We start from the raw sequence: 53,840 nt of genomic DNA, 5'->3' as shown, positions 1-53,840 counted from the left end.
TTCCCTCCGACGCCACGAACGTGCCGTCGTTGACCTCCAGCACCCGCCAGATGTCGTCGAAGCGGGAGAGCGCGTAGGTGTCCCACTGCGGCATGTAGTACACCGGGTGCTCATCGCGCAGAATCCGGTAGTACGGCAACGGGTTTGCCATGACTTCCGCGTCGAACGGATCGTAGGAAAAGCTCACTGCAGTGGCGACGGGGGCAGGGCTTGCAGAATCGAGTCCTCCCAGCCGTCACGCAGGGCCGGCGCCACGCTCATCCAGGTGACGATCTCGGCGGGTGGGCTGTCCTTCCAGGACGGGTAGTGATTGGCGAAACACTCCCAGCCGCCGTCCAGCGCCCAGTAGTGGATGACCTCGTTGTAGCGGAAGGTCGTGGTGAACGAACCCAACCAACGCTTGCCGGTGCGCTCCGACCAGGGGACGTAGAGCCGCTCCAGCTCGCGGATGTAGTCGTCCTGGCGCCCCGGTTTGGTCTGCATGATCTCCTGAATTACCAGCGACGCAACGAAATTCGCCTCGCGCAGCTGTGCCAGCGTTTTGTTGCTGGGTCCCGGGTACATGATTCGCCCCTCTCCCGAGGCGCCGATACCGGCCAGGAACTCCGACCATTTGCCGGCCGCGACCTCATGGCTGCCGCCGCGCGCCTGGGCGGCCCCGATCCGGGCGTAGTCGGCGAACCCGTCGATCTCCCAGACGATCGTGACCTCTGGCCAGTGGCCGTTGTACGGGGTGGTCTCCCAGATGGCGAACAGCCGGGCGCCGAGTTCGTCCATCATCGGCTGGTAAGTGCCGGTGAACATTTCGGTGAAGGCGTCGCTTCGCCCTGATCCCAGAGCGATCGTCTCGTGCAGGTAAAGCAGTGTGTGGCCGTAGTACTTCTTCATCAGTCGAGCCGGGCGGCCATGTCGCACAGCAGCGTCTCGGTGGGATCGACTGACTCGCAGGGCAATCCCGCCGCCGCGAGCGCGTAGCCCTTGAACCTGCGGGCCGCCGCGCTGAGGACGTGTTGCTTCCGGGTCATCGCGCGGTTGACGCCCAGCGGCCACCCGTCGCCCCACAGCGCGACCTCGGTCAACCGGTCGCCCAGCGACTCGAGCACCTTTTCCCGCACGAGCGGGTCGGCGGCGAACGCCTCGGCGCTGACCGCCAGGCTCTGGCTCCACGACGCCGTCGGGTCCGGCCGCGCCGCGGCGTCGAATGCCTGCACGCCAAGGATCCGCAGCGACCGGGATTCGCGGCCGTGCGGCAGGAGCGCGGTCACCTCCCAGCCGGCCATGACCCGGTCGTAGAGCCAGCCCCCTGCCGATTGCACGACGTCGGCGGCGCTGGCCGCCACGACGTCCAGCCGATATCGCAGGCATTCGCCATCCGCGTGGGCCGATCGCGCGGCGCCGACCCGGGGGCTGTGGCCGACGTCGAAGGTTGGAGTGACCATCAATCCGTTCCTCACCGATGGGCTGACTGTCACCGGACAGCGTGACACTTAGACGGAATTTTGTAAAGGTTCCTAGCCCCGCCGCGCCTTGAGTTCGGCGATAATCTCGTCGGTGTGCTGGCCCAATTCGGGGGCCACGGAGCGCGGCGCCCACGGCGTGCCGTGGAAGTCGGCCGGCGTGGCCACCATCGCGACGCCGGCCTCGCCGTCCGGGACGTCCACCAGGCCGCCGGCGGCGTGGAACTGCTCATCGGCCACGACGTCCTCGAGCGCGTTGATCGGCGCCCAGAAGAGTTCGGGTTCGCCGGCGAAGGTCTGCGCCCATTCGTCGAGCGGGCGGGTCGCGAAGATCTTGTCCAGCTCGGCGATGAGCTGCACCGCGTTGGCGGCCCGGGATCGGGCGTCGGCGAAGCGGGGGTCGTCGCACCATTCGGGGCGGCCGATGGCGCGGCACAGCGGGGGCCAGTGGCGCTCGGCCTCCAGCCCCACGATCCAGAACCGCCGCCCGTCGGCGGCGGCGTAGTTGTTCATGCACGGGTTGCCCATCGACTCGCGCTGGCCGACCGCGATCGGCTGCCCGGTCAGCAGATAGGTGTTGAGGTCGAAGCTCACGGTGTAGGCGCCCTGGCGGTACAGCGAGGTGCTGACCAGTTGGCCCGCGCCGGTGCGTTCGCGGGCGATCAGCGCCGCGCACACGGCGGCGGCCAGCGTCATCCCGGCCGAGTGGTCGCCCATGCCGCCGCGCTGGAACGGGGGCGTATCCCCGGGCCGGGTGAGCAGGTGGGCCAGACCGGCGCGGGACCAGAACGCGGCGACGTCGTAGGCGGCGCGGTCGGCGTCGGGCCCGGTCTCGCCGTAGCCGGTGATCAGGCCGTAGACCAGGCGCGGGTTACGGGCCGACACCGATTCGAAGTCGAGCCCGAGGCGCTGCAACGCGCCGGGGCGCACGTTGGTCAGGAAAACGTCGGCGCCGGAAAGCAATTCGAACGCGGTGTCGCGGCCCGCCTCGGTGTTGAGGTCCAAGACGATGCTGCGCTTGGATCGGTTGTCCATCTCGAACGGCGGGTTGACGCCGAGATCGCAACCCAGCATCCGGCCGAACAGCCGGCCCGGGTCGCCGGTCGGCGGCTCTATCTTGATCACGTCGGCACCCCAGTCGGCCAGGATCCCGCCGGCGGCCGGTCCGGCCACCCAGACCCCGAGTTCAACGACTTTGATGCCTTCCACCGGTCCGGCCATGGCTTGCACCCTAATCAGCCGCGCCGCGCAGTGGGCCCGTTCGGGTCGCCGGCCCTACAGGTAACCGTTGGGCCCGGGGAGGCCGGCCCGGCCCGCGGCCCCGGCAAGACCAGAGGGTACGGATATGAACTGGATGGTGCCGCTGGTGTGGCCGGCCGTGAGCGTGACCGTCACTTGGCCGGTGCCGCCGGTAGCCAGGGTCGAACTCGCGGGACTTATGGAAAAGACATTGCCGCCGGGAGCGGGAAGGTAGGCGACGGAAGCGCTTCCGGGCGGCCGCGTACGCGGCGCCTGCGCCGCTCAACGCCTGCACGAACTGGGCGTGAAACGCCGCCGCCTGGCCGGTCAGGCCTTGGAAGGCGCGCGCGTGGCCGGAGAACACCGACGTGATGGCCGCGGATATCTCGTCAGCCGCAGCGGGCACGATCGACGTAATGGGGGTCGCTGCCGCGTCCGCCGCGATCAGCCCCGCGCCGATATCCGACAACGCGGAAGCCCGACGCCTATGTCGCGGCTGCGTCCCCCCACGGAAAGGGTTGTGACGCAATGAGTCTGGTTGCCGGACGTGGCCCGCTGAGCACGCATCCCGCCCGGAGGTTCTCCGCGCCGGTCCCCGCTCAGTCACGCATTTCCGGAGCCCGGCGCCAGCATCAGTCGGTGCTGCCCGGGGAGAGCAGTTCCCAGTCCTTGATGTCGGCGACGGGACCAAACAGGTCGGCGGGAATGTCCCCGGCGGGCGCTTGACCCGCGCGAACCAGGTGCGGCCAATTGCGGTTGGCCAACGCCGGTTTAGCCAGAGTGATCACGTCGCCGATCCCGGATTCGATGACGGCGGCCGCATCGCGGGGATCGTCAAGGTGTCCGTTGACGAGGACGGGCAGCCCGCTGTGCTGTTTGGCCAGTTCGGCCAAAGTCTTCGGGCCCGCATCGAAAGCCGGTGCCAGCGCGCGGTACTCGGTCGTGTGGATGTAGTCGATGCCCGTGTCGGCCAACGCCCCGAAAATGACCGCGGCGTCCTGTTCGCCACCGGCCCAGCGGTGCTGATGGTCGGACACTTTCCCTTGGGAGATACGGATTCCGGTGGTGATCTCCGATCCCACCGCAGCCGCGACGTCGCTGCTGATCTCTGCGGCCAGGCGAACGCGATTGGCGACACTTCCCCCGTACTCGTCGGTGCGAGTGTTCAAGTAGTCGGTGAGGAACTCGTCGAGCAGATACCCGTTCGCCCCGTGGAGTTCGACACCGTCGAAGCCGGCATCGCGGGCCAGGCGCGCAGCCCCCACAAAGGCCCGGCGCACCTCGCGAACCTGCTCGGCGGACATCGCTTCGGGCGTCGCGTACGGGCCCGATCCGCGATACATGGCAGCTTGTGCACCCTTCGGACGCACCGCGGACGGGCCTACGGTCGAGGATGTGTAAACGTTGCCCTGCGATTGGCTGCCGGCGTGCATCAACTGGGCAAAGATTTTCGCGCCGGCCGCGTGCACCCGCTCGACCACGGGCTGCCAGGCCTTGGCCTGAGCCGGGGTGGCGATGCCGGGCTGGAACAAATAACCCTGGCTGGCCTGCTCGTCCATGTAGATGCCTTCGGTGATGAGCAGGCCGAATCCCCCGTCGGCGTACACGCCGTAGTACGAAACCATCCGCTCGGTGGCCAGTCCCTCAGCGCTAGCGCTGACGCGGGTCATCGGCGCCAGGGCGACGCGGTTTTTCAGGTCCGCGCGCCCGATCGTTGCCGGAAGGAACAGGGACTCATGCGGTGGCCGGCTCGCCGCAGTCATCCGGCCGTCTACTTCCTGGTTCGTCACGGGCGACACAACAGTGCGCCCTCCGGAAATGTTCCGAACGGCCTGACCGGCCCTGCCGATAAGCTTTGGCCAATGAGTTTGGTAGCAGGACGGGGACCGCTGTCCGCTGATCCGGCCGGGCGGTTCGCTCCCCAGATACCCGCCGGCGTGGTCTACGTCGAGCCGCATCCGCGGCGGGTTCAGGCGCTACTGGGCGGCCGCCTGGTGATCGACACCGAGCAGGCGGTGCTGGTGCACCGGCAGGGTCACCCGCTCAGCTACGCGTTTCCGGCCGACGGGATCGGCAACCTACCGAACGAGCCGGAGCCCGAAGCGCCGGGTTTCGTCCACGTGCCCTGGGACGCCGTCGACACCTGGCTGGAGGAGGGCCGCGAACTCGTGCACTACCCGCCGAATCCGTATCACCGGGTCGACTGCCGGCCGACCAAGCGGCGCCTGCGCGTCAGCGTCGCGGGCGCCACGCTGGTGGACACCGACGACACGGTGATCCTGTTCGAGACCGCACTCGAGCCGCGCCTTTACGTCGCGCCCGCTCACGTGCGCACCGAGCTACTGCGGCGATCCGAGACGTCGAGCTACTGCAACTACAAGGGTTTCGCGACGTACTGGTCCGCGGGCACGGTCGACGACGTCGCGTGGAGCTATGAAGATCCACCGCCCGAAAGCCTGCCCATCAAGGGGTATTTCAGCTTCGACGCCGCGCGCGTCGATGTCGTCGCCGAACTGCCGCTCAGCCACCGCGGCTAATCGCCCGACTCGTCCTTCAGCCCCAGTCCGAGTTGACGTCTCGCGGTGACGCCCAGTTTGGTGAACACCTTGCGCAGTTGGTCCGACCGCCGGCGGCCCACCCTCATCAGCGCCCGCGCCGCCCCGGTCCAGGCGTAGACCCGGACCGGCAAGAATCGGAGCGCGATCGCCGCGGACGCCTAACGTCGGGCTTGGGACTGGATACCGGCAAGCAGCATGTCGAGAGCTCGATCGAAGTCCTTGGCCATCGTTGAGCGTTGGGAGGTTTCTGCGAGCGCGGCCATGTGTGGGTGGTCGACCGCCGCGAGCTGCCCGATACGTCTGGCCATCGCCACATTCGACTTCTCGCGAGCGCTTGCGGCTGCGGTTTCGGACAAGGGCCCGGCCAATTCCACTTGCGCAGCACCCATTACAAGACTGAGCACACCGCGAAACGCCGCCAACACATCGAGGTCGCTCAACCCCGCCCGGGCGAGGGATTCGATAAGTCGCTCGGCCGGAAGATACCCCGCCGCTGACACGACCCTTCGGGTCAGCACCAAGGACGCGGCGTTGGGGTGCTGGCGCACGGCCCGCCAAATGGCAGTTGCGATGCCCTTGACGTCGGAGCGCCAATCTTTCGACGGGCGCGGCAGGCGGACGTCGGCGAGCACCGCTTCCGCGACGAGCCCCTCGAGCTCTTCGCGGTCCGCGACGTAGTTGTAGAGCGTCATCGGTCCGGTGCCCAGCGCCGCAGCCAGCGACCGCATGCTCAGCCCCGCGAGCCCGTCTGTGTCGACGATTTGGAGAGCCTGCGCTCGCACCTCGGCGACGGTGAATCGTGCCTTCATGTCGGGATCAGCCTACTGATCATCGAACCGGCCATTGACAAGTACACCGTACGTATTATACAAACGTACGGTGTACGTATCATCAAATGATCTCGGTGGCGGCCCGTGGTCCGGCACCGAACGGGTGTCCTTCATTTCGCACGACACAGAATGCGCAGGCTGGCTGACCCTTCCCGAGGGACGCGGCCCCCATCCCGGCGTTGTGCTCGCTCATGGCCTGGGCGCGACTCACGAAATGCTGCTCCAGCAGTACGAACGGCGCTTCGCCGCCGCCGGCATCGCGACGCTGGCTTTCGATTACCGCTATACGGGTGAGTCTGGTGGCGAGCCCCGGCAGCACTTCAACATGCGACGGCATCGACAGGACGTTGTGGCGGCGTGGGGGTATCTGCGGCGGCACGAAGCCATAGACGCAACCCGATTGGGCTTGTGGGGCACGAGTTTGGGTGCGCTGCACGTATTGCAAGCGGCGGCGCAACAAGTCGATATCCGGGCGGTGGTGGTGCAGTGTCCGATCGTGCACGGCCCGGGCACGCTGACGCGAAATGGAGTGTGGTCCGCCTTGCGCTTGGCTCCGGCAATCACCGAAGATGCGGCGCGCCATGTATTTTCGACTAGTCGCCGCTACGTCCCCATCGTCGGTCGGCCCGGTGACCTGGCCGCCGTCACCAGCCCGGGCGCCCTGGACGGATGGTATTCAACCGTGCCGGCCGGCACCACATTCGATAACCGCATGGCTGCGGCGGACGTCGTCGGCATCGCTACGAGCAGCGCCAAGCGCTGCGCGAAGAAAATCGAAGCACCGCTTTTGGTTTGCGTGTCACAGCGGGAGACGTTGATGGACCCGCGCCATGCCGAGGGCATCGGCCATTCAGCTCCTCGCGGGGTGGTTCGGCATTACGCCGGTGACCACTTCCAGATCTACCATCCCCCGTTGCTGGAGGCCCTCCTCGCCGACCAGGTCGATTTTCTGAAGGAGCACCTCAATGTCGGGGCCGGCTGATGCGCTGCGCGACAACGACGGGCGACTTGCCGATTTCGCGCGCGAGATCACCGCGGCGCAGTGGGCCGAGCCGAGTCTTTGTAGCGAGTGGACCAATCATGAGGTGCTGGCACATCTCGTCATCGGTTATGGCGTCGCGGCGCGAGACGTGGTCGCGGAGATGGTCCGACAGCGGGGCTCGTTCGACGCGGCGAACGCCCAGTTGGCCCGCGCTCTGGCGGTGCGTCGCCATCCCGCTCAGCTGATCGCCGACCTGGAGGGGCTGGCGTGCCGACCCCGAGGCATCGGCCGCGTTTTTCCGAAGCGTCTGTTGCTGGGCGACCACGTCATTCACGAACTCGACATCGCCTTCGCATTGGGTAAGGAATCGACGGTGCCCCTGTCCACCGTCACCACCGTGCTCGATACACAGGTGCGCGTGCCCAATCCGTTCGTCCCCGCGGCCGCACGAGCCCGGGGCCTCAGTCTGTATGCCACGGACGTCCACTGGTCTCATTTCGGCGGCGGACCAACGGTTACGGGGCACGCCGCACACATCGCGTCGGTCCTGGCCGGGCGTCCCAACGCCCTGCGGTACCTCAGTGGTGACGGCGTGGGCCTGCTGTCCGCCCGCATCAACGCCACCCATCAAGGGCAGAGCTAGCCGCCGTAGCTAGGGCGCCCCAGCTTCAGCGTGTGCTGGGCGATCATGTTGCGGAACACCTCGAGGGTGCCGCCGTAGATGCCGAGCGGTAACGCGAGCCGGTAAAGGTGCTCGGCCGCACCGTCACTCGCGGAGCCCTGGGTCTCGGCGGGCAGCGCGGAGCCCGTCCCCAGGATGTCCATCAGGTCCGGGGAGATGTCGCGCATGGTCTGCGCGATCGCGACGCGCCCGAACATGCCGGGCGTGGACAGCGCCGCCTCCATCCGCGCGGCGGCCCGCCCGAGCCGGTACTTCACCGACTGGTCGTCCACCTGCGCGACGAGCGCCGCGACCGTGTCGACCACCTCGGCCATGATGTCGCCGTGCGCCGACATCGCCGCGACGTATTGCAGGCCATGGTCTTCCCGATCCACGATGCCGTGCTCGGAGTCCAGCGCCGAGCGCATCACCGTCCAGCCGCCGTTGACCTCGCCGATGCGGTAGAGGTCGTCGACGCGCACGTCGCTGTAGTAGACGATGTTGGTGCGGTCGCCGTCCAGGGTGCGGATGGGCTGGATCTCGATGCCCGGCGTATCGAGCGGCACCAGGAACATGGTCAGGTTGTTGTGTTTCGGGCCCTGCGGGTCGGTGTTGGTGAGCAGGAAGACGTACCGGGCGTTCTGCGCGTTCGAGGTGAACATCTTGGAGCCGTTGATAACCCATGCGCCGCCGTCCCGCACCGCCCGGGTCTTGCAGGTGGCGACGTCCGAGCCGCCCTCGGGTTCGGTGTAGCCCAGGCACAGCCGGATCTCCCCGGACAGCACGCCGGGCAGGACCAAGGCGACGAGCTCCGGCGCGCCGAACTGTTGCACCAGCCGCGCGACGACGGACGTGGTTCCCCAGTGGTACCACGGCGTGTGAGCCCTGGCGATCTCGAGGTGAAAGATGCGCCGGCGGACCGGGCTGAATCCGCCCTCGGACTCCAGCCGCCAATCCGCCGCCAGGTAGCCGGCCTCGCCGAGCGCCAGATGCACCTGCTCGTCGAAGTTTTCCCCGAACTCGCGCTGGCGGCGCAGCACGTCGTCGGTGACGTGCTTGGCGATGAAGGCCCGGGTCTCCTCGAGAAATTCCTGGTCTTCGGCGCTCAGGTCGACGGCTGAGAAGTCCATCTACGTCGCGTCGATCACGAGCGTGCGGAACCGGTCGAGCGTCTCGAGCGCATGCGCCACGCTGTCGCCCGGCAGGTGGACGCCGACCCACGTAACTCCCACCGCTGCAAGCTTTTCCAGGCCGCCCAGGTACGCATCGGCGTTGAAGTCGTCGGTGGCGGGGCTGCCGCCCTCGAAGTTGGTGAAGGTGATGTCGATCGCCGACCAGTCCCTGCCCACCGCGTCGCAGCGGCGCCGCAGGTCGTCGATGCCCTCGGTGAGACGCTCGACGGAGTCGATGACCGCGGTGCCGGAAGTCTTCGCCAGCTGCGGCGGGGCGGGAAACGGGCACCACCCGTCGCCGTACTGCGCCACTCGCTGGCGAGCGGCCGTGGTGTTGCCACCGATCCAGATCGGCGGATGCGGCTGACTGAGCGGCCTGGGGTGCGCGGTGATGCCGCGCGCGCTGAAATACTTTCCCTCGAACGAGATGTCGTCGCTGGTCCACACCGCGCGGATCACCTGAAGGGCTTCCTCGAACAGTTCTAGCCGCTCGTCATAAGTCACGCCCAGCGCCGCGAACTCCCGCTTGAGATAACCCACTCCGACCGCGAGCGTGAACCGGCCACCCGAGAGCAGGTCCAGCGTGGCGCCGGACTTGGCCACCACGAACGGGTTTCGGTACGGCAGCACCACGATGTTGGGAATCAGGCGCAGCGTCGTCGTCCTGGCCGCGGCGAAACCCAAAGCGACAAACGGATCTACGGCGTCGTGGCCACCGGCCTCCAGCCAGCGCTGCGACGGCGCGGGGTGGTCGGTGAAACCGAACCCATGGATGCCGGCGGCCTCGGTGGCCGCGGCCACCTTCCCGATGCCTTCGCCGCTGACCAGCTCCGGGTTGTACGGATGGCTGTGCATCGGGTGGGTGATGGTGAAGCGCATGGCGGTCAGAATCGTGCGCGGGAATCGATCGCCGTGTCGCTGGTGCGCAGCGGACGGATCAGCGCCTCCTGGGCGAAGGAGGCCAGCAGCTCCCCCTCCTCGGAGTGCACAGTGCCGCGCACGTACGACATCCCCGCGCCGACCTGGGTGCTCTCGTGGGTGTAGAGCAGCCAGCCGTCCCAGCGCACGGGTTCGTGGAACGCGACCGAGATGCTCATCGGTGCGGTGGACACCGTCAGGTGCGCCTGGCTGGTGCCGATGCCCGGGTGCGCCCGCATGGTCGTGGAGATCCCCAGATGCCCGGTGAAGTACGCGACGAGCGCCTTGGCAAGGTCGTCGCGGGTCGGAATCGGGTCATAGTGCAGCCACGCGTACAACTCGGGCGGCCCGACCTCGTCGGGGCTGTTGACGTCGACGACGTCAACGAGGCGCAGTTCGCGTCCGACCATCGGCATCGGCGAATGGTTGGCGTCGGCGGGGGCCGCCACGTCGGGACGCGGCAGGTGATGGCGGATGACGTCGCCCGTCGGGACGTCGGCCAGCACGGTGATGCTCAGGCAGCGCCGGCCGTTTTGGTGCACGGCCACGACCGCGGTGGCGGTAGACCGGCCCTCGGCCACGACGTCGAGAACGAGTTCGATCGGCGGGCCGACGGTCACGGCGCGGGAGAACACGGCGTGGGCCGAGCGCACCGACTTGTCCGGGAATCGCTTGGCCACCGCGACAATCGCCTGGGCGAGCACCTGGGTGCCCTCCACCACCTGCCGTTCGTCGCCGACGGCGATCCCGGTGTCGCCGGTGAACCGGTCCTGCCCGTCGGCCCGCACGTCGAACAGGTCCAGCAGACCCTGCACCGTCCACTCGATCTGCTCGGATTCCTCCGAAGCCTTCGTCAAATCCGCTCCACCTCCGCGTCAGCAGCCCAGGGCTCAGCGTGACACTTTGAGTAAGATTTGTAAAGCTTGGCTAACAAACATCCAAGGAGGCAAGACAATTGGGCATCGTGACGAGCACCTCGGAGACCGTGTTCACCCATTCCGCCGAGGCCGTGTACGACTTTGTCACCAACCCGGCCAACTGGACCAAGACTTATCCCGGCAGCGCGCACATCGGCAACTTGCCCGAACTCCCGCTGAAGGTCGGTGACACGTGGGAGGAGGCCGGGCCCGACGGGGAGCGCATCTTCAGCTGGCAGCTCGCCATCGCCGACCGGCCGACGCTGTTCGTGTTCAATTCGGTGGGTCGCCTCGGCCACGACCGCGACGGGAACGGAGGGATGGAGGGCCGGATCACCGTCACCTACCGGTTCACCAGGCCCGGCCGCGACGTCACGCTGTTCGCCCGGACCATGACGATCGAGGCCTTCAAGCACGCGCCGCTGCCCGATGCGCTGTTCCAGCAGGCCAATCCCGCGAGGATCGACGCCTACCACGCGGCCGTCGCGCGGGAGCTGGGCGAGATTGACACCGACGCACGCCGTGCATGACACTTTGGCGGTGTTTTGTAAAGGTCCAAACCGATGATCCCCGAGCCCCTGGCCAAGGGGTTCTGCTTCGGTGAGGGCCCGCGCTGGTTCGAAGGCCTGCTGTGGTTCTCCGACATGCTGGGCGAAGCCGTGCACACCGTCGACATGCGGGGCTCGCTGACCACGCTGGCGCTGCCCGGGCGCTCCCCGTCGGGCCTCGGGTTTCGCCCGGACGGGTCCCTGCTGATCGCCTCCACCGAGGACCGGCAGGTGCTGCGATACGACGGCGAAACGGTCGAGGTCGTCGCCGACCTGGCCGCCCTGACACCGGTCAACCTGGGCGACATGGTCGTCGACGACGCCGGTCGCGCATACATCGGCTGTCAGGCGTTCTCCGGCGGCGCGATCATCCGCCTCGACGCCGACGACACCGCCACCATCGCCGCCGAGGACCTCGACTTTCCCAACGGCATGGTGATCACGCCGGACCGAAAGACATTGATCGTCGCCGAATCGACGGGCCGCCGCCTGACCGCGTTCGCCATCGGCGAGGACGGCGGGCTCAGCGGCCGCCGGGTTTTCGCCGACGGCCTGGATGGGCCGCCGGACGGCCTCGCGCTCGACGCCGACGGCGCCGTGTGGGCCGCCATGACGCTGGCGCACCAGTTCGAGCGGATCTCCGAGGGCGGTGCCGTCACCGACCGCATCGACATGGGCGAGCGGGTGGCGATCGCGTGCGCGTTCGGCGGCCCCGCGCGCCGTACGCTGTTTCTGCTGTCGAGCACCGACGCTTATCCCCAGCGACTGATCGGCACCCGGCTCTCGCAGCTGGACGCGGTGACCGTTGACACCCCCGGCGCGGGCCTACCCTGACACCCGGAAGGCAGAGGATGACCGACTCCTACTACGAGCTGATCGACGACGCCGACCCGCGGGGCGAGAAGTTCGCGGCGACCGATCTGGCGCGCGGCACCTGGTCGGCCGCCATCCAGCACGGCGGCCCGGTGTCGGCGCTGTTGGTCCGGGCGCTGGAACGGTGTGAGCGGCGCGACGACACCCGGCTCGGCCGGGTCGTCATCGACCTGCTGGGTGGGGTGCCGGCCGAGGGCGACCTTTGGGTCAGCTCGCAAGTGCAGCGGGGCGGCAAACAGATCGAACTCGTCACGGCCGAGATGCTGGCGCCGGGGCCCGATGGCGAACCCCGGCCGGTGGCCCGCGCCAGCGGGTGGCGGTTGCAGCACCAAGACACGCACGCGGTGGCTCACGGCGCGGCTCCCCTGCCCCGGGCGCGGGCCGAGGCCCGCGACCGCAACCTCCGGGCGCGTGATTGGGACCGCAACTACGTGCACAGCCTGGACTGGCTGTGGCTGACCGAACCGCTGAGCGAGGGCCCGGGCGAATCCTGGATCAAGCCGACCGTCGACCTCGTCAAGGGCGAGGCCATGACCCCGTTGGAGCGGCTGTTCGCGGTGGCCGACTGTGCCAACGGCATCGGCAGCAAGCTGGACATCACCAAGTGGACGTTCCTCAACACCGATCTCGCGGTGCACGTGTTCCGGATCCCCGACGGCGACTGGATCGGCATTCGCGCGGAGACCAGCTACGGCCCGGACGGCATCGGCACGACGGTCGGCACACTTTTCGACGAGGGGGGCGCGGTCGGCGCCATTCAACAATGCGTGCTGGTGCGAGGGCGCCCCGGCCGGGAAGCGAAAAGAACGTGACACGCTCGCGATACTTCGTAAAGTTTCAGTCATGAGCCAGCCGGCCCCAGCAGCGGAGATCGACACCTCGACACGTCAGCGGATCCTCGACGCCACGGCCGAGGTGCTCGGCCGCAACGGCAAGACCAAGCTCAGCCTGTCCGAGGTGGCCGCCCAGGCGGGAGTCTCGCGTCCCACGCTGTACCGCTGGTTCGCCTCGAAAGAGGAGCTGCTGTCGGCGTTTTCAAATTACGAGCGGCAGGAATTCGAGAGCGGTCTGGTCAAGGCCACCGCCGGACTGAAGGGCGCCGACAAGCTCGACGCCGTGCTGCGATTCATCGTCGAATACCAGCATTCGTACTCCGGGGTGCGCATGGTCGACGTCGAGCCCGAGCACACCATCGCGCAGTTCGGCCGCGTCATCCCGCAGATGCGCGACGGCCTGCAACGGCACCTCTCCGGCCCCAACGCCGCGGTGCGGGCCGCAACGGTCATCCGGATCGCGATCTCGCACTACATCGTCCGAAGCGACGATGCCGACCAGTTCCTGGAGCAATTGCGCCACGCGGTCGGGATCAAGGGCGGCACCTGAGCACATCCCCGCGAGCGCGCGTTTGTACGCCGACACGCCGTATTACACGTACAACTGCGCGCCCTCGCGGACGAGAGGATCAGTCGAGCCGCACCGCGACCTTGATGCGGCCCTTCTCGTCGCGGCTGGCGAGCGCGTGCCCGGTGCGGTCGGCGCCGCCGAAGTTGAGCAGTGTGATCGGCCCGCCCTCGCCGAGGAAGTTTCGCCACCATGTCTTGCCATCGGGCGACATGACGTTGATGACGATGCCGTCGCCGGAGCGGCGGTACCCGACCGGGGTCTGGATCGTCTTACCCGAACGCCTGCCGACATAGCGAATGTTGATCAACCCGCGCCGTACCAGCGGTCCCACGACGGGCGCGTCGATCAAGCCGACAAAGACGTTGTTGATGATTCCGGCAATGGGTGTGTCGAAGATTCCGGATGCCATGAATGCCAGCGTATGCCAGACGGCGCAATAGGGATCAGTCGAAGAGCACGGCCGCGTTCAGGTAGCCGGTCGGGTCCAGGGCGGCTTTGACCGCCCGCATTGCGGCGATGTCGGCGGGCTCCCGCGACATGCCCAGGTACGGGCGCTTGCGGCTGCCGACGCCATGCTCGGAGCTGACGTTGCCGCCACACCGCGCGATGAGGTCCATCATCGGCGCATACAGCGCCTGCTCGCACTCGGGCGGGCAACGCAGCACGTTGAGGTGCAGGTTGCCCTCGCCGATGTGGCCGAACAGAAGGGGCAGCGCCTCGGGCGCATGAGCGCAGGCTAAATCGACTGCTTCCCTTGCGAATTCGCCGACGGCCGACAGCGGCAGGGACACGTCGAACTTCAGCGGTGGCCCATAGACGCCGAGCACGTCGGCGAGCGATTCCCGCACGCGCCACAACCGTTGCTGCGCAGCGGCATCCACGCCGACCGCGGGTTCCCCACACAGATGGACGCCGTCCAGCAGGTCGGCGAGCCGATCCGTCTGGTCGTGGTCGGCGGCCAGCTCCACCAGCAGCAGCCAGTCGCCCTGCACGGGCGCGCCGACCCCGAGGTGTTCGGCGGTCAGCGTGGCGGCCCGGCCGTCGATCAGCTCCAAAGCCGCGATCCCATCCACGTCGCGAAACGCGCGGCCGGCGTCGACCAGCGCCTCGAGTTCGGAGAACCCGCAGACCGCCGTCACCCGATGCGACGGCGTGGGATGCAACCGCAGGTCCAGCGCGGTGATCACGCCGAGGGTGCCCTCGGCGCCGACGAACAGCGCGGGCAGGTCGTAGCCCGTGTTGTCGCTGCGCACCTCGCTGTGGCGGCGCATCAGCGAACCGTCGGGCAGCGCCACCTGCAGGCCGACGACCTGCTCGCCCATGTTGCCGTAGCGCACGGTGCGCAGACCCCCGGCGTTCGTCGACGCCATGCCGCCGACGGTGGCGGTGTCGCGGGCGGCCAGATCCACGCCGAACACCAAACCCGCTGCGGCAGCGGCGTTTTGCACGGCGGCCAGAGCGGCTCCGGCGCCGGCCGAGACGCGGCGCTCGACGGTGTCCACGTCGCCGAGCCCGCAGAGGCGTTCGGTCGACAGCAACACGTCGTCATGCTCGGGGACGGTCCCGGCCACCAGCGAGGTCCGTCCGCCCTGCACGGTCACGTGCGCGCCCACGGCGCGGCACACCCGCAGCGCCTCGGCGACCTCCTCGGCCGACCCCGGCCGCACCAGCGCGCTGGCGCGCCCCCGATAGCGCCCGGTGTGATCGACGCTGCGGCCGGCCAGGACGTCGGCGTCGGTGACGACGTGGTTGGAACCGACAATCTTTTTCAGATCCGCAAGGCCGCCGGGCATGCTCGCGGTTATAGCACCGCCGCCCCGTGCCCGGCCAAGGCCCCCGACTGGGCGCCAGTCAGCCGATGCGGCGTTTGGTCCGCTCGCTCAGGAAGTTCGACCAGGAGGCCACCTCGGGGTGCTGATGGAGCAAGGCTCGGCGCTGTCGCTCCGTCATGCCGCCCCAGACACCGAATTCCACTTTGTTGTCCAACGCCTCGGCGGCACACTCGCGCATGACCGGGCAGTGGCGGCACAACACCGCCGCCTTGCGCTGGGCGGCACCCGTCACAAAGAGCCCGTCGGGATCGGTGTCGACGCACAGGGCTCTCGCCGTCCACCGATCCGGTTCCTCCGCGTCCGCGCCGCGGGCCACGCCTCGCAACCTCGTCCCCTTCTTCCGGTCCGATATCCCCACTGACGTGCGTCTTAGATGATTCCCCCGCGCCGCGCCGCTTAAACGACACGAGTCGATAGTGGGCGAGCGCCGGACTAGACGGGCCGAAGGTCAGAACTCTTTGTGGTTCACATCGGTGATCAGCCCGCCGTCCATGACGAATTCGCTTCCCGTCGAGTAAGACGACTCGTCGCTGGCCAGGAACAGCACGAAAGTCGCGACTTCGCGGACCTCACCGGGACGGCCGAGCGGGATGGTGACCATGTCTTCGGGTAGGTGCGCGGTCATCGGGGTGCGGATGAAACCGGGGTGGATCGAATTCACCCGGATGTTCAACGGCGCCAACTCCAGCGCCGCCGACTTGGCCAGCCCGCGCACGCCCCACTTGGACGCGACGTAAGGGTGCACCATCGGCGCGCCACGCAGCCCCTCGATCGACGAGACGTTGATGATGGAGCCACCCCCGGCGGCGGTCATCGGCTCGACAACTGCCCGCATGCCCAGGAAGGTGCCGGTCAGGTTGACGTCGATCACCTTCTGCCACTTGTCCAGCTTGAAGTCCTTCAACGGCCCCAGCGCAACCGTTCCCGCGTTGTTGACCAGCACGTTGAGCTTGCCGAATTCACCGACGGCGGTCGCGACTGCGGCGTCCCACTGGTCGGGCTGGGTGACGTCGAGGTGGACGTAGCGCGCGGCGTCGCCGATCTCGTCGGCGAGCGCCTTGCCCTGGTCGTCGAGGATGTCGCCGATAACGACCTTGGCGCCTTCCTCGACCAGCAGCCGCGCATCTTCGGCGCCCATGCCGCCGGCGGCGCCACTGATCAGCGCTACCTTGCCGTCAACCCGTCCCATTAATCAGTCCTTTCGAATTTACTGAGCTACCAAGTCTTTTGGCGCATAAAGTCCCTTACCGGTGACCAGCGGCAGGTCCAAGGTGGTCGTGATCCCCGGCGGCGCGGCGATAACCGCCGGGATCGCGTTGACGATCCGACCGGCTGCTCCGGCGATCGCGGCGTGGTTGTGGTCGCCCTTGCGGCTGCTCGGAACGATGTCCACCGCGTAGGACGGCTCGCCGGTGATCTCGACGCGATACGAGCCGTCGCCCGAAGCGGGCTGCGGCAGGTCGGGGCGCAGGTCGGGCCGCAGCCGGGTGACGTGCTCGATGACGATCGCGGGGTGGCCCTTGACCATGCCGCGGATCTCGAACTGCAGCACGGCCAGCGTGCCCTTGGCCACGTGTCCGATCGCGATGTCGAAGTCCTCGGGTGCCGGCTCGCGCTGGTAGGACTCGGTGATCTCGTCGACCTCGATGCCGAGCCCGGCCGCCAGCTGACGGATCGCCGTCCCCCACGCAATGCTCAGCACGCCCGGCTGCAGCAGCATCGGGACGTAATCCAGCGGCTGGGCGAACCCCATGTAGCTCATCACCTCGACGCCGTCGTAGCTCGCATAGTCGTGAATCTCCATGCAGCGCACCTGCTCGATGCGCTGACAGGTTCCGGCGAGCGCGAACGGGATCAGGTCGTTGGCGAATCCGGGATCCACGCCGCTGATGAAGATGCTCGAATTGCCTTGCCGGGCAGCATCTTCCACGCGGGCGATGTACTTGTCGGGCATGACGCCCCACGGGTACTGCAGCAATCCGGGTGACGACCCGACGACGTTGATGCCGGCGGCCAGGATGCGCATCACGTCCGCCATCGCGTCGGGTAGCCGCGTATCGCCCATGGCGCAGTAGACGACGCACTCGGGCTTGGCGGCCAGGATGGCGTCGAGGTCCGAAACGGCGGCGACGCCGGTCACGGTGTCGGCGTCGAGGCCCACGCCGCACAGTTGCCCGGCGTCCTTGCCCACCTTCTCCGGCGTGGAGACGCACACGCCCGTCAGTTCGAACCGAGGATCGGTGATCAGGTGGGCCAGGGCCAGCCCTCCGACATTTCCGGTGCCGACGTGTGCGACGCGGATGGCCATCAGAGTCTCCGTCCCTCGAACGCTCGAAACGTTTCTAGACAGTAGTCCACAACTTCTGCGACGCCTACCGTGCCGGGGCAGAATAGAAGGGCTCATGACGCAACGCGAGGACATCCAGTTCAGGTCCGGTGCCGACCGGATCAGCGCATGGCTGTACCGGCCGGAGCGCGGTGGCCCCGCGCCGCTGCTGGTGATGGCGCACGGGCTGGGTGCGGTGCGCACCATGCGACTGGACGCCTATGCCGAACGATTCAGCGCCGCCGGCTACGCCTGCCTGGTGTTCGACTACCGCAACTTCGGCGACAGCGAAGGCCAGCCGCGGCAGCTGCTCGACATCGGCATGCAGCTCGCGGACTGGGCGGCCGCGGTCGCCCACGCCCGCACCCTGGAGGACATCGATCACGATCGAATCGGCGTGTGGGGCACGTCTTTTGGCGGCGGGCACGCGATCGCGACGGCGGCCCGGGTGCCGGGCATCAAGGCCGCCGTGGCCCAATGCCCCTTCACAGACGGCGTCGCATCCGCGCGCACGCTCAGCCCGGCGATCTTCGGCCGTGTCGGCCTGCTGGCCGCGCGCGACCTCTTCGCGGCCCGGCTGGGCAGGTCGCCGGTCACGATTCCCGCGGCCGGCAAGCCGGGTGAGGTCGCCCTGATGAACGCGCCCGATGTGTACCCCGGCTACATGAGGCTGGTCCCCGAGGGCCAGACGGTGCCCAACGAGGTCGCCGCCCGGCTCGCCTTGAAGGTCATCACCTACCGTCCGGGCCGGCTGGCCGCGAAGGTGGCCTGCCCGATCCTGTTCTGCGTCTGCGAGGCCGACTCGGTGGCTCCCCCGGTGCCGACGCTGCGCTACGCGGCGAAGGCCCCGCGCGGCGAGGTCCGCATGTATCCCGAGGGGCATTTCGATATCTATGTCGGCGACGCGTTCGAGCGCGTCGTCGCGGACCAGCTCGCCTTTCTCGACCGACACCTCAAACGTGTGACTGCTTAGAACATGTGCGAAACGCCAGACTTCCTGGCGGGACGGATTTACCCTCGGTCAATACCTAATACCCACGGTTCCGGACAACTCCCATTGGGCCGGGATGGGGTCCGTGGGGAAAGGACGGGGAGATGTCCGACTTAATTGCTGCCCCTGAGACCTTGGCGTCAACGGCCGCCGATGTGCAAAGCATCGGTTCGGCGATCAACGCGGCCGGCGCGAATGCCGCGGGACAAACGACCGGTTTGCTCGCGGCGGCCGAGGACGAGGTGTCGGCGGCCATCGCAAACCTATTCGGCGCGTACGGCCGGGAATATCAAGCGCTTCTCGGGCAGGCCGAAAGTTTTCATAGCCAGTTCACCCAGGCCTTGGGGGCCGCGGCGGCCGCCTACGCGCAAGCCGAGACGACCAACGCAGCCGTCGTCTCGGGGGCCTCGCCTATCGGTACGCCGCTGTCGGTGGTGCAGCTGGCCTCCCCCGGAGACCCGCTGTTCGCGTTGATCATGGGCGGCACGAATAACCCACAACCCGACCCCAAATACGTGACCAGCGTCTTCAACGCGTACATCAAGCCCCTCTACCCGTCGGTCTCATCGCCGCCGCTGCCCGTCTTCACGCCGGAGCAGTTCTGGCCGGTGACGCCGAACCTCGGGAGCATGACGTTCGGCCAGTCCGTGGCCAAGGGCGTCACGTTGCTGAACAACGCGATCACTTCGACACTGAGCGACCCGAACAATAGCGCCGTGGTTTTCGGCTACTCGCAGAGCGCCGCGATCGCCACTAACGAGATAAACGCCCTCATGGCGGCGGGATCCCCGTATCAGGGCCACTTGAACTTCGTGCTGATCGGCAATCCCAACAACCCCGTCGGCGGCATCCTCGAGCGCTTCCCCGGCTTCTACATCCCATTCCTGGACGTGGCGTTCAACGGCGCGACCCCGCCGAATTCGCCGTACCCGACCTCGATTTACACATACCAATACGACGGCATCGCCGACCTACCCCAGTACCCGCTCAATCTCGTCTCCGACCTCAACGCGTTCATGGGCTATTTCTTCGTCCACAGCTCATATCCCGACCTGACGGCTACCCAGGTGGGCACCGCCGTGCAGCTGCCCACGTCGCCCGACTACACCGGCAACACGAAGTACTACATGTTCATGACCCAGAACCTGCCGCTGCTGGAGCCGATCCGCGCCATCCCCTACGCCGGTCCGCCGATCGCCGACATCTTCCAGCCGGATCTGCGCGTGCTCGTCGACCTGGGCTACGGCGACTACGGGCCGGGCGCCAACTACGCGAACATTCCCACCCCGGCCGGACTGTTCGACCTGCCGAACCCGTTCACGGTCATTCCCGACCTCGCCCTGGGCGCCGTGCAGGGTCCGTACGGCGCCGTGGTCGAGATCGGGGTGGAGGCGGGCCTGCTGTCGCCCTCGTACTTCCCGGACACCTACCCATGGGTTCCGTCCATCAACCCCGGCCTGAATGTCTCGTTCGGCCAGTCGAGCACGACGCTGCTGTCCCTGCTGAGCGGGGCGGCCGGGAACGTGCTGCACCTGATCCCGCCGCCCAATTTCGGCTGACGGCTAAGGGCCGAGCGGGGAATGCTGCCGGATCGACTCGTCGCGAATCAAACCCCGCAGCAGCGCGGTGCTGAACTCGGCGGCGATCTCCTTGGCGGTGCGCCGCCCGCTCGGCCGCAGCCACCGGTAGCTGCCCAGCGTCATCCCGATGTAGCCCAGCGCCACCACGTGCGAGTCGCACTTGTAGAACTCGCCGCTGGCGATCCCGCGGTCGATGAGCCCGTGCACGTGCTCGTAGACCTGGGCCTCCTTCTCGCGGACCTCGGCGACCTGCTCGGAGGTGAACCACTCGGTGATGTACGGCTGCTCCTGGAAGTACACGGCCGCCCGCTCCGGATTCGCCGCGATCCCCGTCAGCAGGCGGACGGTGTACTGGTAGAGCGCCTCGCGGGCCGTCCACGACGGATCGTCGTGCACGGCGGCCAGCGTGCCCTCGGCGGCCTGGCGGTAAATGTCGAAGAGGATCAGCGACTTGCTGGCGTAGTAGTGGTAGACGGTCGCCTTGTTGAGCCCGATCACGTCGGCGACGTCGTCCATCCGGGTGCCGTGATAACCGCGCGCGGCGAACAGCTTGGTGGCAACGGCCAGCAACTCCTCGCGGCGGGTCAGCCCGTTCTCGGATGGCATTTGTCTCTGGGTGCTCTCTATCGTTCACTGCCGGCGGGCCACGCTGAGGCCCGGATAAGGCAAAGTACCAATCAACTGGTTGGACAGTTTAAGGGCACCGCCGCCTGTCGCAGCGGCGCGTCTGGGACTAGCATGGTGTGTCGAACCGGTCGCGAGTCGAGAGGTGGGGACATGGATCCGAGTCCGGACTATGACATGAGCGACGAGATCGAGTTCTTCTTCAAGTACGTCCCGTGGGGTCTGCGCGGCGTGGTCGACGGCAACGGATACCCGCCACCGGCCTACCCGCCCGTCTAAGCCCCTACAGCGCTTTCAGCTCCTCGGCGACCTCCGTCACCGACTTCTTCGCGTCCCCGAACAGCATCGTGGTCCCGTCGGCGTAGAACAGCGGGTTGTCGATGCCCGCGAATCCCGAGTTCATCGACCGCTTCAGCACGATCACCGACTTCGCCTTGTCCACATTGAGGATCGGCATGCCGTAGATCGGGCTGGATGCCTCGTTGCGGGCCGCCGGGTTGGTGACGTCGTTGGCGCCGATGACGATCGCGACGTCGGTGCGCGCGAACTCGTCGTTGATGTCGTCCATGTCCTTCATCGCGTCGTAGTCCACCTCGGCCTCGGCCAGCAGCACGTTCATGTGCCCGGGCATGCGGCCGGCGACCGGGTGGATCGCGTACTTCACCGCGACACCCTTGTCCTCGAGCAGCGAGGCCATGTCCTTGACGGCGTGCTGGGCCTGCGCGACGGCCAGGCCGTAGCCCGGCACCACGATCACCTGGTTGGCGTAGGCCATCTGGATGGCCGCGTCGGCGGCCGACGTCGCCTTGACGTGCTTGTCGCCGCCGCCGTCGGCGCTGGGCGCCACCCCGCCGCCGCCGAAACCGCCCGCGACGATCGCGGGAATGGAGCGGTTCATAGCCTTGGCCATCAGGTTGGTCAGGATCGAGCCGGACGCGCCGACGATCATGCCGGCCACGATCATCGCGGTGTTGTTCAGCGCCAAACCGGCCGCGGCGGCCGACAGCCCCGTCATCGCGTTCAGCAGGGAGATGACCACCGGCATGTCGGCGCCGCCGATGGGCAGCACCACCATCAGGCCGAGCACGCCGGCGGCGGCCAGCAGGCCGATCATCCACCACAGGGCCACCCCACCGCTGCCCGGATGCGCGCCCAGGCCGATGACGACCGCGGCGGCCACCGCGCCGGCCAGCAGCAGCAGGTTGATCGGTTGCTGGGCCCTCCCGAAGCCGATCGGCGACCCGGAGATGATCTCCTGCAGCTTGCCGAAGGCGATGATCGAACCCCAGAACGAGATCGACCCGATGATCGCGGCGAACAACGACGCGACCACGATGTGCACGGTCGGCGACTCGCCGTGCTGGAAGGCCGAAAAGCCTTGGGTTTCAATGAATTCCGACAGCGCGATGAGGGCGACGGTGCCACCGCCGACGCCGTTGAAGAACGCCACCAACTGCGGCATGGCGGTCATCTTTGTGTAGCGGGCCGGCGGGACGCCGAGCGCGACGCCCACGACCAGCCCGAGGATGATCAGCACCCACTGGTCGGTGTGCCGGATCTTGATGAGCGTCGCCGTCACGGCCAGGGCCATGCCCACCGCGGCGATCAGGTTGCCGCGCACGGCGGTCTTGGGCCCGGTCAGGCCCATCAGCCCATAGATGAACAGCGAGAACGAGATGATGTAGAGGACGGTGACCAGGTAGTTCATTTGGCGACCTCGTCAACTTTGGCGGGCACCGGCTTCTTCTTGCCCTTGAACATCCCGAGCATCCGGTCGGTGACGATGAAACCGCCGATGACGTTGAGCGTGCCGAACACCACCGCGACGAACAGGATGATCTGCACCGCGAGCGACGGGTGCTCGACCTCCCCGAACACCACCAGCGCGCCGAGCACCACGATCCCGTGGATGGCGTTGGTGCCCGACATCAGCGGCGTGTGCAGCGTGTTGGGCACCTTCGAGATCACCGCGAACCCGACGAACCCGGACAGCACCAGGATCGCCAGGTTGGCCAACAGCTCGTCGTACATCTAAGAGTCCTTTCGATCGCGGGTCACACACGAGTCCGCGATGACCTCGTCGTCGAAGTCCGGCGCCAGCTTCCCGTCCTTGATCAGCAGGTCCAGCAGCGCCGTGATGTTCTTGCTGTACAGCTCGCTGGCGTGCTCGGGCATGGTCGCGGGCAGGTTCAGCGGCGAGGCGATGGTGACGTCGTGCTTGACGACGGTGCGGCCCGGCTCGGTCAGTTCGCAGTTGCCGCCGGTTTCACCGGCGAGGTCGACGATCACGCTGCCGGGTTTCATCGCCTCCACCGCCGCCGCGGTGACCAGCCGCGGCGCCGGGCGGCCGGGCACCAGCGCGGTGGTGATCACCACGTCGAATCCGGCGATCGCGTCTTCCAGCGCCTTCTGCTGCTGGGCGCGCTCCTCGTCGGTCAGCTCGCGGGCGTAGCCGCCCTCACCGGCCGCGTCGATGCCGACGTCGAGCCACTGCGCCCCCACCGAGCGGACCTGGTCGGCCACCTCCGGACGCACGTCGTAGCCGGTGGTGCGGGCGCCCAGCCGCTTGGCCGTCGCCAGCGCCTGCAGCCCGGCCACCCCGACGCCGAGCACCAGCACGGTGGCGGGCTTCACGGTTCCCGCCGCGGTGGTGAGCATCGGGAAGAACCGGGTCGATTCGGAGGCCGCCAGCAGGACGGCCTTGTACCCGGCCACGTTGGCCTGTGATGACAGGGCATCCATCACCTGGGCGCGCGAGATGCGGGGGATCGCCTCCAGCGCGAACGCCTGAACCCCGGCCTGCTTCAGCGCACCGATCGCGTTGTCGGCGTTGCGCGGCGCCAGAAAACCGATCAGCGTCTGGCCGCTGTGCAACCGGGCGACCTCGTCGGCGGTCGGCGGCGCGACCTTGACGACCACGTCGGCCGCCCAGGCGTCCCCGATGCTCGCCCCCGCCTCGGTGTACAGCCCGTCGGGTAGCAGCGCGCCCTCGCCCGCACCGGACTCGACCACCACCGCCAAACCGCTGTTGACCAGCGACGCGACCGCCTTCGGCACCAGCGCGACGCGCCGCTCGTCGGCCCCGGACTCGGCGACCACCCCCACCGTCGTCTGCGCTTCTGTCATGGCGCGTACATCTACTTTCCTTATGTCTTTGGCTTGCCGCAGACACCCTAACCTGTCACCAGAGCGGGATATCTCGGCCGTGTTCCGATGCGGGCCGGGGCCCGAAGTAGCGGCGCTCCGACTCCTCGATCGGCACGTCGTTGATGCTGGCCTCGCGTCGGGCCATCAGCCCCGAGTCGCTGAACTCCCACAGCTCGTTTCCGTAGCTGCGGTACCACTGGCCTTCGTGGTCGTGGCACTCGTACTGGAACCGCACCGCGATGCGGTTGTCGTGGAAGTCCCACAGGCTCTTGCGCAGCGAGTAGTCGAGTTCGCGCTCCCACTTGCGGGTCAGGAACGCGACGATCTCGTCGCGGCCCACGATGTGCTCGCCGCGATTGCGCCAGTGCGAGTCGGGCGTGTACGCCAGGCTGACTCGCTCGGGGTCGCGGGTGTTCCAGGCATCCTCGGCGGCCTGGACCTTCTGCAACGCAGTTTCGAGGGTGAACGGCGGGAACGGGGGGCGGGATTTGGTCATGGCGTCCATCTTGCGCTGCCGCGAGCAGACGCAGAATCGCACGAATTCTCACTGTGGCATGCGATTCTGCGTCTGCTCGCGCTGAAAGATATCGTGACGGTCATGGACTTCGCGATGTCGGCCAAAGCCAGCGACTACCACAAGCGATTGTCCGACTTCATGATCGAGTACGTCTTCCCGGCCGAGGCCGAATACGACAAATACCGTCACGAGGCCGGCCCCAATGACCACACCGTTCCGCCGGTCATCGAGCAACTGAAACTCAAGGCCAAACAGCAGGGCCTGTGGAACCTGTTCCTGCCCGCCGAGTCGGGCCTCACCAACCTGGAATACGCCCCGCTGGCCGAGCTGACCGGCTGGAGCCTGGAGATCGCGCCCGAGGCGCTCAATTGCGCGGCGCCCGACACCGGCAACATGGAGACCCTGCACCTGTTCGCCACCGAGGAGCAGCGCAAGCAGTGGCTGGAGCCCTTGCTGGCCGGGGAGATCCGCAGCGCCTTCTCGATGACCGAGCCCGGAGTCGCCAGCAGCGACGCCCGCAACATCGAAACGTCCATCGAGCGCGACGGCGCCGACTACGTCATCAACGGCCGCAAGTGGTGGACGTCCGGGGCGGCCGACCCGCGCTGCAAGATCCTCATCGTGATGGGCCGCACCAACCCCGACGCGGCCAGCCACCAACAACAGTCGATGGTGCTGGTGCCGATCGACACCTCGGGCGTGACCGTCGTCCGCTCGACGACGGTCTTCGGTTACCAGGACCAACCCGGGCACTGCGAGATCATCTACGACAACGTCCGGGTGCCGGTCACCAACCTGCTCGGCGAGGAGGGTGCCGGCTTCGCGATCGCCCAGGCCCGGCTGGGACCGGGCCGCATCCACCACTGCATGCGGGCGCTGGGCGGTGCCGAACGCGCGCTGGCCCTGATGGCCGACCGCGCCCGCAACCGGGTGGCGTTCGGCCGTCCGCTGGCCGAGCAGGGCGTGGTGCGGGAGGCAATTGCCAAGTCCCGCAACGAAATCGACCAGGCCCGGCTGCTGTGCGAGAAGGCGGCGTGGACGATCGACCAGCACGGCAACAAGGCCGCCCATCTGCTGGTCTCGCAGATCAAGGCGGTCGCCCCGCAGGTGGCCTGCAACGTGATCGACCGCGCGATCCAGGTGCACGGCGCCGCCGGCGTCAGCGAGGACACCGTGCTGGCCCGGTCGTACGGCTGGCATCGCGCCATGCGTCTTTTCGACGGACCCGACGAGGTGCACATTCGGACCATCGCGCGCTACGAGCTCGGCGGGGAGCAATCCGCGCTCGCCGCGGCGGTAACCCGGCATGGCTGAAGCCGTGCGAGAACTGTCCGGCGCGTGGAACTTTCGTGATGTCGCTGACGGTGTCGACGCGCTCCGGCCCGGGCGGGTGTTCCGGTCCGGCGAGCTGAGCCGCCTCGACGACGACGGCCGGGCGACGCTGCGCCGGCTGGGCGTTACGGACGTGGCCGACCTGCGCGCGGCGCGCGAGGTGGCCCGGCGCGGCCCGGGGCTGGTGCCCGACGCCATCGAGATCCACCTGCTGCCGGTTCCCGACCTCTCCGACCAACCCGACGACGACGGCGAGGCCGCCGCGCCGCACGAGGAGGCGTTCCAGCGGCTGCTGCGGGGTGAATCCGACGGCTCCGAGGAATCGGTGAACGAGACCGCCGTCCGCTTCATGACCGACGAGTACCGCCAATTCCCAACGCGCAACGGGGCGCAGCGCGCGCTGCGCCGCGTCGTCACCCTGCTGGCCGCCGGGCGCCCGGTGCTCACCCACTGTTTCGCGGGCAAGGACCGCACCGGCTTCGTCATCGCGACCGTGCTCGAGGCGGTCGGCGTCGACCGCGACGCCATCGTCGCCGACTTCTTGCGCAGCAACGACGCCGTACCCGAGCTCCGGACGCACATCTACGAAATGATCCAGCAGCGCGGGGACACTGAACTGACGCCGGAGGTGGTGACCTTCACCGAAGCCCGGCTGTCCGACGGCGTCCTCGGTGTGCGTCCCGAATACCTGGCCGCCGCCCGCCAAACGATCGACACCGAATTCGGTTCGCTCGGCGCGTATCTGAGCGACGCGGGCATCACCGAGGCCGACGTGGATCGGCTGCGCACCCAACTGCTCGGCTGAGCCGCGTGCCGTCGGCGCAAACGCCGGACAGGATCGGCAGTTCGCCCTAGGCTGACGGGGTCCGCCTGCAGCGGTCGAGTCACGCCTTTGCCGGGAAAGGATCAGGCCGATGACGTATGTGATCACCGAGCCGCAGATGATGGCGTCGGTCGCGGCGGAAATCGAGGGAATCGGTTCGGCGTTCAGCGCCGCGACGGCCGCGGCGGCGGCCCCGACGTCGGGTCTGGCGGCGGCGGCCGGCGACGAGGTGTCGGCGGCCATCGCCGATGTATTCGGCACGTTCGGCCAGGAGTATCAGGCCCTCGTCGCGCGGTTGGGGGCGTACCAGAGCCAGTTCCAGCAGACGCTCGCGTCCGCGGGAATCGCGTATGCGGAAACGGAGGCCGCCATCGCCGGCACCCTGGGGCTGGGAGCGGCCGCACCCGCGGCGCCGGTGCCCGCCGCCACCATTCCCCCGTTCCCGGCAAACCTGGTGTCGATTTTCATCGGCGGCACCGGGGTCCCCATCCCGTCACCGTCATTCGTCACCCGGGCCAACAACCTCTACGTCCGTTCGCTGACCACCTTAGAAGCGCTGTACACGCCCGAGCAGCTGTACCCGCTCACCGGTGTCAAGAGCCTGCCGCTGAATCAGTCGGTCGCCGAGGGCGTGACGATTCTGGACAACACGCTGTACAACACCATCCACAATCAGGGGCAATCGGTAACGGTTTTCGGCATTTCGCAGAGCGCCATCATCTCCTCGCTGGAGATGCAGAACCTCGCCAACGGCACCTCTTTGTTCGGTGCGAACCCGCCCCCCGTCAACATGCTCAACTTCGTGCTGACCGGCAACGAGGTCAACCCCAACGGCGGCATGCTGTCGCGGTTCCCGAATCTCTCCCTGCCCGCCCTGGGTCTGGACTTCTATCCCGCGATGAATGCCAACACGCCCTACCACGTGGCCAACTACACGCTGGAATACGACGGGTTCGCCGACTTCCCGCGGTATCCGATCAACATCGTTTCCGACCTCAACGCGGTCGCGGGAATCGTGTTCGTGCACACCACATATCTGGATCTGTCGACGACCCAGGTCAACAACGCGATTCAATTGCCGACGTCCCCGGGCTACACCGGAAACACCACGTACTACATGATTCCCACGGCGGACCTGCCGCTGCTGAAGCCGCTGGATGCCATCCCGGTCATCGGAAAGCCGCTGGTCGATCTGATCCAGCCGGACATGAAGGTACTGGTCAATCTGGGTTACGGTCCCGACCCCACCCTCGGGTACTCGACGAGCTACGCCGACGTGCCGACGCCGTTCGGTTTGTTCCCGGATGCCAACCCGGGCACCGTGTTCAACGCGCTGGCGACCGGAACCCAGCAGGGGATCCACGACTTCTCGCTCGACCTGCAGCAGATCGCGTCGCAACCCCCCACCACCGTCGTGCCGCAGTTCACCCTGCCGACCTCGCCGCCGGACCCGACGACGACGCTAGCCAATTTCCCGTCACCGCAACGGGTCTTCGACACCGTCAACAAGATCGTGTCGACCGACTACGCGGTCGCGCTTCCGACGGCCGACATCGGCTACTCGCTGGCCACCGAGCTGCCGTTCTACGACACCGAGCTCTTCCTGAGCCAGCTCGGGCAGGGCAACCTGGTCAACGCGATCGGCTATCCGATCGCGGCCGACGTAGGACTGGGAACGATCGCGGGCGGGGTCGAATTCCTCACCATCGCATCGGCACTCGCGAGCAACGTCAAGGACATCCAGAGCCTCATTCCCTAACGCGCACAATGGATCCGGTACAAACACGCCACTCCCGGGCGGCGGCAGCGCTCCTACGCCCAAAAACGCCGGTGCAAAACGCCAACAAGAAGACGCTGGCGCTCCTAAGCTAGCTGGGTGCCGGTTCCGGCGATGCGCCTGGTCATCGGGTTAGCCGCGTCGTCGGGACTCTCGTGTCCGGAAGGGAAGAGCCGATGACGAGCTTGATCACGCAGCCCCAGATCTTGACGACGGCCGCAGCGGATGCTTCTGCGATTGGTTCGGCGATCGACGAGGCCAAGGCGGCCGCCGCGGGCCCCACCACGAGTCTGGCCGCGGCGGCCCAAGACGAGGTATCGGCCATCACCGCGCAGTTCTTCGGCTCGTTCGGGCAGGAATACCAGGCGCTGCTGCAGCAGGCGGCCGCGTTCCACGGACAGTTCGTCGCGGCCTTGGGCGCCGCCGGAAACGCTTACGCGCAAGCCGAAGCCGAGATCGCCGGCACGCTGGGGCTCACCGGCACGGCCGCCCCGGCATTCACGGCGGTACAACAGGCGGCCGACCCGGCCGTCAAGGCTATCTTGGTCATGACCGGCACCGGTACCGCCAACCCGCCACAGAGCTACGTCGACAACGTCACCAGCCGCTACCTGAAGAATTTCACCAGCGCTCTCACGCTCCCCGTGACCACGGCCGAGGGGTTGTATCCGTTCAGCGGCGTCAAAGACCTGACGCTGGACATCTCCTTGGCCCGCGGCGTCACCGCGCTGGACAACATCATCAACCAGCAGATCACGCCCGGCTTGGGCGGGCCGACCAATAGCGTTTCCATCCTGGGCTACTCGCAGAGTGCGATCATCTCCTCGCTGGAGATGCCAAAACTCCTCGCCGAGGGCTTTGTCGGTTCACTCAACCCGGCGACGAACCAGGTGTACTTCACGTTGCTCGGTGACCCGGCCAATCCCAACGGCGGCCTGATCGCACGCTTCCCGGGCCTGAGCTTCCCGAGCCTGGGCGTCACCTTCGGGACCTCCACGCCGAGCAATGACTTCCCGACCACCATTTGGACGCTCGAATACGACGGCTTCGCCGACTTCCCGCGCTATCCGATCGATATTTTCGCCGACCTCAACGCCCTCGCCGGCATCGTGTTCATCCATGGAACCTATCCGCATCTGACGGCGACTCAACTCGCGAATGCTTTCTTACTGCCGGGATCGACATCCGCGCCTTTGAATACCCCCGGCAGCATGACCGACTACTACATGATCCCCACCGATAACCTGCCGCTGTTGACGCCGCTGCGCGCGCTCCCGGTCATCGGCAACCCGCTCGCGGACCTGATCCAGCCGGACCTGAAGCTCCTCGTCAACTGGGGCTACGGCGACCCTAACTTCGGCTACTCGACCAGCCCGGCCAATATCCAGACCCCCTTCGGCTTCCTGCCGCCGCTAAGCGCGACAACGGAACTGGGGGCCCTCTTGCCTGGAGCCACCGCGCAGGGAGTCAACGCCTTCGCCAGCGATATGTCGAGCCTGGCGGGCTCCCTGCCAGGAGCCGCATCAACGGGCCTCGCCCAGCTGACAATGCCGCCGTCGGCGTCGCTTCCGACCACTCCCACGGGCATTATCCAGGCCATCGAATCCGCGAACACCAACATCGTCGGCACCCTCACGGGCGATTTCTCGACCGCCTACGCGACGCTGCTCCCGACCGCGGACATCGCGACCGCCATCGCGGTCACCCTCCCGTCGTACGACGTGAACCTGTTCCTCGACGGCATCACGCAAGCGATCAACGGCGATCCGGTTGGCGGGCTCATGAACGCGTTCGGCCGTCCGATCGCCGCCGATGTCGGATTGGTCACGCTGGCAGGCGGTTTCGAACTCATCAACTTCGTGAACGCGGGCGAGACGATCTTCACCGGGGTGCCGAATCCAGGTCCCCAGTAATCGACGGGCGCTAGGCTAACGGAAACGGATAACGCTGCGGCGGAGGCGCTTTCCGTCAGGGTTCGCTCTACAATCATGCGGAAGTCCGGTCGAGCCACAACCGTGAAGGCCGATAATCGATGACCAGTTTGGTTACGGAGCCGCAAGCCATGGCGGCGGCCGCAGCAGACTTGGCGAAACTAGATTCCGCGATCAGCGCCGCCCGAGGGGCCGCCGCGGGGCCAACGACCAGTCTGGTTGCCGCGGCGGAAGATGAGGTGTCGGCGCTCACCGCGGCATTCTTTGGCGGATACGGCCAAGAGTTCCATGCGCTCCTGTGGCGGGCGGCGGCATTCCATGATCGGTTCACGACCGCATTGGCCGTCGCCGGGAGCGCGTACTCGGGAATTGAGGCCGCGGCGTCGAACGCGCTGGGCACGCTTGAGGGTGACGTCGAGGCGCTGCTGGGCGGCAGCACCGCTCCCGTCTCGACCACGGTGACGGGTGCGTTGACGAACGCGGCGCCCCCGGTGCCGCCCGGTGACCCCGTCACGACATTGCTCATGGGCCCCAGCGGGATCCCGAATCCCACGCCGGAGCAGATCGCCCTCATCGCCGGAAAATACATCGACCCGTTTTGGCCCAACAGCGGGAACAATGTGGGGGTCTTCACGCCCGAGGGTCTGTACCCGATCACCGGCATCAAAGACTTGACCTTCAACGTGTCGGTGGCGCGTGGCGTGACCGCCCTCAACAACGCGATCCAGCCACTCGCCGTCCCCGGAAACACCATCAACGTTTTCGGCTACTCACAGAGCACCGTTGTCGCCTCATTGGAAATGCAGGCGCTCAACCCCACCAATACGCCGGGCGGAAGCTTGCTACCGCCGGGCGTAACCCTGAACTTCACCCTCGTCGGAGACCCGAGCAACCCCAACGGTGGTCTGCTCACACGCTTCCCAGGGCTGAGCATGCCGAGCTTGGGCCTGACGTTCGGCACCGCGACTCCGGACAATTCCTTCCCGACCCGCATCTATACGATCGAGTACGACGGCTTCGCGGACTTCCCGAGATACCCCATCAATCTTCTGTCCGATCTCAACGCCTTCATGGGCATCGCGACCGTGCACGGCACCTATCAGGATTTCTCGCTCAGCCAGATAGAAACCGCCACCCAGTTAACGAACACGTCTGGCCCGACTCAGACCCAATATTTCATCCTGCACACACCCAACCTTCCGCTGCTGGAACCCGTTCGAGCCATCCCGATTATCGGTAATCCCATCGCAGACCTGGTCCAGCCGGACTTACGGGTCCTGGTCGACGTGGGCTACGGCAGCACCACCCAGGGCTGGTCACCGGACCCGCCAAACGTTCCCACTCCATTCGGGGTGATCCCGCCGGTCAGTCCTGGCGCTGTCCTGAGCGCTCTGTCTACGGCGACACCGCAGGGTATCGCCGCCTTCACCCAGGACGTCAATGCCGGAATCGCCGGCGTTCCGTCGCAGCACGTCGCACTGTCCAACCTGACGTCGACAATCGAGCAGGTCGGTTCCGGCGGCATGACCTTCGGGCCGACACCGGCACCGACGCCGCCCTCGCCCGACGCCCTCATCGCGAACCTGCAATGGGCGAACACGAGAATCACCAACACAATTGCGCGCTCGGCATCGGCGGCTTACGCGACGCTGCTTCCGACGGCCGACATCGCGACGACGGTCGCAATCACCCTCCCGTCTTATGACCTGAATCTCTTCCTCGACGGCATCACGCAGGTGATCAACGGCGACCCCGTGGACGGGCTGATCTACGCGTTCGGCGCTCCGGTGGCCGCTGACATGGCATTGGGCACGCTCGCCGGCGGTTTCGAAGCCCGAGTCATCTTGGGTGCCGCCAAGGAGATTTACTACGCCTTTTTGGACCAGCCCGTGCCGGAGCCCGGCTAAGGCTCGAGCACCAGCTTGCCCAGCACACCGCCGTCGGCCAGGCTCTGCAGCGCGGCCTGCCCCTCCGACAGCGGATAACGCTGCGGCGGAGGGGGTTTCAGCCCGAGAAAGACCAACTGGTTCAGCCCCCAGGCGAACAGGGCCGCCGAACCGGGAACCCTGTTGAGGTACTCGCCCCACGCGACGCCCACCACGCTGACGTTGCGCAGCAGCAGCCGGTTGACCTTCACGGTCGGAATGCCGCCGGCGGCGAAGCCGATCACCAGCAGCTTGCCGTCGATCGCCAGGACCCGGATCGCGTCGTCGAACGCCGGGCCGCCGATGGGATCGACGACGATGTCGACCCCGCGGCCCTGGGTGTAGTCACGCACCTGGTCGGCCCAGCCTTCGGCCAGGGGCACGACCAGGTCGGCGCCCAGCGACGCGACATAGTCGGCCGCGGCTTCGCGATGCACAACGGCCAGCACCTTTTTCGCGCCCATCGCCCGCGCCACCTGGATGGCCGCGGTGCCCACTCCCCCGGCGGAACCCAGCACCAGGACCGTGTCGCCCGGCCGCATCGCGGCGCGGCGCGACAGCGCGAAATACATGGTGTTGTAGTTCACCAGCAGCGAAACCGCCTCGGCGTCATCGAGTTCCGCGGGGCTGCGCATCACGTTGGGCACGGGAACGGCCACCTGCTCCGCGTAGGAACCCAGGATCCCGAACGCCGAGACCCGCTCGCCCACCCGGAACCCCGAGCCCTCCGGCGCCGAGCTGACCACACCGGCGGCTTCCATGCCCGGGACGAACGGCGGGGGCAGCTTCAGCTGGTACTCGCCTTTGGTCAGCAGCAAGTCCGGAAAGCACACCCCGGCGGCCCGGACGTCGATGACGACGTGGTTGCCGTCGGCGCTGACGTCATCGATATCGGTGAAGACCATGCCGTCCGGACCGGACAGCTCTTGCACCACACAGGCTTTCATGACCTTAGAGCTTGAATCCGGCCTTTTGCGCTGCGGAGAGGTCCGTGATCTCGGTCCAGTGCGCGGCGACGTCCTGCACTGACGGCGGCTGGTCGAAGGTGACGCCGTCGTTCTGAAACAGCGCGGCACGCTGCACCTTGCCGCCACCGACGATGAAAACCGATCCGTTGTCGGCGCATTCCTCGGTGCACAGATAGGCCATCACCGGCGCGACGAAATCCGGCGTGAGCTTCTCGAACACCTCGGGCGGCAGGATGTCCTGGGTCATCCTGGTAGCCGCGATCGGGGCGAGCGCGTTGGCGTGGATGTTGTACTTGGCCCCCTCCTGGGCCAGCGTGTTGATCAGGCCGACCAGGCCGAGCTTGGCCGCCCCGTAGTTGGTCTGGCCGAAGTTGCCGAACAGCCCGCTGGTGGAGGTGGCGACGACGACGCGCCCGTAGCTCTGCTCGCGGAAATGCGGCCAGGCGGCGCGAATGACGTTGTACCCGCCGTACAGATGCACCTTGAGCACGGCGTCCCAGTTCTCGAATGTCATCTTGTGGAACGTGCCGTCGCGCAGGATCCCGGCGTTGCTCACCACACCGTGGACGGCGCCGAATTCGTCGAGCGCGGTCTTGATGATGTTCTCGGCGCCCTCGGGCTCGGCGACGCTGTCGTAGTTGGCCGCCGCCCGGCCGCCCGCGTCCTTGATCTCCTTGACCACCTCGTCGGCCATGTTGTGGCCGGCGCCGGTGCCGTCGCGGGCTCCGCCGAGGTCATTGACGATGACGCTGGCGCCCTCCTTGGCCAGGGTGAGGGCGTATTCGCGCCCCAGTCCTCCACCGGCTCCCGTGACGACGATGACACGATCCTGCACTCCGGGCATAAGGTTCCTCTCTGATGTGAAAAACTGTATCTGGCAAGCGATTTAGGGCGGTCGACGCCGTCAGAAGATCCTGCGGGCCATCTTGAAAGCCCGCTCCGTGTACGGCGGGTAGATGAAGCTGGACAGGTCGGGCCGGGTCGGCTTGGTCAGCACCGACTTGCGGTGGCTGAACTCCTCGAAGCCGTAGCGGCCGTGGTAGGCGCCCATACCCGAGGCGCCGACGCCGCCGAACGGCAGCTTGGCGGTCGACACCTGGAAGGCCAGGTGGTTGACCAGCATGCCGCCGGCGGGCACCTCCTTGATCACCCGCTCGCGGATGTCCTTCGCCTTGGTGAACAGGTATGCGGACAACGGCTTTGGCCGCGAGTTGACGAAACGTATTGCCTCGTCCAGGGATTGGACCGTGATCACCGGCAGGATCGGCCCGAAGATCTCGTTCTGCATCAGCGGGCCGTCCGGGTCGGGATCGACGACGACCGTCGGCTGGATGCGCAGGGTCGACGCGTCGCAGGCGCCTCCGACGGTGACCTTGCCGTCCCCGTCCGAGAGGTAACCGCTGATCCGGTCGAACTGGCGCTGGTTGACGATGCGTATCCCCTGTTGCTCCTTGGAGCGCATCTTCGTGATGGCCGCGCCGATCTTGTCGACGAGTTCGTCGCGGATCTTCGCGTCGGCCAACACGTAGTCGGGTGCGACGCAGGTCTGCCCGCCGTTGAGCAGTTTGATCCATGCGATCCGCTTGGCCGCGACGTCCAGGTCGGCGTCGGCGGCCACGATCACCGGGCTCTTGCCGCCGAGCTCGAGCGTGCAGGGGGTCAGGTGCGGTGCCGCGCCTTCGTAGACCTTGCGGCCGATCTCGGTGCCGCCGGTGAACATCAGGCGGTCCAGGCCCTGCGCGATCAGTTCCTGGCTCACCGCGCCGTCGCCCTCCACGACCGCGATCGCGTCGTTGTCGAGATAGCGCGGCACCAGCTCGGCCATCAATTTCGATGACGCGGGCGCGATTTCCGACGGCTTGAGGATGACGGCGTTGCCGGCGGCGATCGCCCCGACCGCCGGACCCAGCGTCAGGTAGAACGGGTAGTTCCACGCGCCGATGATCAGCACGGTGCCGTAGGGCTCGTACTCGATCCAGCCGCGCCCGGGCCGCTGCGGCAGCTCCAGCCGTTGGTAGCGGCGGCGCGTCCACTTCCGCAGGTGCTTGGCCGCGTATTTCGCCTCACCGACGGTCGTCCCGATGTCGGCGATGAACGACTCGAATTTGTTGCGGTCCAGGTCCGCGGCGAGGGCGGCGCTGATCGCCTCCTCGTTCTCCTCCATCAGCTTTTGCAGTTGCAGCAACTGCTGCCTGCGCCACTCGACGTCGCGGGTCCGCCCGGAGGCGAATGTCTTGCGGAGCCGGGCCACCGTGGCGGGGATGTCGAGAGTCTGAGCTGACGCGCCGTTCGTGGATTCCTTGGATTTCTGTGCAACCGATTCGGTGGTCATCATGGTCCTTCCCGAGCAGAGTCGCCCGCTGCAGTGCGGGTGGCCGCTCATCGGTGATAACCGCGATCCTAACCATCCGGTTGGGGGAGCAGTAGGAAGGATCCGCCCTAGCTCAGGGTTTGGTTGCCGTCACGAAGCTGTTCACAAACGGCCGTGCGTCGGACTCCGGCGGGCGCCCCAACCGACCCGCTTTCCTCGCGCGCGCTCACCGACTCCGTCTCCCAGCCCTGCGCGGCGAACCAATCGGCCGGCTCCGAGCGGCCGCCGTGGTCAAACCAGAGATCAAAGGGGTTGAACGAGGTGTCCTCGCCGCGCGCTTCGCGTTTGGCCCGCAGCTCGGCCCACTTTTGTTCGGCCTCTTTGCGCTTTTCTTCGTCGGCACCGAAGATTTCCACGGCCACCCGGCTGCCCGATCCGCTCAGCTCGTCGATCGAGGCAAACATGGCTTCCTGCGCGGCCGCCGGCAGAAACGGCAACAACCCCTCTGCGAGCCAGGCGGTCGGACAGGTCGCATCGAAGCCGGCGTCGCGCAGCGCGAGGGGCCAGTCGTGGCGCAGGTCCACGGGCACCGGGCGCCGGTCGACGATCGGGGCGGCCCCGTGCGCGGCGAGCGTCTCGGCCTTGTACTCCAGCACCTTGGGCAGATCGATCTCGTAGACGACGGTGCCGTCCGGCCAGTCGAGGCGGTAGGCACGCGAATCCAGCCCGGCCGCGAGGATCACCACCTGCCGAATACCGGCCGTTGCAGCCGCGGCGAAGTAGCGATCGAAGAAGTGGGTGCGGACCGCCTGATAGTTGATCGTCTGCTGAGCGCCGACCGCGTGGTCCACCTCATCGTCGGGATCCCCGGCCCACCAGGCGGCGACCTGCTCGCGAACCCCCTCGAGTTCGGGAGTAGACACCAGCACCTCGGCGAATCGGTCGGAGATCAGCGGCTCGGGGCTGGCGGTCTCGGCGGCGCGGGCCAGCGCCACCATCACCGCGGTCGCCCCGACGCTGGTGGCGATGTCCCAGGAGTCGTCCGCGGTGCGCGGCATCTACAGCCGCTCGGCGATCACGAAGTCGGAGAACGCGTCCTTGTCGTCGGCCATCGGGACGTTCTCGACAAGGCGGCCCAGCCGGCGCATCGCGTCGATCGAGTGCTCCGCCGTCGCGCGCCAGCCGTGTTCGTTGAGCCACTCCGCGACGTCCGCGCGGTGGTCGTCGCGGTACATCAGCTCCCCGACGTCGACGGTCTCCTCCAAGCCGATCTCGTCGGCCACCTTCCTGAAGCGTTCCCGCATCAGCTGGCGCCGCTCTTCGGCGTGGTTGGGCGCGGTTTCGGCCGACACCCGGCTGCCGGCGGCGCTCAGCTCGCCGATCAGGGTGAAGAGCCGGTCCTGAGCCTCGGCGGGCAGGTACATCAGCAGCCCCTCGGCAAGCCATGCGGTGCGCTGCGTCGGGTCGAAGCCCGCGGCACGCAGCGCCGCCGGCCAGTCCTGGCGCAGGTCGATGGCCACCTCGCGGCGATCCGCGGAGGGTTTCACGCCGTTCTCGGCCAGCGTGGTGGATTTGTAGGCGAGCACCTCGGGCTGGTCGAGCTCGTACACCGTGGTGCCGGCCGGCCAGTCCAGCCGGTAGGCGCGCGAGTCCAGCCCCGACGCCAGGATGACGATCTGGCGGATCCCGGCGGCGACGGCATCGGTGAAGAAGGTGTCGAAGAAGTGCGTCCGTACCGCCTGGTAGCCGCGCATGTGGTGCAGGTGGGCCGCAGAATCCTCGTCGAGGGCCTCGACCTTGGCCGCGATCTCCGGGTCGAGCATCGCCTCCCACAAGACGCCGGCGCCGGCGTTGCTGACCAGCAGCCGGGCGTACGGGTCACGGATCAGCGGGTCGGGCCGTTCGGTTTCGACGGCGCGGGCGGCGGCCACCATGACGGCAGTGCTGCCGACGCTGGTCTTGATGTCCCAGGTGTCGTCGTGGGTGCGCAGTGAGCTCATAGCGTTGCTTGCTCCTTAATCAGCTGTTCAACCCGCCGAGACGCGCGCGCAGCAGCGTGCTGCGGACGGCCTCGTCGTCCAGGTCGTCGGGAACGGGGCGGCCCAAGCGGGCCATCTCGTCGCGGTTGTTCACGGCGTCCACCTGCCAACCGTGGTCGGTCAGCCAGGCAACGGCGTCGGTCCGATCGGGCTCGTGGTAGGTCAGCGCCTGCACGTTGACGTCCAGCCCGAGTCGCTCCCGCATCCGCAGCCAGCGCTGCGAATTGCTTCGTTTGTTCATGCCGAACGCCTCGATGGCGACCTGGCTGCCCGGCGCGCTGAGCGATGTGAACGTTTCGAACAGCCGGTCCTGGGCGTCGCTGGGCAAATACGGCAGCAACCCCTCGGCGAGCCACGCGGTCGGTTGGGTGCGGTCGAAGCCGGCGGCGGTCAGGGCCGCGGGCCAGTCGTCACGAAGATCCACCGGAACGGGCCGCCGGCCTGCGGTGGGAGCCGCGCCGTGTTCCTGCAGGGTCCGGGTCTTGTACTCGAGCACCTTGGGCTGGTCGATCTCGTAAACCACGGTGCCGGCCGGCCAGTTCAACCGGTAGGCCCGCGAGTCCAGCCCGGCGGCCAGGATCACGACCTGCCGAATCCCGGCGCTGACGGCGGTGGCGAAGTATTCGTCGAAGAAGTGGGTGCGCACCGCCTGGTAGTCGATGCCGAGCCGATGCGCGCGTTGCCCTTCTGGATCCCCATCGAGCCAGGCCAGCTCGGCGTCGGCCAGCCGCGCCCACGCGGTACCGGCCGACGACACCAAGAGGCGGGCAAACTCGTCACGGATCAGCGGGTCGGGTCCGGCCGTTTCCGCGGCGCGCGCCGCGGCAACACCCAGCGCCGTGGCGCCGACGAGTTCGGTGATGGTCCAGCTGTCGCCGTCGGTCCGAAGGGAAGGCGGTAAGGAGGCGTCCACATCAGTCATGACGGCACCATGCTACCGAATAAGTTAGTTAGCCTATGCGCTTTGTGCGCAACTTCACTGCGCCCAGCCGGTCAGGTCTCCGGACTCCAGAGCGCGCCTTCCAGCAGCCGGCGCAGCACGTCGCTGATCGCCAGGATCTCCTCATAGCTGCGGATGTAGCCGGCGTAAAACCCGACCCCGCAGAGCACGACTATTAGCGTCTCGACCAATGCGGACGCGTCGATATCGGGGGCGACCTCCCGGCGCTCGATTGCATCGTTGACCGCCGACGTCAGAAATTCGCGGCTGATTTTGACCGAATCAATTTCGGCTCCGCTCAATTCTGGATGCCGTTGCGACTCGAGCACCGCGGCAATCATAAACGCCGAGACGGCGGGATTGTCGGAGTTTGCCCGCACCGCCGCGGTGATGAACGCCGTGAGCCGCCCCGTGAGCGTGGTCTCGCTCTCCGCCTGTCGGATGCCGGCCCCGATGACGAGGCCGTTCGTCTGTTTCAGCACCTCCCGGTACAGGAGCCGCTTGGTGGAAAAGTAGTGGTTGATCGCCGGTCGGGTCAGGTCGGCGCGCGCGGCGATCGCCTGGAACGTCGCGCCGTCGTAACCCCGCTCGCTGAACACCAGGCGAGCCGCCTGCATGATCCGCTGGCGCGTCTCGTCCGCCTTTGCGGCGGGCGGACGTCCCGGCCGGCGACTCACCGTTTGCGACATTTCTAGAGTGTGCCACCGCCGCGGTGTGGCATTAAAGCATTTGGCGGAATGCTGCCGAATTTTCCCGCCTGGTAGTCCTGCAGCGCCTGGACCAATTCGGCGCGGGTGTTCATCACGAAAGGCCCATAGTGGAATACCGGCTCGCGAATCGGCTGACCGCCCAGCAACAACACGTCGATCGATTGCCGGTCGGCCCCCACGGTGATCCGGTCACCCGGCCCGAGCACGGCCAATTGCCCCGAGCGGATCGGGTGGCGCACCGGACCGACGTATCCGCTGCCGGACAGCACGTACACCAGCGCATTGAAATCGCGCCGCCACGGAATGTTGAGCCGGGCGCCGCCTTCGATCGTCGCGTGGGCCAGCGTGATCGGCGTGTGGGTGATCCCGGGGCCGCGGTGACCGTCGATCTCGCCGGCGATGATGCGCACCAGGGCTCCGGCGTCGTCCGAAGCGACCAAGCCGGCGTCGCCGCCCTCGATGGCCTGATACCGCGGCGCCGCGAACTTGTCCCTCTTGGGCAAATTCACCCACAGCTGGACGCCGTGGAAGACGCCGCCGCTTTCGACCAGCTCGGCGGGCGGGGTCTCGATGTGCAGGATGCCCGAACCCGCCGTCATCCATTGCGTCGCGCCGTCGGTGATCAGGCCGCCGCCGCCGTGCGAATCCTGGTGCGCGAACTTTCCGTCGATCATGTAGGTGACGGTTTCGAACCCTCGATGCGGATGCCAGTCGGTGCCCCTGGGTTCACCAGGCTGGTACTCCACCTCGCCCATCTGGTCCATGTGCACGAAGGGATCCAGGGCGGCGGCGTCGATCCCGGCGAACGCCCGGACCACCGGGAAACCCTCGCCCTCGTAGCCGCGCGGTCCGGTGGTGATCGACCGGACCGGCCGTTCGGTCTCGGCGGGGCCGGCGGCGCCGACGCGCGGCAGCGTCAACGTATTTGTGGTTATAGCGGGCACTTTTACCTCCTCGGTAACGGATACCCATATAACCGGACTTTGGTCCGCTTATTCCCCGGCGTGCGGCCGGTCGCGCTGCATAAGATGACGTGATGCTTGGGGTCAGGCGCGCGGCGTGAGCGACCCGGCGGAGGCCCCGGCCCGCGCCGCGGGCGGGCGCTTCGGGGCCTCGATCCGCAAGTCGGGCTACCTGCAAAAGTGGCTGCTGCTGGGCGTCATCATCGGCGTCATCGCGGGCCTGGGAGCCGTCGTCTTCTACTTCGCGCTGAAGTACACCGCCGAGTTTCTGCTCGGCTACCTGGCCGGATATCACATCCCGACGCCCGTCGGGGAGGGTGGCGGCCACGGGTCGGCGGGCTTCAGCCGGCCGTGGGCGATCCCGTTGGTGACGACGGGCGGCGCGTTGCTGTCCGCGTTGATCGTGACGAAGCTGGCCCCGGAGGCGACCGGTCACGGCACCGACGAAGCCATCCAGGCCGTCCACGGTGATCCCCGCGCCATCCGCTTCCGTGCGGTGCTGGTGAAGATGGCGGCGAGCGCGCTGACCATCGGCTCGGGCGGTTCGGCCGGCCGCGAGGGCCCGACCGCGCAAATCTCGGCCGGCTTTTCCTCGCTGCTCGCCCGGCGGCTGAACCTCTCCGACGAGGACGGCCGGACGGCGGTGGCGCTGGGCATCGGCGCGGGCATCGGCGCGATCTTCGCCGCGCCGTTGGGTGGGGCGGTGCTGGCCGCGTCGATCCCCTACCGTGACGACTTCGAGTACCGCTACCTGCTGCCCGGCTTTATCACGTCGGGCACGGCCTACGCGGTGCTCGGGGCCTTCCTCGGCTTCGATCCGCTGTTCGGCTACATCGACGCCGAGTATCGCTTCGAGAAGGCATGGCCGCTGCTGTGGTTCGTGGTGATCGGTCTGGTCGCGGCGGCGGTCGGCTATTTGTATGCCCGCACCTTCCACACCACCGTGCGGCTCACCGACCGGCTGCCCGGCGGGCCCGTGCTCAAGCCGGCGCTCGGCGGCCTGCTCGTCGGGCTGCTGGGACTGTTGCTCCCGCAGGTCCTCAGCAGCGGCTACGGCTGGGCCCAGCTGGCGGCCGATCGCACGTCGCTGATGGCGATCCCGTTGTGGATCGTCGTCGTCCTGCCGATCGCCAAGATCGTCGCCACATCGCTATCGATCGGCACCGGCGGGTCCGGCGGGCTGTTCGGGCCAGGGATCGTGATCGGCGCCTTCGTCGGGGCCGCGGTCTGGAGGCTGGGCGAGCTGTCCGGGCTGCCCGGGGTGCCGCACCAGCCGGGCATCTTCGTCGTGGTCGGCATGATGGCGTGCTTCGGCAGCGTGGCGCGCGCGCCGCTGGCCATCATGATCATGGTCGCCGAGATGACCGGCTCATTTTCGGTGGTGCCCGGCGCGATCCTCGCCGTCGGGATAGCGGCGTTGGTGCTGTCGCGCAGCAACGTCACGATTTACGAGGCGCAGCGGCTGAACCGGGAAACCGCCGAAGCCGAGCGCGCGCGCCAAGCTTCGCCGGTCGCCGACGGCGAATCGCCCACCCAAAGCTAGGGCTCGCGTCGCGCGCTGCTCGCTGCGTCCTTTTCGGTGCTGGTTCCCTCGTGGGCCAGCGCGCCCCCGGCACTTTCCAGATGTGCCCGGACAAACCATTGGAACTTCTCGAGTTGCCCCGCCTGCCCGATCAACAGGTCCTGGGTCACCGGGTCGAGTTCGTCCGTCTCGTCGATGGCTTGGCGGATGTCCTCGATCACGCCGTTGTAGACCAGGTCCAGCGCCGCCAGATGCGCCTGGACGGTGTCGCGGCCGACGGAGTAGTCGTCCCACGAGCGGTCCTTGATGATCGCGCCCGGCGTGCCCTGCGGCGAAGCCCCAAGCGCCGCAATGCGTTCGGCGACATCGTCGGCGAAGTTCCGCACCGCGTCCACCTGGGGGTCGATCATCTCGTGCACGCCAATGAAATTCGGGCCCACCACGTTCCAGTGAATGTGCTTCAACGTGAGGTGCAGATCGTTGTAGGTGCTCAGTTGCCTTTGCAGCAGTTCGGTGAGTCGCGCCGCCTGCTTGTCGGTCAATCCCGGAATAGTGAACTGGGTCATTGCTTTTCCTAGCTTCCTTCCCTGCGGTTCGCGTGCTTGCCCTGCTGGGTACCCGATGGCCCAGCTGGAAAACACCGCGGGTCAGAGCGTGCGGATTTGCTGCACCGGCAGCCGCGCGCCGCGCCGCGGCTCGTACGCCAGGCCGCTGGCCTCCAGCAGCCGCACCACCCGGTGGCGATGCGGGCGCATCGGTTCTAGCAGCTCGAGCATCACCGCGTCGTCGACGGGGCGGCCCAGCAGCGTCCAGCCGATCATCTTCGGGATGTGATAGTCGCCCACCGACACGGCGTCGGCGTCACCGAATGCCCGCTGCGCGGTTTCGGCCGCGGTCCACTCGCCGACTCCTGGCAGGGACATCAACGCCCGGCGGGCCTGCTCCGCCGGGCGTGACACCAGCCGCTCCAACGAGGCCGCCCGTCGCGCACAACTCACCACGGTCTGCGCCCGCCTCGGGTCGACGTTGGCGCGATGAAACTCCCACGACGGGATGTGCCGCCACGCCTCGGCCGACGGCGGCACCCGCATCCCGGCCGGCGCCGGTCCGGGCGCGGGCGTCCCGTGCTTGGACACCAGGACGCGCCAGGACCGAAACGCGTCGGCGCCGGGCACCCGCTGCTCGATGATCGCCGGGATCAGGGCCTCCAGCACCCGCCCGGTGCGGCCCAGTCGCAGGTGTGGCACGCGTTGGTGCGCGGCGGCGACGATGGGGTCGCGCGGTTCGAAGTCCGAGGCGTCGTCGTCGGCGCCCAGCATCGCGGGCAGCGTCTCGAGGAATTCCTGCGCCCCGCCACCCCAGGCCTCGCAATGGGCCGCGTTGGCGGCGGCGCGGCTGATCCGCGCCGTGACGGGCCCACTGGGCAGCAGGCCGGTTCGCCAGATGGTGCCGTCACCCGGCAGCCGGAAACAAGGGTCGCCTGAACCGCGGCGCAGCGGTGCCAGGGTGTGCCCGAAGCTGGCCGCCCCGGGGAACGTGACCGTGCGCGCGCTCTTCACCCGATATCTCTGCAGTCTGGGGTCACAGCCGACTCCGGGGATCGAGCTGATTGACCGCTAACGATGTCCCACGACAATATTGCGATGTGATGACGCCTTTCGATGCCCCGCAGACCGAACTCGCCTGGATGTTCCTGCAGAGCTTGAGCGAGGGCGGCGACTTGGACGAGGGCTTCATGCTGCTCAGCGACGACTTCACCTACTGGAGCCTGTACACCCGGACCTCCTTCGACAAGGCGACCCTGCGGCAATCGGTCGACTGGCGCAAGCGCACCCTCGAGATCACCGTCGACCTGCGCCGCTGCATCACCGAGGGCGACACGGTGGTGATCGAGGCCAATGCGTCGGGCACCACCACCGACGGCGCCGAATACGACAGCCCCTTCGTGTGCATCTTCGAAACGCGCGACGGGCTCATCGTGTCGATGCGCGAATACAGCGACACCCGCGCGCAGGAGCGGGCGCTGCCCCCGTCACCCAGTGGCGGCTACTGAGATCTCCGCCTTGTTCGGGTAGAAGGCGACGTGCCCCGCGATCGCCGCGACGGCGGGGTAGGGCTGCTCGTATGTCCAGATCACATCGTCGACCATCTCGCCGGCCGACGTGGTCACGCTGTAGTAGCTGGCGTCGCCCTTGAACGGGCAGTGGGTGCTGGTGTCGGTGGGGGTGAGCCGATCGGCGACCACGTCGCCCATCGGGATGTATTGCACCGCAGGCAAAGTCGCCTCACGCAGCTCCAACGCCGCCGTGGTGTCGGCGACGAGTTCGCCCTTGACGCGGACCTGCACCCGGCCCCTCGTCGGCTCGATGGTGATCGGATGCCCGGCGCTCGGTTCTTTGATTTCCGGGTGGCTCATGGGTTCCTCCTCAGACGCGGATGCAGCTTGCAACACCAACCAGGGTCCAAGACTTCCCGGGGAGCTTGCTCAGGGCGAACATCCGGGGGTATGCGCGCGCATGAAACTCGGCGCGCTCGACGTGGGCTCCAATTCGGCGCAGCTGCAGGTGGTCGACGCGATGGCCGGCCTGCAGATTCCCACCGTGCAGGTGAGCCCGTGGGCGCTGCGCCCACGGGCGAACTGCCGCTGCATCCGCTGCATCTCCGCGACGGCCGGTGGCGCGATCGTCACGACGTTGCCGTCGAGGCCGGCCAACTGAAACCGGGACAAGCGACCGCGCGCTCAACCCTTCCCGATCAGGCCGGCCCGAATGCGTAGCGGTGGTATTGCGCCATGTTGGCGACGGCCTCGACCAGCGACATGGCCTTCCCCAGCGCCCGCGTGGAGCGCGGGAGTTGCGCGAAGGTGTACGACTCGAACCACCGCTCCCAGGCCATGAGCCGCACACCCGGCACGGCGTCGACGATGTCGTCAGGCCCGTTGATCGCCCAGGACAGTGTGGATCCCGAACGGCGCACGACGGTGTTGAGCCACTGCGACTTGATCCCGAGCGAGTTGAAGGCGTCGAACTGCAGCTCGCCCGAGCCGAAGTGATCGACCACGCGGCGCAGTAATGCGGTGCCGTCCTGCTCGGTGAGGTACATGGTCAGCCCCTCGCCGATCATCAGCGCGGGACGGTCCGCGGGAATGTCCCCGAGCCAGGCCGGGTCGGTGACGGAGGCGGCGATGATCCGATAGTGGTCGCGCGCGGGGTAGAGCTGGGCGCGCAGGGCGGCGACTTCGGGGTAGTCGACGTCGTACCACTCGACGCCCGGGCCTGGCTGCACCCGCAGACACCGGCTGTCCAGTCCGCAGCCCAGGTGCAGCACGACGGCCCGCGGGTGCGCCGCAAGAAATTGGCGGACCCAGGCGTCGAAGTGCGCGGACCGGGTGGTGACCGACGGCGCCCTGCGCGCGGTGATGGTGGTCTTTTTCCAGTCGTAGTCGATGCGTTGGACGATCTCCTTCGCATACCGGTCGCCCAGGATCGGTGTCTTGAAGTCGGCGTCCAGCGCCTTGGCGTACAGCGTTGCCAGCATCGTCTGGGGCGCCCCGCTGAGGTCAACGCTTACCTTTTCGGCAGTCACGCCGCCCGAGGCTAGTCGCGGCGCGACCACGACGGCAGTGTTGAACGCCCAGCGGCGCGGCGTTCAGCTCGGCGTCGCGCTTTTGCCGCTGGCGACCTTCAGCTCCGCCCAGAACCGGGCCGCCTCACGGATGGATTCCTCCACCGGGCGTGGCTGCCAACCCAATTCGCGCTTTGCCTTGCTGCTGTCGACGTCCGCTTCGGCGCGCATCATCCGCACCGACTTGAGGCTGAGTTCGGAGTCCTTGCCGGTGAGTCGCGCCCGCAGAGTGCCGAACGCGGCCAGGGCATAGAGCACCGGCACCGAGATCGCGCGCCGCGGTGGCGGCACGCCGGCCTCGTCGGCCGCGATTCGCACGACATCGTTCAGCGCGAACATCCGCTCGGAGACCAGGTATCGCTCCCCGATGCGGCCGCGCTCCGCGGCCAGGATCATGGCCCGGGCGGCGTCGTCCACGCCGACGACCTCGAGCCGGATGCCGTTCATCAGGAAGGGCAGCTTGCCGAAGACCGCGCCGGCGATGAAAGCGCCGTGCGGGGTACCTCCCCAGTCCCCGCTGCCGTACGTCGTCGAGACGCACATCGCGACGGCGGGCAGCCCGGCGTCGGCGACGTAGCGCATCACCAAATCTTCGGCCTGGACCCGGGATTGGACGTACGGGGTCAGGCCGCGGGGATCGATGACATCCTCTTCGGTCGCCACGTGCCCGTGTCGCCGGCCCACCGTCGCGTAGGTGCTGGTGAAGACGAACCGGCGCAGGCCGGGTTCTTTGACGGCGACGTCGAGGACGTTGCGCAGGCCTTCCACGTTGGTGCGAAACAACGGCGAGGGGTCACGCAACCAGGCGCGGGTGTCGACGACGCAGTAGTAGACGTCGTCGACGCCGTCCATCGCCGCGCGCACCGTGTCGGTGTCGAAGACGTCGCCCAGGAATCGGGTGACCTCGAGGTCGTCGATGCTGCGGGTGTTTGCGTTCGGGCGCACCATCACCCGCACTTCGGCGCCGTCGGCGACGAGCTGGCGAGTCACATGCGAACCCAGAAAGCCGTTGGCGCCGATGACCAGCTTGGGTTTCGCGCTCACCGTTGACCGCCGTTCTGTTGCATCCAGCGCGCCGCGTCGTCGTCCAGCGTGCCCAGCGCCTGCGCCTTGCGGCACCACTTCATCCCCGCCCGCAGGAAGCGCAGCGGGTTGTAGATGTCTTCCTCGCGACTCCACAGGCCGTCGCCGGCGTAGGTGATGATGGTGATGTTGGTGGCGCTGATGACGCTGCCGTCGCCGGGGTCGCGCATCGGGTTGTCCAGCTCGAGGATGACCCGCCCGGTGGGCTCGTCGATGACCGACCACAGCGTCGGGAACGCGACCATGTGGCTGCCGGGGAAGGTCGTCATCGTCTGCTTGATCCACTCGCGCACTTCGTCGCGGCCGCGCATGGTGCCCGCCGCGTGCTCGATGTACTCGACATCCGGCGTGTATTGCTCGACCCAGGCATCCCAGTCCCGGGTTTCGGCCGCCCGGGCGACGGTTTCCTCGAATTTCTCGAAGGCGGCGGCGAGTTCGCCGCGCGAGAAAGTGCGGGTAGTCATGCCAAAACTAGAACACGTTCTATTGACGTTTGTCGAGCATTGCGCGCCGGCGGCCGCCGGGGGCGGCTATGCGGAATAATCGGAAGATCGCCTCGGGTTGCACGCGACTACGGGTAGCGAGATGGCAAGGAGGGGCAAACATGACAGATCCTCAAAAGGCGATCCTCGCCGGCGGCTGCTTCTGGGGCATGCAGGACCTGATCCGCAAGCAACCCGGCGTCATCTCGACCCGGGTCGGCTACACGGGCGGCGACGTCCCCAACGCGACCTACCGCAATCACGGCACACACGCCGAGGCCATCGAAATCGTCTACGACCCGGCGGTCACCGATTACCGCGCGCTGCTTGAGTTCTTCTTCCAGATCCACGATCCGACGACGAAGAACCGTCAGGGCAACGACATGGGGACCAGCTACCGCTCGGCCATCTTCTACGTCGACGACGAGCAGAAGCGGATCGCGCTCGACACCATCGCCGACGTCGACGCGTCGGGCCTGTGGCCGGGCAAGGTCGTGACCGAGGTCAGTCCCGCCGGGGATTTCTGGGAGGCCGAGCCCGAGCATCAGGACTACCTGCAGCACTACCCCAACGGGTACACCTGCCACTTCGTGCGTCCGGGCTGGAAGCTGCCGCGCCGCGCCGCCGCCGGCGGCTGATTTAGTCCCCGGCGCTCCGCCGCCGGTGCACCACGATGCGCCCGCCGTTCTTGGGGGTGTAGGCGACACCGCGGGAGTGCCAGCGCTCGCCCGGTGCCGTCGTGGTCTCAATCGCGAAGTCGCGCAGCACCGTTCGCAGCACCACGTCCATCTCCATGTTGGCGAACGCAGCCCCCACGCAGCGGCGGGTACCGCCGCCGAACGGGATCCATGCGAACGTGGACGGCTTGCCCCCGATGTAGCGCTGCGGATCGAAGCGCTCCGGGTCGGGATAGATGTCGGGGTTGTCGTGGATCTTCGCGATGCTAATGATGATCGAATCCCCTTGGGAGAGGACCCATTCGCCGAGCTGGAAGGTTGGCGGATAGACGCGGCGGGCCGCGAAATCGATGACGGTTCTGGCCCGCTGCACCTCCAGGATCGCCGCCTGGCGCAGCTCACTGCCGCCGTTGTCGGCCTCCTCGACCAGGTCGGCCAGCACCTCGGGGTGCCTGGTCAGCCGCTCGAACGCCCAGCCCAGGGTGGAGGCGGTAGTCTCGTGGCCGGCGGCCAGCAAGGTGAGCAGCTCGTCACCGATGTCCTTGCGCGACATGGCCGACCCGTCCTCGTAGGTGCTGCGCAGCATCAGCGCGAGCACGTCGGTGCGGTCGGCGAAGTTCGGATCCGCCCGCTCGGCGTCGATCAGCTTGTCGATGACGACGTCGTACTGGCGCCGCCATTCGGCCAGCCGGCCCCACGGGCTGAACCGGCCGTATGTCCGTTCGGGTTTCGGCAGTGCGGCCAGCCGCGAGCCGAGCGTGACCCACGGCGGAATGAGCCGGCGTAGCTCGTCGAGCTCGGCGCCGTCGGCGCCGAACACGGCGCGCAGGATCGCGTTGAGCGTGATGTGCATCATCGACGGCAGCGTCGGGAACGGCCGTCCTTCCGGCCAATTGGCCGTCTCGCGCAGCGTCTCCTCCTCGATGATCGCCTCGTAGTTCTTCATGCTCTTGCCGTGGAAGGGCGGCGCCAACAGGCGCCGCCGCCGGCGGTGATCGTCCCCGTCGAGCGCGAACACGGAGCCGGTGCCGAACAGGCGGCTCAGGTTGGGCTGGATGTTGCCGAGCTCCTCGGGGCCGGTCGTAAAGATCTGCTTGGCCAGCTGCGGGTCGCCGACCATCACGACGCGACCGTAGATCGGGATGTTGAGCGTGAACACGTCGCCGTGGCGGCGCGCCAGGCGCTTGACCATCCCGCGGCGCGAAGTGGCGAAGGCGATGCCGCACAACAGCTTCGGAATCCGGGCCGCGGGCGGCAGCTTGACTGCCGGGGCCCCCGGCGGGGCGGTGACGACGTCGCTCATGGCGTTGCTGCTCCCCTATCTGACCCCGGGTCCGGGGACGGTACCGCGGTGTACCAAAACCTTTCCCGATACGGTACTCTGTGGTACCAAGCCTGACAAGGGATTCACCGAAGGGGGCGCCCGTGACATCAGCGGTTGACGACGCGTTCGTGGCCGACCCCTCAGCGGACCCCTTTCGACTCCGGCTGCTCGACGGACTCGCCACCGCGATCGGAGAGCGCGGATACCGAACCAGCACCGTCGCCGACATCGTCCGCCACGCCCGCACGTCCAAGCGCACCTTCTACGACCAGTTCGCGAGCAAAGAGGACTGCTTCCTGGAACTGCTCCGGGCCGACATCGAGAAGCTCGGCGAGAACATCGCCTCGGCCGTGGACCCCGAGGCCGACTGGCACCACCAAATTCGGCAGGCCGTCGAAGCCTATGTCGGACACATGGAGTCCCGCCCCGCCATCACCTTGAGCTTGATCCGCGAGCTGCCGTCGCTGGGTGCGGTCGCCCGCCCGGTGCAGCGCCGCGGCGTGCAGCTGTTGTCCAGCCTGCTGATCGACCTCAGCGCGAGCCCGGGATTCCGGCGCGCGGAGCTGCCGCCGTTGACCGCCCCCCTGGCGGTGATCCTGTTGGGCGGCCTGCGCGAGCTGACGGCGCTGGCCGTCGAGGACGGCAAACCGGTGCGAGGGATCGTCGAACCGGCGGTGGACGCCTCCATAGCCCTGCTCGGACCGCGACACTAGGCTCGATCGCAGACCCACAGACGGAGGACTGCGATGCGGCTATCGACCCGCAACCAACTCAAGGGAACGATCACCGAGGTTGATCTCGGCGCCGTGATGGCGATCGTGAAGGTCAAGCTCGACGGCGGCGACCAGATCGTCACGTCGTCGGTGACCAAGGACGCGGCGGTCGACCTTGGCCTGGCGGTCGGCCAGCCCGCTACCGTGTTCATCAAGTCCACCGAAGTCACCATCGGCGTCGAATAGCGCCGCGGCAGTTTATATTTCGCCGCGCAGGAAGGCGCGCAGCCGGTCGAGAACCAGCTCGGGTCGCTGCTCGACGATCCAGTGGCCGACGCCGTCGACCAACTCGACCTTGAAATCGGTTATGTGGTCGGCGTATCCGTCCAGCAGATCCGGCGTCAGCACCGGATCCTTGGTCCCGCTGAGCCAGCGCACCGGCACCTCGACGCGGGCGTCGTCGTACTCGCCGCCCATCCAGCGCCACACCTCGGTGCTCTGGAAGGTTCGGTACCACCGCGAGCCGGCCACCGCGTGCCCGGGCTGGCGCATGCACTCGATGTAGAAGCGCACGTCGTCCTCGTTGACCAAGTAGCCGCCGCCGACCCACGACGCCAGGAACCGGTAGAACCGGGCCTTGGGATCGGCGATCACGCGCGGGCCGATCACCGGCAGCATGATCGGGATCTGGTACCAGAACCGCCACACATTGCGAACGAGCTTGAGATCCTTTTTGAACCACGGCGCGGCGGTGTTCAAGCCGAAATACCCGGTGACCTTCTCCGGGTGGCGCAGCATCATGATGAACGAGATCGGCCCACCCCAGTCGTGGCCGACGAGCGTCACGGTGGCGACCCCCAACCGGTCCAGCACCGCGGCCAGGTCATCGGCCATGTCGTTCTTGCGGTAGTCGGAGCGCGGCGCCGAACTCCAGCCGGCGCCCCGCAGGTCGGGACACAGCACCCGGTAGCCGTCGGCGGCCAGTGGGCCGATCAATTCGTGCCATTCCCACCAGTTTTGGGGGAAGCCGTGCACCAGCATCACTGCCGGCCCGTTCGCCGGGCCCGCGTCGGCGACGTGGATCGTCACGCCATCCCCGAGTTCGACGTACCTGTGTTCGACACCGTCCAGCGCGGGCATAGCGACCATGAATTCAGAACGTAGTCGACCGCCGCCTCAGGTCAGGAACCGGTCGACGTATGGCGCGAAGCGCTCCCGCAGGGCGTCCTCCGTCAACCCGAACATCTCGTACGACGTCTCGACGTTCCCCAGCCGTCCGCGCTGGTGACCCGCCAGGTAACCGGCGACCGCCGCGCGCGCCTCGTCGGTGAGCGGCTCGCCGGCCAGCGCGTACACCCGCTCGGCGACACCGAGCTCGTCGGCCATGAAATCGTCGAAGCGGATGTCGACCGAGCGGTCGGGACCGATGGTGTCGCGGTCGCGGACCAGCGCGCTAAGCATGTGATCCAGGCGGTCGACCCACTGCTCCGCGATCTCTCGCACCGGCACGGGCGAGCGGTGCATGCGCGCGGAATAGGTGATCATCGCGATCATCGACAGCGCCACCGGGACCGGATCGCGATGGGTGAACACCACAACGCTGCCCGGAAAGACCCGGTCCAACACCGGCACCTGCTCGAGGTGCTGCGGCGACTTGAGCAGCCAGCGCCGCCCGCCGCGCAGGAACTGCATGGCCTTGAGCTGCCGGGCCAGGTACCGGTAGTGCGGCGTCTGATCGTGCGCCTGGTAGTAGCGCCGCCAGCGGGGGGCCTCGGCGAGGGTCTCGAAGAGCATCGTCGAGAAGTCGTTGGCGAGCAATTGGATTTCCTCGTGCACGTGGTCCGTCGTCATCTCGTGCATCAGCGGGAAATACGGCATCACGGTGTTGATGACCGCGACCCCGACGTCCATCCGGGCACGCCGTGGATCCGGCTCGATCCCCGCCTCGGCCGGCAACGGGAACGGTTCGACGCTTTCCCAGTACGGCATGGTGCGGAAGGTGGGCGCCGCCGCCAGCAGGTTGTGCAGGTGGGTGGTGCCGGTGCGGGGCAGGCCCGCGATCACGATCGGCGGCTGCAGCTCGATGTCGTCGATCTCGGGATGCCGGCGCAGTAGGTCGGTGAGCAGCAGCCGGTTCTTCAGCAGCTGCACCAGCTGCGCGAAGAAGTTGACCGCTCCTGCGGCGTGCAGCCCGTCGATGTCGCGCAGGTCGGCGAGGTAGACGTCGAGTCGTTCTCGGTAGTCGTCCGCGCCGAAATCGTCCAGGCCGGTGTCGGCGCTGGCCCGGGCGTGCAGGGCGTCGGCATCGAGCGGACAGTCCGGGGCCATCGTTGCCATCATGTCGAGGATTTGCTGGGCCTCGGCGCCGAATCGGGGCAGCGCCAGGTCGTCGAGGGGAACGGAGCGAACGGCATCGGTCACGGCGACTTATGTTACTCTGAGTTTCGTAATGGTTGTAGATTTCGGCCGACCCCGTGACCCGCGTATCGACGCCGCCGTGCTGCGCGCGACGGTCGAACTTCTCGCGGAAACCGGTTATCCAGGCCTGCTGGTCTCCGCCATCGCGGAACGGGCCGGCACCAGCAAGCCCGCGATCTACCGGCGCTGGCCGAGCAAGGCGCACCTGGTGCACGAGGCGGTGTTCCCGATCGGCGCCGCTACGGCGATTCCCGACACCGGATCGCCGTCCGACGACCTCCGCGAAATGGTCCGCCGCACAATGGCTTTCCTGACGACGCCGGCCGCGCGGGCGGCGCTGCCGGGCCTGGTCGGCGAGATGGCCGCGGACCCGACCCTGCATTCGGCGCTGCTGGAGCGGTTCGCCGGCGTCATCGCCGGCGGCCTCGCCGAGTGGCTGCAGGCGGCGTCCATAAGAGGCGAGGTGCGTGCCGACGTCACCGCCGCCGATCTGGCCGAGGCCGTCGCGGGCCTCACGCTGGTTGCGCTGCTCACCCGTGCCAAGGAGTTGGACGACGAGTGGGTCGATCGCACCACCACGTTGCTACTGAAGGGAATCAGCGCATGACGCACGACTCGACGGCCGCGTGGCAGGACCTGCTCGCCACCCTCGGCGAGCTCGACCGCAGCTTCCTCGAGGGCGAGCGCGCCGTCACCGACGATCGCCACATCGCCGACGGTTACCGCATGCTCGCCGCCACGCTGGGCGTGGCCCTCGACGCCTACCTGTTCCCCGAGCCCGGCCGCCCGCAATTCGTCGCGGTGAACACACCGTTCCGGCGCGACCGCCGCTGGGGCGGCGACAACACCGACGCCTACTACTTCCTGTGCCCGGTGGACCCGAAGCGGCGCTACCGCATCAGCGGCAATCGCGGTGACAGCGTGTACTTTTCGGTCACGGCCTACAACGAACCCTCACCCGGCGCCTGGTCGGACCGGGTCGTCGCGATCGTCCGCGACAGCGACCTCGACGTGGACGCCGACGGCAACTTCAGCTTCGAATTCCCGCCGACACCGGACGCGGCCGTGCTGATGACCCGCGACTATCAGGCCGACCCGCTGACTGGGCGCCCGGTCGTCTGGAACATCGAGGCGCTCGACGAGCCGGACCCGATCCGGCACGGCGATGCCGAGACCGCCGCGAGCCTGCGGGCGGTGGCGACGTGGCTGCGCACGATGTTCGCCATCGTGCCGCTGGCCGTCGGCACCAGAGCGGACGACGAGCATGCGCTCGGGCACGAAACGGCCCATGCGGCAAACGAATTCGCCGACCCCTACCAGGTTCCCGACGCCAACTTCGGCTGGTCGGCGCGCGATGCGTGCTATTCCTACGGCAGCTTCGTGCTCGACGACGACGAGGCGCTGGTCATCACGCACCGGCCGCCGGCCTGCCGGTTCTGGAACATGGTGGTGTGGAACCAGTTCATGGCCACCTTTGGGGCGACCGATGCCAGGTGCTCCGTGAACGGCAGCAGCGCCGTGCCCAACGGTGACGGCTCGGTGACGATCGTGCTGTCCCGTGGCACGACGAGCCATCCGAATTCACTGACCACGCTGGACTATCCGCGCGGCAACCTCGCGTTCCGGTGGTTCCTGGCGGACGGCGTGCCGGCGCGTCCCGAGGTGCAGCTGGTCAAGGCCGCCGACGCGCCGACGCGGGTGCA

The 53,840-nt window shown here is 67.6% G+C and carries 61 protein-coding genes (1 of these 61 running past the window's edge); 23 read left to right on the top strand and 38 right to left on the bottom strand.

Annotated features, from left to right (window positions below; all coding sequences use genetic code 11):
- The 6 genes from AC5Y2S_RS24065 to AC5Y2S_RS24040 all read right to left on the bottom strand — a co-directional run.
- Window positions 1–187 carry the start of a cytochrome P450 gene (locus AC5Y2S_RS24065; protein WP_499958802.1) on the bottom strand. It extends 1,025 nt beyond the left edge of the window, so the window shows 187 of its 1,212 coding nt (coding positions 1–187); the start codon lies at window positions 185–187; its stop codon lies beyond the left edge, outside the window.
- Window positions 184–888, bottom strand: a complete 705-nt coding sequence (locus AC5Y2S_RS24060; RefSeq protein WP_499958801.1) for an NIPSNAP family protein — start codon at window positions 886–888, stop codon at window positions 184–186. The genes AC5Y2S_RS24065 and AC5Y2S_RS24060 overlap by 4 nt, the downstream gene beginning before the upstream one ends.
- Window positions 888–1,439, bottom strand: coding sequence for a hypothetical protein (locus AC5Y2S_RS24055; RefSeq protein WP_499958800.1), 552 nt, complete (start codon window positions 1,437–1,439; stop codon window positions 888–890). Before AC5Y2S_RS24055 ends, AC5Y2S_RS24060 begins: the two co-directional genes overlap by 1 nt.
- Before the next feature lie 72 nt (window positions 1,440–1,511).
- Window positions 1,512–2,678 carry a CaiB/BaiF CoA transferase family protein gene (locus AC5Y2S_RS24050; protein ID WP_499958799.1) on the bottom strand — a complete coding sequence of 389 codons (1,167 nt, stop codon included), beginning with the start codon at window positions 2,676–2,678 and terminating at the stop codon, window positions 1,512–1,514.
- Window positions 2,679–2,688: 10 nt separating this feature from the next.
- Window positions 2,689–3,303 (bottom strand): PE family protein, encoded by a 615-nt coding sequence (locus AC5Y2S_RS24045; protein WP_499958798.1) that lies wholly within the window; start codon window positions 3,301–3,303, stop codon window positions 2,689–2,691.
- A 25-nt stretch (window positions 3,304–3,328) separates the two neighbouring features.
- Window positions 3,329–4,459 (bottom strand): oxidoreductase, encoded by a 1,131-nt coding sequence (locus AC5Y2S_RS24040; protein WP_499958797.1) that lies wholly within the window; start codon window positions 4,457–4,459, stop codon window positions 3,329–3,331.
- 99 nt (window positions 4,460–4,558) lie between these two features.
- Between AC5Y2S_RS24040 and AC5Y2S_RS24035 the strand changes: the two genes are divergently transcribed.
- Window positions 4,559–5,233: a DUF427 domain-containing protein gene (locus AC5Y2S_RS24035; protein ID WP_499958796.1), complete on the top strand. Its 675-nt coding sequence runs from the start codon at window positions 4,559–4,561 to the stop codon at window positions 5,231–5,233.
- Here AC5Y2S_RS24035 and AC5Y2S_RS24030 read toward each other — a convergent pair.
- Together AC5Y2S_RS24030 and AC5Y2S_RS24025 are read right to left on the bottom strand one after the other, a co-directional pair.
- A complete protein-coding gene (locus AC5Y2S_RS24030; protein WP_499958795.1) occupies window positions 5,230–5,385 on the bottom strand; it encodes a hypothetical protein in 156 nt (51 codons plus the stop codon). The genes AC5Y2S_RS24035 and AC5Y2S_RS24030 overlap by 4 nt on opposite strands.
- A gap of 27 nt (window positions 5,386–5,412) precedes the next feature.
- Window positions 5,413–6,063 (bottom strand): TetR/AcrR family transcriptional regulator C-terminal domain-containing protein, encoded by a 651-nt coding sequence (locus tag AC5Y2S_RS24025; protein ID WP_499958794.1) that lies wholly within the window; start codon window positions 6,061–6,063, stop codon window positions 5,413–5,415.
- Window positions 6,064–6,133: 70 nt separating this feature from the next.
- On the opposite strand from AC5Y2S_RS24025, the gene AC5Y2S_RS24020 reads away from it, so the two are divergent.
- Together AC5Y2S_RS24020 and AC5Y2S_RS24015 are read left to right on the top strand one after the other, a co-directional pair.
- Entirely contained in the window at window positions 6,134–7,066 is a 933-nt protein-coding gene (locus tag AC5Y2S_RS24020; protein ID WP_499958793.1) for an alpha/beta hydrolase, read from the top strand.
- Entirely contained in the window at window positions 7,050–7,709 is a 660-nt protein-coding gene (locus AC5Y2S_RS24015; RefSeq protein ID WP_499958792.1) for a maleylpyruvate isomerase family mycothiol-dependent enzyme, read from the top strand. The genes AC5Y2S_RS24020 and AC5Y2S_RS24015 overlap by 17 nt, the downstream gene beginning before the upstream one ends.
- Here the strand turns inward: AC5Y2S_RS24015 and AC5Y2S_RS24010 are convergent.
- From AC5Y2S_RS24010 to AC5Y2S_RS24000, 3 genes are read right to left on the bottom strand one after another with little or no spacing between them, the layout of a single operon-like run.
- A complete protein-coding gene (locus AC5Y2S_RS24010; protein WP_499958791.1) occupies window positions 7,706–8,857 on the bottom strand; it encodes an acyl-CoA dehydrogenase family protein in 1,152 nt (383 codons plus the stop codon). The two genes, AC5Y2S_RS24015 and AC5Y2S_RS24010, sit on opposite strands and share 4 nt — an antisense overlap.
- Window positions 8,858–9,778, bottom strand: coding sequence for an LLM class F420-dependent oxidoreductase (locus tag AC5Y2S_RS24005; protein WP_499958790.1), 921 nt, complete (start codon window positions 9,776–9,778; stop codon window positions 8,858–8,860).
- Between the two features lie 5 nt (window positions 9,779–9,783).
- Complete coding sequence (locus AC5Y2S_RS24000; protein WP_499958789.1) at window positions 9,784–10,674, bottom strand: acyl-CoA thioesterase; 891 nt, start codon at window positions 10,672–10,674, stop codon at window positions 9,784–9,786.
- Between the two features lie 98 nt (window positions 10,675–10,772).
- Here AC5Y2S_RS24000 and AC5Y2S_RS23995 point away from each other — a divergent pair, with 98 nt between their 5' ends.
- Genes AC5Y2S_RS23995 through AC5Y2S_RS23980 form a run of 4 tightly spaced genes read left to right on the top strand, consistent with a single transcriptional unit; the run spans window position 10,773 to window position 13,538 of the window.
- Window positions 10,773–11,264: an SRPBCC family protein gene (locus AC5Y2S_RS23995; RefSeq protein WP_499958788.1), complete on the top strand. Its 492-nt coding sequence runs from the start codon at window positions 10,773–10,775 to the stop codon at window positions 11,262–11,264.
- 33 nt (window positions 11,265–11,297) lie between these two features.
- Window positions 11,298–12,116, top strand: a complete 819-nt coding sequence (locus AC5Y2S_RS23990) for an SMP-30/gluconolactonase/LRE family protein (protein WP_499958787.1) — start codon at window positions 11,298–11,300, stop codon at window positions 12,114–12,116.
- Window positions 12,117–12,133: 17 nt separating this feature from the next.
- Window positions 12,134–12,967: a thioesterase family protein gene (locus tag AC5Y2S_RS23985; protein ID WP_499958786.1), complete on the top strand. Its 834-nt coding sequence runs from the start codon at window positions 12,134–12,136 to the stop codon at window positions 12,965–12,967.
- Between the two features lie 31 nt (window positions 12,968–12,998).
- The gene (locus tag AC5Y2S_RS23980; protein ID WP_499958784.1) at window positions 12,999–13,538 is read left to right on the top strand and encodes a TetR/AcrR family transcriptional regulator; all 540 of its coding nucleotides are present in this window, start codon (window positions 12,999–13,001) and stop codon (window positions 13,536–13,538) included.
- A gap of 79 nt (window positions 13,539–13,617) precedes the next feature.
- On the opposite strand, the gene AC5Y2S_RS23975 is transcribed toward AC5Y2S_RS23980, so the two are convergent.
- The 5 genes from AC5Y2S_RS23975 to AC5Y2S_RS23955 form a co-directional block, all read right to left on the bottom strand.
- Window positions 13,618–13,968: a PNPOx family protein gene (locus AC5Y2S_RS23975; RefSeq protein WP_499958783.1), complete on the bottom strand. Its 351-nt coding sequence runs from the start codon at window positions 13,966–13,968 to the stop codon at window positions 13,618–13,620.
- A 34-nt stretch (window positions 13,969–14,002) separates the two neighbouring features.
- The gene (locus tag AC5Y2S_RS23970) at window positions 14,003–15,352 is read right to left on the bottom strand and encodes an FAD-binding oxidoreductase (protein WP_499958782.1); all 1,350 of its coding nucleotides are present in this window, start codon (window positions 15,350–15,352) and stop codon (window positions 14,003–14,005) included.
- Between the two features lie 58 nt (window positions 15,353–15,410).
- Window positions 15,411–15,749, bottom strand: coding sequence for a WhiB family transcriptional regulator (locus AC5Y2S_RS23965; protein ID WP_499958781.1), 339 nt, complete (start codon window positions 15,747–15,749; stop codon window positions 15,411–15,413).
- A 90-nt stretch (window positions 15,750–15,839) separates the two neighbouring features.
- Window positions 15,840–16,580 carry a glucose 1-dehydrogenase gene (locus tag AC5Y2S_RS23960; protein ID WP_499958780.1) on the bottom strand — a complete coding sequence of 247 codons (741 nt, stop codon included), beginning with the start codon at window positions 16,578–16,580 and terminating at the stop codon, window positions 15,840–15,842.
- Between the two features lie 18 nt (window positions 16,581–16,598).
- Complete coding sequence (locus AC5Y2S_RS23955) at window positions 16,599–17,699, bottom strand: NAD(P)H-dependent amine dehydrogenase family protein (protein ID WP_499958779.1); 1,101 nt, start codon at window positions 17,697–17,699, stop codon at window positions 16,599–16,601.
- Between the two features lie 94 nt (window positions 17,700–17,793).
- On the opposite strand from AC5Y2S_RS23955, the gene AC5Y2S_RS23950 reads away from it, so the two are divergent.
- Together AC5Y2S_RS23950 and AC5Y2S_RS23945 are read left to right on the top strand one after the other, a co-directional pair.
- A complete protein-coding gene (locus tag AC5Y2S_RS23950) occupies window positions 17,794–18,690 on the top strand; it encodes an alpha/beta hydrolase (RefSeq protein WP_499958778.1) in 897 nt (298 codons plus the stop codon).
- 122 nt (window positions 18,691–18,812) lie between these two features.
- Window positions 18,813–20,267 (top strand): PE family protein, encoded by a 1,455-nt coding sequence (locus AC5Y2S_RS23945; RefSeq protein WP_499958776.1) that lies wholly within the window; start codon window positions 18,813–18,815, stop codon window positions 20,265–20,267.
- Window positions 20,268–20,270: 3 nt separating this feature from the next.
- On the opposite strand, the gene AC5Y2S_RS23940 is transcribed toward AC5Y2S_RS23945, so the two are convergent.
- On the bottom strand, window positions 20,271–20,894 hold the full coding sequence (locus tag AC5Y2S_RS23940; protein ID WP_499902744.1) for a TetR/AcrR family transcriptional regulator: 624 nt from the start codon (window positions 20,892–20,894) through the stop codon (window positions 20,271–20,273).
- A 171-nt stretch (window positions 20,895–21,065) separates the two neighbouring features.
- Between AC5Y2S_RS23940 and AC5Y2S_RS23935 the strand changes: the two genes are divergently transcribed.
- Window positions 21,066–21,191, top strand: coding sequence for a hypothetical protein (locus AC5Y2S_RS23935; protein ID WP_108637325.1), 126 nt, complete (start codon window positions 21,066–21,068; stop codon window positions 21,189–21,191).
- A gap of 4 nt (window positions 21,192–21,195) precedes the next feature.
- Here AC5Y2S_RS23935 and AC5Y2S_RS23930 read toward each other — a convergent pair whose 3' ends face one another.
- The 4 genes from AC5Y2S_RS23930 to AC5Y2S_RS23915 are packed head-to-tail and all read right to left on the bottom strand — an operon-like array spanning window position 21,196 to window position 24,555.
- The gene (locus AC5Y2S_RS23930) at window positions 21,196–22,620 is read right to left on the bottom strand and encodes an NAD(P)(+) transhydrogenase (Re/Si-specific) subunit beta (protein ID WP_499958775.1); all 1,425 of its coding nucleotides are present in this window, start codon (window positions 22,618–22,620) and stop codon (window positions 21,196–21,198) included.
- Window positions 22,617–22,943, bottom strand: coding sequence for an NAD(P) transhydrogenase subunit alpha part 2 (locus tag AC5Y2S_RS23925; protein WP_066933457.1), 327 nt, complete (start codon window positions 22,941–22,943; stop codon window positions 22,617–22,619). Before AC5Y2S_RS23925 ends, AC5Y2S_RS23930 begins: the two co-directional genes overlap by 4 nt.
- Complete coding sequence (locus AC5Y2S_RS23920) at window positions 22,944–24,038, bottom strand: Re/Si-specific NAD(P)(+) transhydrogenase subunit alpha (protein WP_499958774.1); 1,095 nt, start codon at window positions 24,036–24,038, stop codon at window positions 22,944–22,946.
- Window positions 24,039–24,093: 55 nt separating this feature from the next.
- Entirely contained in the window at window positions 24,094–24,555 is a 462-nt protein-coding gene (locus tag AC5Y2S_RS23915) for a nuclear transport factor 2 family protein (RefSeq protein WP_499958773.1), read from the bottom strand.
- A gap of 114 nt (window positions 24,556–24,669) precedes the next feature.
- Here AC5Y2S_RS23915 and AC5Y2S_RS23910 point away from each other — a divergent pair, with 114 nt between their 5' ends.
- The 5 genes from AC5Y2S_RS23910 (at window position 24,670) to AC5Y2S_RS23890 (ending at window position 32,346) form a co-directional block, all read left to right on the top strand.
- Window positions 24,670–25,890, top strand: a complete 1,221-nt coding sequence (locus tag AC5Y2S_RS23910) for an acyl-CoA dehydrogenase family protein (protein WP_499958992.1) — start codon at window positions 24,670–24,672, stop codon at window positions 25,888–25,890.
- The gene (locus AC5Y2S_RS23905; protein WP_499958772.1) at window positions 25,883–26,713 is read left to right on the top strand and encodes a tyrosine-protein phosphatase; all 831 of its coding nucleotides are present in this window, start codon (window positions 25,883–25,885) and stop codon (window positions 26,711–26,713) included. The genes AC5Y2S_RS23910 and AC5Y2S_RS23905 overlap by 8 nt, the downstream gene beginning before the upstream one ends.
- A gap of 109 nt (window positions 26,714–26,822) precedes the next feature.
- Window positions 26,823–28,490: a PE family protein gene (locus tag AC5Y2S_RS23900; RefSeq protein WP_499958770.1), complete on the top strand. Its 1,668-nt coding sequence runs from the start codon at window positions 26,823–26,825 to the stop codon at window positions 28,488–28,490.
- Between the two features lie 194 nt (window positions 28,491–28,684).
- A complete protein-coding gene (locus AC5Y2S_RS23895) occupies window positions 28,685–30,421 on the top strand; it encodes a PE family protein (protein WP_499958769.1) in 1,737 nt (578 codons plus the stop codon).
- A gap of 119 nt (window positions 30,422–30,540) precedes the next feature.
- Window positions 30,541–32,346: a PE family protein gene (locus AC5Y2S_RS23890; RefSeq protein ID WP_499958768.1), complete on the top strand. Its 1,806-nt coding sequence runs from the start codon at window positions 30,541–30,543 to the stop codon at window positions 32,344–32,346.
- On the opposite strand, the gene AC5Y2S_RS23885 is transcribed toward AC5Y2S_RS23890, so the two are convergent.
- From AC5Y2S_RS23885 to AC5Y2S_RS23850, 8 genes are all read right to left on the bottom strand, one after another.
- A complete protein-coding gene (locus AC5Y2S_RS23885; protein WP_499958767.1) occupies window positions 32,343–33,311 on the bottom strand; it encodes an NADPH:quinone oxidoreductase family protein in 969 nt (322 codons plus the stop codon). The two genes, AC5Y2S_RS23890 and AC5Y2S_RS23885, sit on opposite strands and share 4 nt — an antisense overlap.
- Window positions 33,312–33,315: 4 nt before the next feature.
- Window positions 33,316–34,176 (bottom strand): SDR family oxidoreductase, encoded by an 861-nt coding sequence (locus AC5Y2S_RS23880; RefSeq protein ID WP_499958765.1) that lies wholly within the window; start codon window positions 34,174–34,176, stop codon window positions 33,316–33,318.
- 60 nt (window positions 34,177–34,236) lie between these two features.
- Entirely contained in the window at window positions 34,237–35,667 is a 1,431-nt protein-coding gene (locus AC5Y2S_RS23875) for an aldehyde dehydrogenase family protein (protein ID WP_499958763.1), read from the bottom strand.
- Window positions 35,668–35,771: 104 nt separating this feature from the next.
- On the bottom strand, window positions 35,772–36,701 hold the full coding sequence (locus AC5Y2S_RS23870; RefSeq protein WP_499958761.1) for an SAM-dependent methyltransferase: 930 nt from the start codon (window positions 36,699–36,701) through the stop codon (window positions 35,772–35,774).
- Window positions 36,702–37,634, bottom strand: a complete 933-nt coding sequence (locus tag AC5Y2S_RS23865; RefSeq protein ID WP_499903265.1) for a class I SAM-dependent methyltransferase — start codon at window positions 37,632–37,634, stop codon at window positions 36,702–36,704.
- Between the two features lie 28 nt (window positions 37,635–37,662).
- Window positions 37,663–38,604: a class I SAM-dependent methyltransferase gene (locus tag AC5Y2S_RS23860; protein ID WP_499958759.1), complete on the bottom strand. Its 942-nt coding sequence runs from the start codon at window positions 38,602–38,604 to the stop codon at window positions 37,663–37,665.
- A 71-nt stretch (window positions 38,605–38,675) separates the two neighbouring features.
- Window positions 38,676–39,311: a TetR/AcrR family transcriptional regulator gene (locus AC5Y2S_RS23855; protein ID WP_499958757.1), complete on the bottom strand. Its 636-nt coding sequence runs from the start codon at window positions 39,309–39,311 to the stop codon at window positions 38,676–38,678.
- A gap of 2 nt (window positions 39,312–39,313) precedes the next feature.
- Window positions 39,314–40,276, bottom strand: coding sequence for a pirin family protein (locus AC5Y2S_RS23850; RefSeq protein ID WP_499958755.1), 963 nt, complete (start codon window positions 40,274–40,276; stop codon window positions 39,314–39,316).
- Between the two features lie 115 nt (window positions 40,277–40,391).
- Here AC5Y2S_RS23850 and AC5Y2S_RS23845 point away from each other — a divergent pair, with 115 nt between their 5' ends.
- Window positions 40,392–41,837 (top strand): chloride channel protein, encoded by a 1,446-nt coding sequence (locus tag AC5Y2S_RS23845; RefSeq protein WP_499902730.1) that lies wholly within the window; start codon window positions 40,392–40,394, stop codon window positions 41,835–41,837.
- Here AC5Y2S_RS23845 and dps read toward each other — a convergent pair.
- Window positions 41,834–42,382 (bottom strand): DNA starvation/stationary phase protection protein Dps, encoded by a 549-nt coding sequence (dps, locus tag AC5Y2S_RS23840; RefSeq protein WP_499958754.1) that lies wholly within the window; start codon window positions 42,380–42,382, stop codon window positions 41,834–41,836. The genes AC5Y2S_RS23845 and dps overlap by 4 nt on opposite strands.
- An 81-nt stretch (window positions 42,383–42,463) precedes the next feature.
- The gene (locus tag AC5Y2S_RS23835; RefSeq protein ID WP_499902728.1) at window positions 42,464–43,375 is read right to left on the bottom strand and encodes a DNA-3-methyladenine glycosylase family protein; all 912 of its coding nucleotides are present in this window, start codon (window positions 43,373–43,375) and stop codon (window positions 42,464–42,466) included.
- Between the two features lie 86 nt (window positions 43,376–43,461).
- On the opposite strand from AC5Y2S_RS23835, the gene AC5Y2S_RS23830 reads away from it, so the two are divergent.
- Complete coding sequence (locus AC5Y2S_RS23830; protein ID WP_499958752.1) at window positions 43,462–43,869, top strand: nuclear transport factor 2 family protein; 408 nt, start codon at window positions 43,462–43,464, stop codon at window positions 43,867–43,869.
- Here the strand turns inward: AC5Y2S_RS23830 and AC5Y2S_RS23825 are convergent.
- Window positions 43,849–44,232 (bottom strand): DUF427 domain-containing protein, encoded by a 384-nt coding sequence (locus AC5Y2S_RS23825; protein WP_499958750.1) that lies wholly within the window; start codon window positions 44,230–44,232, stop codon window positions 43,849–43,851. The two genes, AC5Y2S_RS23830 and AC5Y2S_RS23825, sit on opposite strands and share 21 nt — an antisense overlap.
- A 100-nt stretch (window positions 44,233–44,332) precedes the next feature.
- Here AC5Y2S_RS23825 and AC5Y2S_RS23820 point away from each other — a divergent pair, with 100 nt between their 5' ends.
- The gene (locus AC5Y2S_RS23820; protein WP_499958748.1) at window positions 44,333–44,533 is read left to right on the top strand and encodes a hypothetical protein; all 201 of its coding nucleotides are present in this window, start codon (window positions 44,333–44,335) and stop codon (window positions 44,531–44,533) included.
- A 37-nt stretch (window positions 44,534–44,570) separates the two neighbouring features.
- On the opposite strand, the gene AC5Y2S_RS23815 is transcribed toward AC5Y2S_RS23820, so the two are convergent.
- The 3 genes from AC5Y2S_RS23815 to AC5Y2S_RS23805 form a co-directional block, all read right to left on the bottom strand.
- Window positions 44,571–45,353 carry a class I SAM-dependent methyltransferase gene (locus AC5Y2S_RS23815; RefSeq protein WP_499958990.1) on the bottom strand — a complete coding sequence of 261 codons (783 nt, stop codon included), beginning with the start codon at window positions 45,351–45,353 and terminating at the stop codon, window positions 44,571–44,573.
- Window positions 45,354–45,464: 111 nt separating this feature from the next.
- Window positions 45,465–46,484, bottom strand: a complete 1,020-nt coding sequence (locus tag AC5Y2S_RS23810) for an NAD-dependent epimerase/dehydratase family protein (protein ID WP_499958747.1) — start codon at window positions 46,482–46,484, stop codon at window positions 45,465–45,467.
- Window positions 46,481–46,987 (bottom strand): nuclear transport factor 2 family protein, encoded by a 507-nt coding sequence (locus AC5Y2S_RS23805; protein WP_499958745.1) that lies wholly within the window; start codon window positions 46,985–46,987, stop codon window positions 46,481–46,483. The genes AC5Y2S_RS23810 and AC5Y2S_RS23805 overlap by 4 nt, the downstream gene beginning before the upstream one ends.
- Before the next feature lie 140 nt (window positions 46,988–47,127).
- Here AC5Y2S_RS23805 and msrA point away from each other — a divergent pair, with 140 nt between their 5' ends.
- On the top strand, window positions 47,128–47,643 hold the full coding sequence (gene msrA, locus AC5Y2S_RS23800) for a peptide-methionine (S)-S-oxide reductase MsrA (RefSeq protein ID WP_499958743.1): 516 nt from the start codon (window positions 47,128–47,130) through the stop codon (window positions 47,641–47,643).
- A 1-nt stretch (window position 47,644) separates the two neighbouring features.
- Here the strand turns inward: msrA and AC5Y2S_RS23795 are convergent, their stop codons facing one another.
- The gene (locus tag AC5Y2S_RS23795; RefSeq protein WP_499958741.1) at window positions 47,645–48,985 is read right to left on the bottom strand and encodes a cytochrome P450; all 1,341 of its coding nucleotides are present in this window, start codon (window positions 48,983–48,985) and stop codon (window positions 47,645–47,647) included.
- Between the two features lie 149 nt (window positions 48,986–49,134).
- On the opposite strand from AC5Y2S_RS23795, the gene AC5Y2S_RS23790 reads away from it, so the two are divergent.
- Both AC5Y2S_RS23790 and AC5Y2S_RS23785 read left to right on the top strand, forming a co-directional pair.
- A complete protein-coding gene (locus tag AC5Y2S_RS23790) occupies window positions 49,135–49,719 on the top strand; it encodes a TetR/AcrR family transcriptional regulator (RefSeq protein WP_499958988.1) in 585 nt (194 codons plus the stop codon).
- Between the two features lie 33 nt (window positions 49,720–49,752).
- Window positions 49,753–49,965, top strand: coding sequence for a TOBE domain-containing protein (locus AC5Y2S_RS23785; RefSeq protein WP_067157920.1), 213 nt, complete (start codon window positions 49,753–49,755; stop codon window positions 49,963–49,965).
- A 12-nt stretch (window positions 49,966–49,977) separates the two neighbouring features.
- Here AC5Y2S_RS23785 and AC5Y2S_RS23780 read toward each other — a convergent pair whose 3' ends face one another.
- A complete protein-coding gene (locus tag AC5Y2S_RS23780; RefSeq protein WP_499958740.1) occupies window positions 49,978–50,868 on the bottom strand; it encodes an alpha/beta fold hydrolase in 891 nt (296 codons plus the stop codon).
- A gap of 27 nt (window positions 50,869–50,895) precedes the next feature.
- Entirely contained in the window at window positions 50,896–52,140 is a 1,245-nt protein-coding gene (locus AC5Y2S_RS23775) for a sulfotransferase family protein (RefSeq protein WP_499958738.1), read from the bottom strand.
- 28 nt (window positions 52,141–52,168) lie between these two features.
- Here AC5Y2S_RS23775 and AC5Y2S_RS23770 point away from each other — a divergent pair, with 28 nt between their 5' ends.
- Window positions 52,169–52,744, top strand: coding sequence for a TetR/AcrR family transcriptional regulator (locus tag AC5Y2S_RS23770; protein WP_499958737.1), 576 nt, complete (start codon window positions 52,169–52,171; stop codon window positions 52,742–52,744).
- Window positions 52,741–53,840 (top strand): DUF1214 domain-containing protein (locus tag AC5Y2S_RS23765; RefSeq protein WP_499958735.1); only part of this gene is annotated, 1,100 nt, incomplete at its 3' end. The genes AC5Y2S_RS23770 and AC5Y2S_RS23765, both read left to right, overlap by 4 nt.

The sequence above is a fragment of the Mycobacterium sp. NGS69 genome (genome assembly GCF_059812165.1).
Note: the sequence above shows the minus strand (reverse complement) of the source record. Positions and strands in the feature narration are given on the sequence as shown.

What these genes read in the sequence shown, in the direction of transcription:
- AC5Y2S_RS23925 (WP_066933457.1), bottom strand. Translation starts at nt 22,943, where the DNA reads ATGTACGACGAGCTGTTGGCCAACCTGGCGATCCTGGTGCTGTCCGGG.
- AC5Y2S_RS23870 (WP_499958761.1), bottom strand. Translation starts at nt 36,701, where the DNA reads ATGCCGCGCACCGCGGACGACTCCTGGGACATCGCCACCAGCGTCGGG.
- AC5Y2S_RS23950 (WP_499958778.1), top strand. Translation starts at nt 17,794, where the DNA reads ATGACGCAACGCGAGGACATCCAGTTCAGGTCCGGTGCCGACCGGATC.
- msrA (WP_499958743.1), top strand. Translation starts at nt 47,128, where the DNA reads ATGACAGATCCTCAAAAGGCGATCCTCGCCGGCGGCTGCTTCTGGGGC.
- AC5Y2S_RS23905 (WP_499958772.1), top strand. Translation starts at nt 25,883, where the DNA reads ATGGCTGAAGCCGTGCGAGAACTGTCCGGCGCGTGGAACTTTCGTGAT.
- AC5Y2S_RS24035 (WP_499958796.1), top strand. Translation starts at nt 4,559, where the DNA reads ATGAGTTTGGTAGCAGGACGGGGACCGCTGTCCGCTGATCCGGCCGGG.
- AC5Y2S_RS24010 (WP_499958791.1), bottom strand. Translation starts at nt 8,857, where the DNA reads ATGGACTTCTCAGCCGTCGACCTGAGCGCCGAAGACCAGGAATTTCTC.
- AC5Y2S_RS23825 (WP_499958750.1), bottom strand. Translation starts at nt 44,232, where the DNA reads ATGAGCCACCCGGAAATCAAAGAACCGAGCGCCGGGCATCCGATCACC.
- AC5Y2S_RS23785 (WP_067157920.1), top strand. Translation starts at nt 49,753, where the DNA reads ATGCGGCTATCGACCCGCAACCAACTCAAGGGAACGATCACCGAGGTT.
- AC5Y2S_RS23920 (WP_499958774.1), bottom strand. Translation starts at nt 24,038, where the DNA reads ATGACAGAAGCGCAGACGACGGTGGGGGTGGTCGCCGAGTCCGGGGCC.
- AC5Y2S_RS24040 (WP_499958797.1), bottom strand. Translation starts at nt 4,459, where the DNA reads ATGACTGCGGCGAGCCGGCCACCGCATGAGTCCCTGTTCCTTCCGGCA.
- dps (WP_499958754.1), bottom strand. Translation starts at nt 42,382, where the DNA reads ATGACCCAGTTCACTATTCCGGGATTGACCGACAAGCAGGCGGCGCGA.
- AC5Y2S_RS23900 (WP_499958770.1), top strand. Translation starts at nt 26,823, where the DNA reads ATGACGTATGTGATCACCGAGCCGCAGATGATGGCGTCGGTCGCGGCG.
- AC5Y2S_RS23795 (WP_499958741.1), bottom strand. Translation starts at nt 48,985, where the DNA reads ATGAGCGACGTCGTCACCGCCCCGCCGGGGGCCCCGGCAGTCAAGCTG.
- AC5Y2S_RS23780 (WP_499958740.1), bottom strand. Translation starts at nt 50,868, where the DNA reads ATGGTCGCTATGCCCGCGCTGGACGGTGTCGAACACAGGTACGTCGAA.
- AC5Y2S_RS23805 (WP_499958745.1), bottom strand. Translation starts at nt 46,987, where the DNA reads ATGACTACCCGCACTTTCTCGCGCGGCGAACTCGCCGCCGCCTTCGAG.
- AC5Y2S_RS23955 (WP_499958779.1), bottom strand. Translation starts at nt 17,699, where the DNA reads ATGGCCATCCGCGTCGCACACGTCGGCACCGGAAATGTCGGAGGGCTG.
- AC5Y2S_RS23930 (WP_499958775.1), bottom strand. Translation starts at nt 22,620, where the DNA reads ATGAACTACCTGGTCACCGTCCTCTACATCATCTCGTTCTCGCTGTTC.
- AC5Y2S_RS23940 (WP_499902744.1), bottom strand. Translation starts at nt 20,894, where the DNA reads ATGCCATCCGAGAACGGGCTGACCCGCCGCGAGGAGTTGCTGGCCGTT.
- AC5Y2S_RS23990 (WP_499958787.1), top strand. Translation starts at nt 11,298, where the DNA reads ATGATCCCCGAGCCCCTGGCCAAGGGGTTCTGCTTCGGTGAGGGCCCG.
- AC5Y2S_RS23770 (WP_499958737.1), top strand. Translation starts at nt 52,169, where the DNA reads ATGGTTGTAGATTTCGGCCGACCCCGTGACCCGCGTATCGACGCCGCC.
- AC5Y2S_RS23935 (WP_108637325.1), top strand. Translation starts at nt 21,066, where the DNA reads ATGGATCCGAGTCCGGACTATGACATGAGCGACGAGATCGAGTTCTTC.
- AC5Y2S_RS24060 (WP_499958801.1), bottom strand. Translation starts at nt 888, where the DNA reads ATGAAGAAGTACTACGGCCACACACTGCTTTACCTGCACGAGACGATC.
- AC5Y2S_RS23975 (WP_499958783.1), bottom strand. Translation starts at nt 13,968, where the DNA reads ATGGCATCCGGAATCTTCGACACACCCATTGCCGGAATCATCAACAAC.
- AC5Y2S_RS23985 (WP_499958786.1), top strand. Translation starts at nt 12,134, where the DNA reads ATGACCGACTCCTACTACGAGCTGATCGACGACGCCGACCCGCGGGGC.
- AC5Y2S_RS23895 (WP_499958769.1), top strand. Translation starts at nt 28,685, where the DNA reads ATGACGAGCTTGATCACGCAGCCCCAGATCTTGACGACGGCCGCAGCG.
- AC5Y2S_RS23945 (WP_499958776.1), top strand. Translation starts at nt 18,813, where the DNA reads ATGTCCGACTTAATTGCTGCCCCTGAGACCTTGGCGTCAACGGCCGCC.
- AC5Y2S_RS23970 (WP_499958782.1), bottom strand. Translation starts at nt 15,352, where the DNA reads ATGCCCGGCGGCCTTGCGGATCTGAAAAAGATTGTCGGTTCCAACCAC.
- AC5Y2S_RS23875 (WP_499958763.1), bottom strand. Translation starts at nt 35,667, where the DNA reads ATGATGACCACCGAATCGGTTGCACAGAAATCCAAGGAATCCACGAAC.
- AC5Y2S_RS23885 (WP_499958767.1), bottom strand. Translation starts at nt 33,311, where the DNA reads ATGAAAGCCTGTGTGGTGCAAGAGCTGTCCGGTCCGGACGGCATGGTC.
- AC5Y2S_RS24005 (WP_499958790.1), bottom strand. Translation starts at nt 9,778, where the DNA reads ATGCGCTTCACCATCACCCACCCGATGCACAGCCATCCGTACAACCCG.
- AC5Y2S_RS23960 (WP_499958780.1), bottom strand. Translation starts at nt 16,580, where the DNA reads ATGGGACGGGTTGACGGCAAGGTAGCGCTGATCAGTGGCGCCGCCGGC.
- AC5Y2S_RS23890 (WP_499958768.1), top strand. Translation starts at nt 30,541, where the DNA reads ATGACCAGTTTGGTTACGGAGCCGCAAGCCATGGCGGCGGCCGCAGCA.
- AC5Y2S_RS24055 (WP_499958800.1), bottom strand. Translation starts at nt 1,439, where the DNA reads ATGGTCACTCCAACCTTCGACGTCGGCCACAGCCCCCGGGTCGGCGCC.
- AC5Y2S_RS23980 (WP_499958784.1), top strand. Translation starts at nt 12,999, where the DNA reads ATGAGCCAGCCGGCCCCAGCAGCGGAGATCGACACCTCGACACGTCAG.
- AC5Y2S_RS23860 (WP_499958759.1), bottom strand. Translation starts at nt 38,604, where the DNA reads ATGACTGATGTGGACGCCTCCTTACCGCCTTCCCTTCGGACCGACGGC.
- AC5Y2S_RS24050 (WP_499958799.1), bottom strand. Translation starts at nt 2,678, where the DNA reads ATGGCCGGACCGGTGGAAGGCATCAAAGTCGTTGAACTCGGGGTCTGG.
- AC5Y2S_RS24025 (WP_499958794.1), bottom strand. Translation starts at nt 6,063, where the DNA reads ATGAAGGCACGATTCACCGTCGCCGAGGTGCGAGCGCAGGCTCTCCAA.
- AC5Y2S_RS23880 (WP_499958765.1), bottom strand. Translation starts at nt 34,176, where the DNA reads ATGCCCGGAGTGCAGGATCGTGTCATCGTCGTCACGGGAGCCGGTGGA.
- AC5Y2S_RS23855 (WP_499958757.1), bottom strand. Translation starts at nt 39,311, where the DNA reads ATGTCGCAAACGGTGAGTCGCCGGCCGGGACGTCCGCCCGCCGCAAAG.
- AC5Y2S_RS23815 (WP_499958990.1), bottom strand. Translation starts at nt 45,353, where the DNA reads ATGCTGGCAACGCTGTACGCCAAGGCGCTGGACGCCGACTTCAAGACA.
- AC5Y2S_RS23820 (WP_499958748.1), top strand. Translation starts at nt 44,333, where the DNA reads ATGAAACTCGGCGCGCTCGACGTGGGCTCCAATTCGGCGCAGCTGCAG.
- AC5Y2S_RS23910 (WP_499958992.1), top strand. Translation starts at nt 24,670, where the DNA reads ATGTCGGCCAAAGCCAGCGACTACCACAAGCGATTGTCCGACTTCATG.
- AC5Y2S_RS24015 (WP_499958792.1), top strand. Translation starts at nt 7,050, where the DNA reads ATGTCGGGGCCGGCTGATGCGCTGCGCGACAACGACGGGCGACTTGCC.
- AC5Y2S_RS23915 (WP_499958773.1), bottom strand. Translation starts at nt 24,555, where the DNA reads ATGACCAAATCCCGCCCCCCGTTCCCGCCGTTCACCCTCGAAACTGCG.